The organism is Streptomyces sp. JN8 (genome assembly GCF_055808075.1).
Genome location: NZ_CM147852.1, coordinates 56,714 through 113,336, shown reverse-complemented (window position 1 = coordinate 113,336; position 56,623 = coordinate 56,714). Strand labels below are relative to the sequence as shown.

At 72.5% G+C, this 56,623-nt stretch carries 48 protein-coding genes and 1 pseudogene (1 of these 49 only partly in view); 25 read left to right on the top strand and 24 right to left on the bottom strand.

Going from position 1 to position 56,623, the window contains the following annotated elements; all coding sequences use genetic code 11:
• Nucleotides 1-127: 127 nt before the first annotated feature.
• Both ACY0MR_RS00545 and ACY0MR_RS00540 read left to right on the top strand, forming a co-directional pair.
• Entirely contained in the window at nucleotides 128-1,135 is a 1,008-nt protein-coding gene (locus ACY0MR_RS00545) for an ATP-binding cassette domain-containing protein (RefSeq protein ID WP_388805557.1), read from the top strand.
• A complete protein-coding gene (locus tag ACY0MR_RS00540) occupies nucleotides 1,132-1,941 on the top strand; it encodes an ABC transporter permease (RefSeq protein ID WP_473558185.1) in 810 nt (269 codons plus the stop codon). The genes ACY0MR_RS00545 and ACY0MR_RS00540 overlap by 4 nt, the downstream gene beginning before the upstream one ends.
• Before the next feature lie 96 nt (nucleotides 1,942-2,037).
• Here ACY0MR_RS00540 and ACY0MR_RS00535 read toward each other — a convergent pair whose 3' ends face one another.
• Nucleotides 2,038-3,261, bottom strand: coding sequence for a C39 family peptidase (locus ACY0MR_RS00535; RefSeq protein WP_451060599.1), 1,224 nt, complete (start codon nucleotides 3,259-3,261; stop codon nucleotides 2,038-2,040).
• Between the two features lie 649 nt (nucleotides 3,262-3,910).
• On the opposite strand from ACY0MR_RS00535, the pseudogene ACY0MR_RS00530 reads away from it, so the two are divergent.
• The 6 genes and pseudogenes from ACY0MR_RS00530 to ACY0MR_RS00505 form a co-directional block, all read left to right on the top strand.
• Nucleotides 3,911-5,056, top strand: a pseudogene (locus ACY0MR_RS00530) (glycoside hydrolase family 10-like protein); the annotation flags it as partial.
• A gap of 566 nt (nucleotides 5,057-5,622) precedes the next feature.
• Complete coding sequence (locus ACY0MR_RS00525; protein WP_403314710.1) at nucleotides 5,623-7,158, top strand: PucR family transcriptional regulator; 1,536 nt, start codon at nucleotides 5,623-5,625, stop codon at nucleotides 7,156-7,158.
• A gap of 315 nt (nucleotides 7,159-7,473) precedes the next feature.
• The gene (locus ACY0MR_RS00520) at nucleotides 7,474-7,983 is read left to right on the top strand and encodes a hypothetical protein (RefSeq protein WP_388805572.1); all 510 of its coding nucleotides are present in this window, start codon (nucleotides 7,474-7,476) and stop codon (nucleotides 7,981-7,983) included.
• A 269-nt stretch (nucleotides 7,984-8,252) separates the two neighbouring features.
• Nucleotides 8,253-8,501, top strand: a complete 249-nt coding sequence (locus tag ACY0MR_RS00515; RefSeq protein ID WP_388805575.1) for a hypothetical protein — start codon at nucleotides 8,253-8,255, stop codon at nucleotides 8,499-8,501.
• Complete coding sequence (locus ACY0MR_RS00510) at nucleotides 8,501-9,241, top strand: peptidoglycan recognition protein family protein (protein ID WP_473558181.1); 741 nt, start codon at nucleotides 8,501-8,503, stop codon at nucleotides 9,239-9,241. Before ACY0MR_RS00515 ends, ACY0MR_RS00510 begins: the two co-directional genes overlap by 1 nt.
• Before the next feature lie 442 nt (nucleotides 9,242-9,683).
• Nucleotides 9,684-10,298 (top strand): LuxR C-terminal-related transcriptional regulator, encoded by a 615-nt coding sequence (locus tag ACY0MR_RS00505; protein ID WP_388805578.1) that lies wholly within the window; start codon nucleotides 9,684-9,686, stop codon nucleotides 10,296-10,298.
• 33 nt (nucleotides 10,299-10,331) lie between these two features.
• On the opposite strand, the gene ACY0MR_RS00500 is transcribed toward ACY0MR_RS00505, so the two are convergent.
• The 5 genes from ACY0MR_RS00500 to ACY0MR_RS00480 all read right to left on the bottom strand — a co-directional run bounded on the left by ACY0MR_RS00500 (nucleotide 10,332) and on the right by ACY0MR_RS00480 (nucleotide 18,055).
• Nucleotides 10,332-12,140: an ATP-binding cassette domain-containing protein gene (locus tag ACY0MR_RS00500; protein WP_473558177.1), complete on the bottom strand. Its 1,809-nt coding sequence runs from the start codon at nucleotides 12,138-12,140 to the stop codon at nucleotides 10,332-10,334.
• Nucleotides 12,137-13,993 (bottom strand): ABC transporter ATP-binding protein, encoded by a 1,857-nt coding sequence (locus tag ACY0MR_RS00495; RefSeq protein ID WP_473558174.1) that lies wholly within the window; start codon nucleotides 13,991-13,993, stop codon nucleotides 12,137-12,139. The genes ACY0MR_RS00500 and ACY0MR_RS00495 overlap by 4 nt, the downstream gene beginning before the upstream one ends.
• A gap of 148 nt (nucleotides 13,994-14,141) precedes the next feature.
• Complete coding sequence (gene ramS, locus ACY0MR_RS00490) at nucleotides 14,142-14,270, bottom strand: mycelium formation morphogenetic lantipeptide SapB (RefSeq protein WP_015037662.1); 129 nt, start codon at nucleotides 14,268-14,270, stop codon at nucleotides 14,142-14,144.
• 44 nt (nucleotides 14,271-14,314) lie between these two features.
• Nucleotides 14,315-16,942 carry a class III lanthionine synthetase LanKC gene (gene lanKC, locus ACY0MR_RS00485; protein WP_473558170.1) on the bottom strand — a complete coding sequence of 876 codons (2,628 nt, stop codon included), beginning with the start codon at nucleotides 16,940-16,942 and terminating at the stop codon, nucleotides 14,315-14,317.
• A 276-nt stretch (nucleotides 16,943-17,218) separates the two neighbouring features.
• Entirely contained in the window at nucleotides 17,219-18,055 is an 837-nt protein-coding gene (locus ACY0MR_RS00480) for an SDR family oxidoreductase (protein WP_473558168.1), read from the bottom strand.
• A 516-nt stretch (nucleotides 18,056-18,571) separates the two neighbouring features.
• Here ACY0MR_RS00480 and ACY0MR_RS00475 point away from each other — a divergent pair.
• The 5 genes from ACY0MR_RS00475 to ACY0MR_RS00455 all read left to right on the top strand — a co-directional run bounded on the left by ACY0MR_RS00475 (nucleotide 18,572) and on the right by ACY0MR_RS00455 (nucleotide 21,946).
• A complete protein-coding gene (locus tag ACY0MR_RS00475) occupies nucleotides 18,572-19,741 on the top strand; it encodes a serine/threonine-protein kinase (protein WP_404080556.1) in 1,170 nt (389 codons plus the stop codon).
• 88 nt (nucleotides 19,742-19,829) lie between these two features.
• Nucleotides 19,830-20,183: a PRC-barrel domain containing protein gene (locus tag ACY0MR_RS00470; RefSeq protein WP_388805597.1), complete on the top strand. Its 354-nt coding sequence runs from the start codon at nucleotides 19,830-19,832 to the stop codon at nucleotides 20,181-20,183.
• A gap of 332 nt (nucleotides 20,184-20,515) precedes the next feature.
• Entirely contained in the window at nucleotides 20,516-21,019 is a 504-nt protein-coding gene (locus ACY0MR_RS00465) for a TspO/MBR family protein (RefSeq protein WP_392864273.1), read from the top strand.
• Nucleotides 21,020-21,174: 155 nt separating this feature from the next.
• A complete protein-coding gene (locus tag ACY0MR_RS00460; protein ID WP_361849336.1) occupies nucleotides 21,175-21,576 on the top strand; it encodes an SsgA family sporulation/cell division regulator in 402 nt (133 codons plus the stop codon).
• A 19-nt stretch (nucleotides 21,577-21,595) separates the two neighbouring features.
• Entirely contained in the window at nucleotides 21,596-21,946 is a 351-nt protein-coding gene (locus ACY0MR_RS00455) for a PRC-barrel domain containing protein (RefSeq protein ID WP_388805606.1), read from the top strand.
• Nucleotides 21,947-21,998: 52 nt separating this feature from the next.
• Here ACY0MR_RS00455 and ACY0MR_RS00450 read toward each other — a convergent pair whose 3' ends face one another.
• Nucleotides 21,999-23,090, bottom strand: coding sequence for a DUF5937 family protein (locus ACY0MR_RS00450; RefSeq protein ID WP_473558163.1), 1,092 nt, complete (start codon nucleotides 23,088-23,090; stop codon nucleotides 21,999-22,001).
• 99 nt (nucleotides 23,091-23,189) lie between these two features.
• Here ACY0MR_RS00450 and ACY0MR_RS00445 point away from each other — a divergent pair, with 99 nt between their 5' ends.
• A complete protein-coding gene (locus ACY0MR_RS00445) occupies nucleotides 23,190-24,389 on the top strand; it encodes an MFS transporter (protein WP_473558161.1) in 1,200 nt (399 codons plus the stop codon).
• A 187-nt stretch (nucleotides 24,390-24,576) separates the two neighbouring features.
• Here ACY0MR_RS00445 and ACY0MR_RS00440 read toward each other — a convergent pair whose 3' ends face one another.
• On the bottom strand, nucleotides 24,577-25,674 hold the full coding sequence (locus ACY0MR_RS00440; protein ID WP_473558159.1) for a DUF1152 domain-containing protein: 1,098 nt from the start codon (nucleotides 25,672-25,674) through the stop codon (nucleotides 24,577-24,579).
• Between the two features lie 244 nt (nucleotides 25,675-25,918).
• On the opposite strand from ACY0MR_RS00440, the gene ACY0MR_RS00435 reads away from it, so the two are divergent.
• Nucleotides 25,919-27,310 carry an STM4012 family radical SAM protein gene (locus ACY0MR_RS00435; RefSeq protein ID WP_473558156.1) on the top strand — a complete coding sequence of 464 codons (1,392 nt, stop codon included), beginning with the start codon at nucleotides 25,919-25,921 and terminating at the stop codon, nucleotides 27,308-27,310.
• Between the two features lie 35 nt (nucleotides 27,311-27,345).
• On the opposite strand, the gene ACY0MR_RS00430 is transcribed toward ACY0MR_RS00435, so the two are convergent.
• The 4 genes from ACY0MR_RS00430 to ACY0MR_RS00415 form a co-directional block, all read right to left on the bottom strand.
• Nucleotides 27,346-28,245 (bottom strand): DMT family transporter, encoded by a 900-nt coding sequence (locus ACY0MR_RS00430; protein WP_473558154.1) that lies wholly within the window; start codon nucleotides 28,243-28,245, stop codon nucleotides 27,346-27,348.
• 223 nt (nucleotides 28,246-28,468) lie between these two features.
• Nucleotides 28,469-29,164 (bottom strand): restriction endonuclease, encoded by a 696-nt coding sequence (locus tag ACY0MR_RS00425; RefSeq protein ID WP_473558151.1) that lies wholly within the window; start codon nucleotides 29,162-29,164, stop codon nucleotides 28,469-28,471.
• Nucleotides 29,165-29,709: 545 nt separating this feature from the next.
• Nucleotides 29,710-30,315 carry a dihydrofolate reductase family protein gene (locus ACY0MR_RS00420; RefSeq protein ID WP_404080523.1) on the bottom strand — a complete coding sequence of 202 codons (606 nt, stop codon included), beginning with the start codon at nucleotides 30,313-30,315 and terminating at the stop codon, nucleotides 29,710-29,712.
• Nucleotides 30,316-30,405: 90 nt separating this feature from the next.
• Nucleotides 30,406-31,053 (bottom strand): TetR/AcrR family transcriptional regulator, encoded by a 648-nt coding sequence (locus ACY0MR_RS00415; RefSeq protein ID WP_361849393.1) that lies wholly within the window; start codon nucleotides 31,051-31,053, stop codon nucleotides 30,406-30,408.
• Between the two features lie 169 nt (nucleotides 31,054-31,222).
• On the opposite strand from ACY0MR_RS00415, the gene ACY0MR_RS00410 reads away from it, so the two are divergent.
• Together ACY0MR_RS00410 and ACY0MR_RS00405 are read left to right on the top strand one after the other, a co-directional pair.
• Nucleotides 31,223-32,692 carry an MFS transporter gene (locus ACY0MR_RS00410; RefSeq protein WP_388805630.1) on the top strand — a complete coding sequence of 490 codons (1,470 nt, stop codon included), beginning with the start codon at nucleotides 31,223-31,225 and terminating at the stop codon, nucleotides 32,690-32,692.
• Nucleotides 32,693-32,852: 160 nt separating this feature from the next.
• Nucleotides 32,853-33,359 (top strand): TspO/MBR family protein, encoded by a 507-nt coding sequence (locus tag ACY0MR_RS00405; protein ID WP_392864266.1) that lies wholly within the window; start codon nucleotides 32,853-32,855, stop codon nucleotides 33,357-33,359.
• Between the two features lie 76 nt (nucleotides 33,360-33,435).
• On the opposite strand, the gene ACY0MR_RS00400 is transcribed toward ACY0MR_RS00405, so the two are convergent.
• Nucleotides 33,436-33,927, bottom strand: coding sequence for a cupin domain-containing protein (locus ACY0MR_RS00400; RefSeq protein WP_403314758.1), 492 nt, complete (start codon nucleotides 33,925-33,927; stop codon nucleotides 33,436-33,438).
• Nucleotides 33,928-34,230: 303 nt separating this feature from the next.
• On the opposite strand from ACY0MR_RS00400, the gene ACY0MR_RS00395 reads away from it, so the two are divergent.
• Complete coding sequence (locus ACY0MR_RS00395) at nucleotides 34,231-34,566, top strand: PRC-barrel domain-containing protein (RefSeq protein WP_388806006.1); 336 nt, start codon at nucleotides 34,231-34,233, stop codon at nucleotides 34,564-34,566.
• Between the two features lie 369 nt (nucleotides 34,567-34,935).
• Nucleotides 34,936-35,838: a hypothetical protein gene (locus ACY0MR_RS00390; RefSeq protein ID WP_473558147.1), complete on the top strand. Its 903-nt coding sequence runs from the start codon at nucleotides 34,936-34,938 to the stop codon at nucleotides 35,836-35,838.
• A 283-nt stretch (nucleotides 35,839-36,121) separates the two neighbouring features.
• On the opposite strand, the gene ACY0MR_RS00385 is transcribed toward ACY0MR_RS00390, so the two are convergent.
• Genes ACY0MR_RS00385 through ACY0MR_RS00375 form a run of 3 tightly spaced genes read right to left on the bottom strand, consistent with a single transcriptional unit; the run spans nucleotide 36,122 to nucleotide 38,945 of the window.
• A complete protein-coding gene (locus ACY0MR_RS00385; RefSeq protein WP_404080515.1) occupies nucleotides 36,122-36,805 on the bottom strand; it encodes a response regulator in 684 nt (227 codons plus the stop codon).
• A gap of 5 nt (nucleotides 36,806-36,810) precedes the next feature.
• Nucleotides 36,811-38,022: a sensor histidine kinase gene (locus ACY0MR_RS00380; protein ID WP_473558144.1), complete on the bottom strand. Its 1,212-nt coding sequence runs from the start codon at nucleotides 38,020-38,022 to the stop codon at nucleotides 36,811-36,813.
• A gap of 41 nt (nucleotides 38,023-38,063) precedes the next feature.
• Nucleotides 38,064-38,945 (bottom strand): lysostaphin resistance A-like protein, encoded by an 882-nt coding sequence (locus ACY0MR_RS00375; protein ID WP_473558142.1) that lies wholly within the window; start codon nucleotides 38,943-38,945, stop codon nucleotides 38,064-38,066.
• A 382-nt stretch (nucleotides 38,946-39,327) separates the two neighbouring features.
• On the opposite strand from ACY0MR_RS00375, the gene ACY0MR_RS00370 reads away from it, so the two are divergent.
• Nucleotides 39,328-39,924, top strand: a complete 597-nt coding sequence (locus ACY0MR_RS00370) for an HDIG domain-containing metalloprotein (protein WP_473558139.1) — start codon at nucleotides 39,328-39,330, stop codon at nucleotides 39,922-39,924.
• Nucleotides 39,925-40,264: 340 nt separating this feature from the next.
• Nucleotides 40,265-41,131: a hypothetical protein gene (locus ACY0MR_RS00365; RefSeq protein WP_473558137.1), complete on the top strand. Its 867-nt coding sequence runs from the start codon at nucleotides 40,265-40,267 to the stop codon at nucleotides 41,129-41,131.
• A 542-nt stretch (nucleotides 41,132-41,673) separates the two neighbouring features.
• On the opposite strand, the gene ACY0MR_RS00360 is transcribed toward ACY0MR_RS00365, so the two are convergent.
• Nucleotides 41,674-42,558: a PhzF family phenazine biosynthesis protein gene (locus tag ACY0MR_RS00360; protein WP_473558135.1), complete on the bottom strand. Its 885-nt coding sequence runs from the start codon at nucleotides 42,556-42,558 to the stop codon at nucleotides 41,674-41,676.
• Nucleotides 42,555-43,049, bottom strand: a complete 495-nt coding sequence (locus ACY0MR_RS00355) for a cupin domain-containing protein (RefSeq protein WP_473558131.1) — start codon at nucleotides 43,047-43,049, stop codon at nucleotides 42,555-42,557. Before ACY0MR_RS00355 ends, ACY0MR_RS00360 begins: the two co-directional genes overlap by 4 nt.
• A 144-nt stretch (nucleotides 43,050-43,193) precedes the next feature.
• On the opposite strand from ACY0MR_RS00355, the gene ACY0MR_RS00350 reads away from it, so the two are divergent.
• Nucleotides 43,194-44,078: a LysR family transcriptional regulator gene (locus ACY0MR_RS00350; RefSeq protein WP_473558128.1), complete on the top strand. Its 885-nt coding sequence runs from the start codon at nucleotides 43,194-43,196 to the stop codon at nucleotides 44,076-44,078.
• A gap of 508 nt (nucleotides 44,079-44,586) precedes the next feature.
• Here the strand turns inward: ACY0MR_RS00350 and ACY0MR_RS00345 are convergent.
• The gene (locus tag ACY0MR_RS00345; protein WP_473558126.1) at nucleotides 44,587-47,976 is read right to left on the bottom strand and encodes an ALF repeat-containing protein; all 3,390 of its coding nucleotides are present in this window, start codon (nucleotides 47,974-47,976) and stop codon (nucleotides 44,587-44,589) included.
• A gap of 579 nt (nucleotides 47,977-48,555) precedes the next feature.
• Between ACY0MR_RS00345 and ACY0MR_RS00340 the strand changes: the two genes are divergently transcribed.
• Together ACY0MR_RS00340 and ACY0MR_RS00335 are read left to right on the top strand one after the other, a co-directional pair.
• Nucleotides 48,556-49,080 (top strand): hypothetical protein, encoded by a 525-nt coding sequence (locus ACY0MR_RS00340; protein WP_392864257.1) that lies wholly within the window; start codon nucleotides 48,556-48,558, stop codon nucleotides 49,078-49,080.
• Nucleotides 49,081-49,200: 120 nt separating this feature from the next.
• The gene (locus ACY0MR_RS00335) at nucleotides 49,201-51,030 is read left to right on the top strand and encodes a trypsin-like serine protease (protein ID WP_473558124.1); all 1,830 of its coding nucleotides are present in this window, start codon (nucleotides 49,201-49,203) and stop codon (nucleotides 51,028-51,030) included.
• Nucleotides 51,031-51,137: 107 nt separating this feature from the next.
• Here the strand turns inward: ACY0MR_RS00335 and ACY0MR_RS00330 are convergent, their stop codons facing one another.
• The 3 genes from ACY0MR_RS00330 to ACY0MR_RS00320 all read right to left on the bottom strand — a co-directional run bounded on the left by ACY0MR_RS00330 (nucleotide 51,138) and on the right by ACY0MR_RS00320 (nucleotide 53,771).
• Nucleotides 51,138-52,439 (bottom strand): DUF6545 domain-containing protein, encoded by a 1,302-nt coding sequence (locus ACY0MR_RS00330; protein ID WP_473558122.1) that lies wholly within the window; start codon nucleotides 52,437-52,439, stop codon nucleotides 51,138-51,140.
• A gap of 10 nt (nucleotides 52,440-52,449) precedes the next feature.
• On the bottom strand, nucleotides 52,450-52,872 hold the full coding sequence (locus ACY0MR_RS00325; protein WP_473558120.1) for a toxin-antitoxin system, toxin component: 423 nt from the start codon (nucleotides 52,870-52,872) through the stop codon (nucleotides 52,450-52,452).
• A gap of 203 nt (nucleotides 52,873-53,075) precedes the next feature.
• Complete coding sequence (locus ACY0MR_RS00320; protein WP_392864252.1) at nucleotides 53,076-53,771, bottom strand: hypothetical protein; 696 nt, start codon at nucleotides 53,769-53,771, stop codon at nucleotides 53,076-53,078.
• 318 nt (nucleotides 53,772-54,089) lie between these two features.
• Here ACY0MR_RS00320 and ACY0MR_RS00315 point away from each other — a divergent pair, with 318 nt between their 5' ends.
• The gene (locus ACY0MR_RS00315; protein WP_473558118.1) at nucleotides 54,090-54,905 is read left to right on the top strand and encodes an SDR family oxidoreductase; all 816 of its coding nucleotides are present in this window, start codon (nucleotides 54,090-54,092) and stop codon (nucleotides 54,903-54,905) included.
• Nucleotides 54,906-55,215: 310 nt separating this feature from the next.
• Here ACY0MR_RS00315 and ACY0MR_RS00310 read toward each other — a convergent pair whose 3' ends face one another.
• Together ACY0MR_RS00310 and ACY0MR_RS00305 are read right to left on the bottom strand one after the other, a co-directional pair.
• A complete protein-coding gene (locus ACY0MR_RS00310) occupies nucleotides 55,216-56,301 on the bottom strand; it encodes a hypothetical protein (protein WP_473558115.1) in 1,086 nt (361 codons plus the stop codon).
• Between the two features lie 13 nt (nucleotides 56,302-56,314).
• Nucleotides 56,315-56,623 carry the 3' end of a hypothetical protein gene (locus ACY0MR_RS00305; RefSeq protein ID WP_473558113.1) on the bottom strand. 711 nt of this gene lie beyond the right edge of the window, so the window shows 309 of its 1,020 coding nt (coding positions 712-1,020); the start codon falls outside the window, past its right edge; it ends in the stop codon at nucleotides 56,315-56,317.

The following is a 56,623-nucleotide window of genomic DNA, read 5'->3' as shown; positions in this document are numbered from 1 at the left end:
CCTGAGGGCGCACTGAACCCCGCCGGCCGCTCCGGCCCCGTTCGCGATCCGCTCCACCCTGTCGTCGAGAGACGCCGGCGCTCAGCCAGGCGCACCCGAAAGCTCCAGCAGGAGGGGAGTCGCAGGCATGGAATCGGAAAGTCCGGCGATCTCGGCCGAGCGCCTCGTACGGCGCTTCGGCAGCCTCGTGGCTGTGGACGAGGTGGACCTCGCGGTGCACGCTGGAGAGATCTACGGATTCATCGGGCCCAACGGTGCGGGAAAATCCACGCTCACCCGCGTGCTCTGCACTCTGGCGGCCCCCTCGTCCGGCAGAGCCACGGTCGCCGGACACGACGTCGTCACGCAGGCCGACCGCGTGCGACTCCTCATAGGCGCCGCGCTCCAGGAGGCGGCGCTGGACGACCGGCAGACGGGGGCGGAGATGCTGGCCCTGCAAGGGCGCTTCTACGGTCTCTCCCGCGCTGCCACGCGCACCAGAGTGGCCGAGCTGACCGACCTCATCGACATAGGCGACGCCCTCGGCAGGCGCGTGGGAACCTACTCCGGCGGCATGAAGCGGCGTCTCGACGTGGCACTGGCCCTGGTCCACCGCCCCGTCGTCCTCTTCCTCGACGAACCCACCACGGGCCTCGACCCCGCGAGCAGATCGAGGGTCTGGCAGGAGGTGCGACGCCTGAACACCGAGCTGAACATGACGGTGTTCCTCACGACCCAGTACCTGGAGGAGGCCGACGCACTCGCCGACCGCGTAGGCATCATCAGCCACGGCAAGCTCGTCGCCGAGGGAACACCCGAGGAGCTCAAGCGCTCCATAGGCGACGACGTCATCACCGTGCGGCTGACGGGTTCTCCCGAGACGGCCCGGCACGCACTGCGATCGCTCCCCGTCGTACAACGGGTCGAGGCCGTCGGGACCACGCTCACCGTCAGCGTCTCCGACGGGCCCGCCGCGATCACGCCGGTGGCCGTCGCCCTGTCCGAACTCCCCGATCTGGACGTCCGGGAGATCTCCCTGCGCCGGCCGTCCCTCGACGACGTGTTCCTCTCGGTCACGGGGGAGCACCTCTCCCCGCCGGGCGCAGCGACCCTGGAGGACGAAGCCGCCTCCGCATCTCCCGGAGGTCGCACATGAGCGTCCTCCCCACACCGCGTACCGTGCCCCGCGAAGAGGCACGCAGAGCCGGGTTCGCCAAGGACGTCGTCTCCGTCTCCATCCGAGCGCTGCGCTCCATACCGCGCGACCTCGAGACGGTCGTTCCCGCACTGATCGTCCCCGTGTTCTTCTTCGTCGTGAACATCGGCGCCCTGGAACCGGTGGCCGAATCCAGCGGCGTCACCGACTTCAGGGCCTTCCAGCTGCCCGTCGCCATCGTCTTCGCCGTGACCGGAATCTCGCGCGCGAGCGGGCTCGTGACGGACATCAGCGGCGGCTACTTCGACCGGCTGCTCCTCACCCCGCTGCACCGGACCACCCTGCTCATCGGCCTGATGGTCGCCGATCTCGCTCTCGTCATGGCCCTCTGCGTCCCCGTTCTGATCCTGGGATTCGCCGTGGGAGTCGAGTTCGTCACCGGTGTGCTCGGCGTGATCGTGTTCATCGTCGTCTCGGGCCTCTGGGGGCTGGCCTTCACCGGATTCCCCTACGCCATCGCGCTCCGGACCGGCAGTCCCGGCGCGGTCAACTCCTCCTTCCTGCTGTTCTTTCCCTTCGCCTTCCTCACCACCGCGTTCCTGCCCCAGCAGGCGCTGACCGGCTGGCTCGCCACGGTCGCCGACTACAACCCGGTCACCTATCTCCTCGCCGCCCTCAGGTCCCTGCTGACCGAGGGCTGGGTCTGGTCCGAGCTGTGGCCGGGCCTCCTTGCCATCCTCGGCGTGGGCGCCGTCAGCTTCACCCTCGCCTTCACCGCCCTGCGAGGACGGGTCGCCCGGGGCTGAGCCTCGGTGCGGAACCCCTGGTGCGACCCGAGGCCGGGGCACACGGCCAGGTGGGCCGCCCGCAGCACCGGCCGTCGACCCGGGCCCACCCCGGGACTACCAGTTGGGTTCGAGGCCCGGCACGTTGGCCGGCAGCGGCAGCTCGCGGGGGTGGACGAGGTAGACCACGCCGCCACCGCCGGACGCCGACAGCCAGACGCGTTCGAACTCCCCGCGCGGGTAGATCCGGCGCACCTCCTCGTCGGTGGCCGACAGCGGGTCGTTGACCACCACGTCCCCGTCGGCCGTGAAACCGCAGACGATCTTGATGCTGCCGGCCGGTGAGAAGCCCGCGCCCGCGAGTTCGCCGATGCGGAAGCTCTGCGCCGTGGCGATCGGGATGCCCGCGCTGATGAAGCGTTCGAGCTCGTTCAGCGAACGCAGCCGCGTGACCATCCCGTCGAGCCCGTAGCGAGCGGGATGGGCGGCGTTGAAGGCCCAGTTGCCGCACCCCTTGTAGGCGTAGTCGTAGACCGCCCGTGCGGTGAAGTCGACCTGCGGCGCCGTGTCCGCCGGGTCGATCCACGTCATCTCCGCGTCGGCCGGACCGTGCCCGAAGTACTCGACGAGCATCGAGGTGCAGGCCGGGGCCGACCAGGCCTCCCCGCCTCCGTCCCACTGCGGACTGTGGCCGGTGTGCAGTTCCTGGGATCGCCGCGGGACGTCGAGGACCGTGCCCCACGCTCCGGCGGGACCGCTCACCGGCTGTCGGTGGTCGGGAGGCGTCGACGAGGCGGCGAGGTGGAAGGCCCGCACGACGGGCCCCTCCGAGGCGTCGCGGGTCCGCGCGAGCCGGACGTCCAGCTCGTAGGCCCGTACGGGACGGCCGGGTGCCGCCACGAACACGTCGACGTCCACCGCTCCGAACGGGCCCGCCTGGCCGGGCACGGTGGTGCGGTGCACCACCTCGTCGCCCGAAGCCCAGTGCGCCATGACGTACCAGGGAGAGACGTCCCCCTCCGCGTCGCGTACGCGCAGCCTGACCATCAGGCGGGTCCCGGCGGGTGTGAGCGCCGTCCACGAGGGGATCAGCTCCTCGGCCGGGAACGGCAGCTCGCGCCAGCCGGTCGAGCAGGTCGCGTACTGCCATCCGAGGGCGGCGTGACCGTGCTGGTCCACGAAGGTCTCGTCGCCCTGGACGGACTCCAGGCGCAGGGCGCCGTCCGACCACGCCGTGCCTCTGAGGACGACGTCGTCGAAGTGACGGGCTTCCGACCAGCGGTGGAGCACCGCCCGAGGCAGGGTCGGGTCGTCGCGTCGCCCACGGTTCTCGGCTGTCACGGTCTTCCTGCCGCTCTCTCGTAGCTCCGGTGCGACCCAGTCCGATGCCGGTGCCGGGGCGGGGCCCACATGGTAACGGCCCCGAGTTCCCGGCCAGCAGCTCCGAGCCGCCCCTGAATCGGCCCTCGTCCCACACGTTCCTCCTTCGGGCCGTGCTGTCGACGGGGAGACGACGGGCCGCGCAGCGGTCCGAGGACGACCGCGACCGGAGGGGCGGGCGCCGCGGGCGCGCGCCGGTGACGAGGCCGCGGCGACACGGTAGGTTCCGGCCGGTGAGGAGACGATCGACACGATGTCCAGGCCTTCCCCGCCGGGCTGGACAAAGGGTTGTTGCCGCCGCGGGAGGGCGAGGGCGAGCATGGGCCGCGGCGCGTCCACCGCGACCCGATCCGCGCCGCCCTCGTGGCGGCCCGGCTGTCGGCGGCGACCGCGCGGACCGTCCGGTCCAGGGGGACAGCACGCGCCCGTCCTGGCCGCGCCACGATCCCGGACAGGGCGGTGTTCGTCCGCCACCCCTGTCGCCACCTCGCCCGCGGAGGCCCGCATGTCACCGAAACGCACCGCCGGTTCCACGCCCCTGCCCGCCCCCGGTCGCCGCACGGTGCTCGCCGCCATCGCGGCGGCCGGCTGCACCACGGCCCTGCCGTCCATGACGGCCCACGCCGCGGCTCCCCCCACCGACTCCCTCGCGCCCGTCGAACGACAGATGCGGGGCATGTGGATCGCGTCCGTGGTCAACATCGACTGGCCCACGCGCACCGGCCTGGACGCCGCCGCCCAGCGTGCGGAGTTCACGCGGCTGGCGGACGACGCCCTCGCCTGGGGATTCAACGCCCTGTTCGTCCAGATCCGTCCGACGGCCGACGCCTTCTGGCCCTCGCCCTTCGAGCCGTGGTCGCAGTGGCTCAGCGGAACGCAGGGCCAGGACCCCGGCTACGACCCGCTGGCCTTCATGGTCGAGACGGCCCACACCCGCGGCCTCGCGTTCCACGCCTGGTTCAACCCGTACCGCGTCTCGATGCAGCCCGACCCCGCCGCGCTGGTTCCCGAGCACCCGGCCCGCACCCACCCGGAGTGGACCGTCTCCTACGGCGGCAAGCTCTACTACGACCCCGGTGTGCCGGCCGCGCGCCGCTTCTGCCAGGAGGCCATGCTCGACGCCGTCAGGCGCTACGACATCGACGGCGTCCACTTCGACGACTACTTCTACCCGTATCCGGTGGCGGGTTCCGATTTCCCCGACGACGCGACGTTCCGTACGTACGGCGCGGACCACGCCGACAAGGCCGCCTGGCGCCGCCACAACGTCGACCTCATGGTCCGTGAGATGCGGGACGCCGTACGCGCCGTGCGTCCGGACGCGCTCTTCGGCATCAGCCCCTTCGGGGTGTGGCGCAACGCGACCACGGACGCCCGGGGCTCCGCCACCGCCGCCTTCCAGTCGTACGACGGCCTGCACGCCGACACCCGGGGCTGGGTCGAGCGGGGATGGCTCGACTACATCGCGCCGCAGGTGTACTGGCACATCGGACTGCCCGTGGCCGACTACGCCGTCCTCGCACCCTGGTGGGCCGAGGTGGTACGCGACACCGACACGGAACTGTGGATCGGGCAGGCCGTCTACAAGTCGGGCGCGGCGGGACAGCCGGCTCCCTGGCAGGACGGCGGGGAACTCACGCGCCACCTGACGCTGAACGCCACAATCCCCGAGATCGGCGGCGACCTCTTCTTCAGCGCCAAGGACGTCCGCGAGGATCGCGTGGGCGACTTCGCGGCCATGCGACTCGCCCACTGGGGGCAGCCCGTCCTCGGCCCGCTCCCGGCCCGGCTGGACAAGGGCCCGCTCCCGGCCCCGCCCACCGTCGAGGTCCGGCGGGAGGCCGGCACCGGCGCCGCCACCCTGCACATCACCGCACGCACCCACGGCCGCGGCGACACCCCCTTCCAGTACGCGGTCCACCGCTTCCCCGGCAGGCCAGGGCACCGCCCCGACCGCGGGAGCGGCACCCTCGTCGCCGTGGTGCCCGGCGGGAAGCACGCCGTCTACCGCGATTCCGCGGCACCGGCCGCGTGCTGGTACGCGGTGTCCGCCGTGGACCGGGTCCAACGGCAGGGCAGGATGTCCCGCCCCGCCTCCTGACAGGCCCGGTCGTCGCCGGCCGCTCCCCGCGCGGGGAGCGGCCGACGAGCCGTGCGGGGAACGGCGGGCCACCGTGCGGGGAGCAAGCGGCCACCGCGCGGGGAGCGGCCGACGAGCCGCGCGCCCCTCCTGCGTTCCCGGTGGCCAGGACGCGGAACGTTCACCGCCCGGGCCTGGACATACGGTCGACAGGCGGAGTCCCTTCCTGGACCATGCGTCCCATGCCTCTCACCGTTCGCGATCTGCTGGCCATTCCCTCCCTGCGTCTGCGCCTGGTGGCCGGCGGTTCGGGCCTCGGCAGAGTGGTCGAGGCTGCGCACGCGACCGAGAACACCCGCCCGGCCTCCTGGCTCGAAGGCGCCGAAGTGGTCATGACCAGCGGCCTGTTGCTGTCGGCGGACGCGTCCGACTGCTCGGCGTACGTCGAAGAACTCACCTCGGGCAAAGCCGCCGCCCTCATCGTGGGCGTGGGCCCCGGACTGCCCCTGCAGTCGGTGCCGGACGCCCTCAGCCGGCACGCCGAGCACCTCGGAATGCCCCTGCTCACCGCGCCCGCGAGCGTCTCCTTCGCCTCCATCACCAAGGCGGTGTTCGGGGCGCGCGCGGCCGAGGAGCGTCGCCTGCTGGAGCGCACCCTGCGCACACAGCGCCGCCTGTCGTCGGCGGCGGCCTCCCACGACGGGCTGACGGGGCTGCTCTCGTCCTGGTTCCAGGCGGTGAACTCGAGCGTGGCCGTATGCGACCCCTCGGGGCGGCTCCTCGGCTCCGCCGGAACCGACGGGCAGAAACTGCTGACCGACGCCGCACCCGTCATCGACACCGTCTCCCTGCACGGGCTGCGGGGAAGCGGCGGTGCGGACCTGCCGTGCGGCAAACTCGTGGTGCAGCCGCTCGGCACCACGCGCCTGCGAGGCTTCCTCGTCCTCCTCGACGCGGACTCACCGGAGGCCCGGTTGCTGATCAGCGTCCTCGTCTCGCTGCTCTCCGTCGAACTGGAACGCCGCCACCTGGCCGACGAGCCGCAGCGCCGTCGCCGGGCGGCCCTGCTCGCCAGGCTGTTCCACACGGACGTCACGGCGGACCAGGCACGGGCCCTGCTGCGCACCGCGGACGTCCCCTCCGCGACCGTCCGGGCCGTGGCGGTGCGGGCCGCCGGCGAACCGGTCGAACTCGCGGCGGACCTCGCCCTGGCGGTGCCGGGGGGACTCGCCCGCGTGACGGGCGACACCGTCGAGATGGTCGTCTCGGAGGAACTCGACACGACGGCCGTGCTCGGCCGGTTCGCGCCGGGCCGCCCGGCGGGGATCGGTCCGGCGGTCGCACCCCAGCACGCGGCCCTCTCCCTCCGGCAGGCCATCGCGCTGCTCTCCTCCAGCGCGGAGCTGGGACGCCCCGTCAGCGCCTCGGAGGCGGGGTCCGTCAGACTCCTGCTCAGCCTGGGCAGTCCCGCGACACTGGCGGCCTTCGCCGACACGGTACTGGCCCCGCTCGACGCCGCCGACCCCGTCGGCGAACTCACCGAGACGCTCCGTGTCTGGCTGGAGACGAACGGCTCCTGGGCGGAGACCTCCACCCGGCTCGGCCTGCACCGGCACACGGTCCAGAACCGCATCGAGAAAGTGGCCAGACTGACGGGAAGACAGCAGGACCGCGCTGAGGACCGGATCGACCTCTGGCTCGCACTGACGGCACGAGCGGTCGGCACCCCCGCGCCCCATCAGCGGAGACACCGCAACGCCGTCCCCCAACAGGGCTGAACAGTCGAAGCCGCCCGTGAGCGGATCGACATTCCGTCCATGTCCAGGCGCCCGCCCCCCTTCCTACCGTACGCCTGCCGGTCGAGCCGGCACGGAACACGGCCGCGGCGGTCCGCCCTCCCCCGGGGGAGGGAGTCTGTCGAGGCCGGCGGAGCCGACAGGCGTGCGATCGGAACCCGGGTCGGCACACGTGTGCCGCGTCGCGTCCACGGGGGACGAGGGCAGCGAACCCCGGCGGCCACCGGTCCGTGCTCCACACGTGTGATCCGTGCCGGTGGACCGCCCCACCCCCACCCGTCAGACAGGAGAATCAGCATGAGAATCCGGTCCGTCCTGACAGCGCTGGCCCTCGTCCTCGGCGCACTCCTCGCACCCGGCGTCGGCGTCCTCACCGCCGCCGGCGAGGCCCACGCGGTCACCAAGATCAGCCACGCCACGGCCACCTCGATGTTCCGCTCCTCCGGGATCACCTGGTCCTCGTCCGGCGGCTGCTCCAACCGCAACGTCGCCACCTGCACGTCCTTCGACCAGCTCAACCTCGCCACCGCCCAGGGCGCCCAGACCCTGAAGAGCGCCAGCGGCTGCGCCCTGAACATCACCGGCGGCACCGAGACCGGCCACGCGAGCGGCACCTACTCCCACTGGAACGGCTACAAGCTCGACTTCGGCAAGGCGACCTGCCTCACCAACTACGTGAAGAACACGTTCACGTACATCGGCGTCCGCGGCGACGGCGCACCGCAGTGGAAGTCCGGCGCGGGCAACGTCTACGCCGACGAGGGCAACCACTGGGACGTGACCTTCTACAACTGCGGCGGCTGCTGACCCACCTCGCGATCCGCACGCGCGCCGGCCCCACGACGGGTCGCCGGCCTCCGGAGCCGGACCTGACGCCCTCCGCCGAACGCACCGCTCGGCAGCAGGCGACACCGGCTCCGGAGGCGCATGCGGGCGACGTGATCTCCCGCGCCCGCATGTCGCGACCGCCGGAGAGGGGTGCCGTGCGCACCCTGGAAGCCCCGACCGCACGGACCGGGGCACGCATCACTCGACCATCCGAGCGGCTTCACCAACTCACCGCATCTGGAGCAAAGTTGACCCAGGACCTCTCCCGCCGCGTCGCGCTGCGCGCGGCAGTCGGCAGCGCACTGGTACTGCCCGTCGTCCAGGCGGGCGCCGCCCAGGCCTCCAGCCCCCTTCCGCCGACGGAGCGCGGACAGGCCCCCGTGACCCACCCCCGGGACCCCGGCGCCGTCTACGGCCCCGAGGCCGCCCGCACCGCGCACGCCGAACCGCTCAACGCCGCCGTCGAGTGCGCCACGGCCCGTGGGGAGCACCGCTGATGGCCACCTTCGTGACCCGCGCCCAGTGGGGCGCCCGAGCGGCCCGGAGCACCAGCGGCAACATCACCCCCGCGCAGGGCGGCGTGGTCGTCCACCACGTCGACGCCGTCAAGGTGGCCAGGGCCGACCACGCCGACTGCGCCGCTCAGGTGCGAGGCATCCAGAACTACCACATGGATGCGAACGGCTGGTCGGACATCGCCTACAGCCACCTCGCCTGCGTCCACGGCTACCTCTTCCAGGGCCGTGGCGAGTACGTGCGCACGGCGGCGCAGGGCACGACGCAGGGCAACGACGACTGGTACGCGGTCTGCGCGCTGACCGGCGGCACCAGCGGCGACTACGACGCCATCACGAGCCAACTGATCGACGCCGTCCGCTACGGCATCAACCGTCTGCGCTCGTCCGGGGGAGCCGCCCAGGCCATCACCGGTCACCGGGACCACCACGCGACGGAATGCCCGGCCGCCCTGTACGCCCGGGTCGTCAGCGGCGAGGTCAATCCCGGCGGCGGCCCCCTGCCGTACCCCGGGGTCACCTTCCGCCAGTCCCCGGCCACCGTGCACGCGAGCGTGGCCACCTGGCAGCAACGCATGAACACCGCCCACGGCTTCGCCCTCACCGTCGACGGCCAGTACGGCCCGGGCTCCGACGCGGCCTGCCGCACCTTCCAGTCCCGCAAGGGCCTCACCGTGGACGGCCTGGTCGGCCCGATCACCTGGGGCGCGACGTTCGCCTAGGCGCACCCCCGGCCCGCCGCGGCCGACCCCCGGACGCCCACCGACCACAGCGCGGGGGCGTCCGGACCCGCGCCCGGCGCGGGAGGCCGTCAGCCGGCGATGCCCTCCAGGAGGAGCAGGCGCGCACAGACGGGCGACCCGCGGCCGGCGGGCCTCACGTCGAACAGCCTGGCGGGCCCGCCCACAGGACCCCCGGGGCGCACACCCGCCCCCGCGCGCCGCACGGGTGCGATCCGGACATTCCCCGTTCGGGGCGGCCGGCGGCGCAGGCCGTCGGCCTGCTTCGCCTTCGGCGGGACGCACCGGATCCGGCCGAGGCGCCCCGGAGTGCGCCCCCTGTGCACCCGGTGCTGTGTTCCGCCCGGGGCGGCAAGGGCAGAGGGGTGGGGGTGATGGCTCGCGTCGTGCACTCCTGGCACGGCGGAGAACCGAAGGGGTGGGAATGATACGCGTGACGGTGGTCTACGAGGCGCAGCTGCTGCGGACCGCGCTGGTCGAGATGCTCAGGTCGGGCGGGGTCGCGGTGGTCTCCTCGCTGCCCCGATGGCCGCACGGCCCGGCGACGGAGGTGTCCGAACCCGACGTGTACGTGGCGGACGCCGCGTGTCTGCCGTCCTCGGGGTTGCGGCCCGTGACCGCAGCCGCACCGTCCTCGGGCGAGGGGCCGGGTGTCCGTCCCGCCCTGCTGGCCCTCGTCGCAGGCCAGCGGCCGGGGGTGCTGCGGCGGGCCCATGCCGCGGGCGCGAGCGGCTTCGTCGACCAGAACGCCCCGAAGTACCGATTACTGGAGGCCGTGCACCGTCTGGCTCAGGGAGAGCGGTACATCGACGACACGCTCGCGCTCGGGTTCCTCCAGGCCGCGGAGATGCCCCTGACCCGGCGTGAGCTGAGCGTCCTCTCGCTGGCCGCCGACGGAGCGCCGGTCGCCGAGATCGCCGCGACGCTCTTCCTGACCAAGGGCACGGTCCGCAACTACATGGCGAGCGTCATCCGGAAGGTCGGTGCCCGTAACCGCGTGGACGCGATCCGGATCGCCCAGGGCGCCGGCTGGACCTGAGCACGCCCGCGGTGGCCGCGGGGCGCCGCCCCCTCACTCCCGACCCTGGTTCCAGTGCCCCACCAGATCACGGTAGAGACCGGAACGCGCGAGCAGCTCGTCGTGCGTTCCGTGCCGGGCCCGGGTGCCGTCGAGGACGAGGATCCGGTCGGCCCGGAGCGCGGACGACAACCGGTGGGCGACCACGACCAGGGCCCCCGGCCGCGCACCGAGGGCCCGCTCGGCCCTGGCCTCCGCGACGGGGTCCAGGTGGCAGGTCGCCTCGTCCAGCAGGAGGAGCGGGGCGGGGGCCAGGTGGGCGCGCCCCAGCGCGATCAGCTGGCGTTCGCCGAGGGACAGGGCGTCGGGCGTCAGCGTGCGGTCGAGCCCGCCCGCCCGCTCGACGAGCGGTGCCAGGCCGAGCGCTTCCACGGTCCGGTCGACGGAGGCCTGGTCGGCATCGGGCCGCAGGTACCGCAGGTTCTCCCGCAGGCTGCCCGTGAAGACGTACGCCTCCTGGGGGATCAGCGCACGCAGAGAGGTGCGTTCCGACGGCGGGCACGCGGCGACGGCACGCCCGAAGAGCCGTACGTCGCCCCGCTCGGGGGTGAGCAGGCCCGCCGCGACGTGCAGCAGGGTCGACTTGCCGATCCCGCTCGGGCCGACGACGGCGAGGTGTTCCCCCTGCCCGACGGTCAGTTCCAGCGCGTCCAGCACCGGGTGTGCGCCGGGGCCGTACGCGGCGCGCACGTGGCACAGCTCCAGTGCCGCGGCCGTCCGGGCCGTACGGCGCGGGCCGGGCGGGACGGCGGCGGAGGCCGGGGGAGGGAGCGGGGGCAGCGGCCGGGTGAGGCGGTCGAGGACGACGAAGAGCCGTGCTCCCGCCGCGCCCAGGACGGTCATCAGGGTGTGCAGCGCGGGCAGGAGCGCCTGGAGGACATAGGTGAGCGCACCCACCACGGCGCCCGCCGTGACGCCCTGACGGAGGAGCCACGGCGTCGCGACGAGCAGCAGGAGGACCGGCAGCTGCCCCGCCGTCGCCACCGAGAACGTGCGGACGGACGCCCAGCGGGCCAGGGCGCGCTGGGCCGCGGCCGCCTCGTCGACGGCGCGGCGGTTCTGCGCGGCGGTCGCCTCCTGGGCACCGCAGGCCACGACGTCCCGCAGGGCGGTGCGCGTGGTCTCGGCGCGCCGGCCGACGGCCTCGTCCGCGTCGAGGTACCGGTGCTGGGCCCGCGCCATGGGCCGCAGGGAGGCCGCGAACAGGGCGAGGCCCAGGACCAGGGGCGGAAGCACGACGAGCAGGAACTGCGGGGCGAGCGACAGCAGGCCGACGAGGGCCCCCGCGGCGACGAAGACGAAGGAGCGGGCGGCGAGCACCAGCCCGGCGAAGCTGTCCCGGGCGATCTCGGTCTGACTCGTCAGCCGGGACACCGCGCTGGGGTCCCCGGAGCCGCCGACCGTGGTCGTGGCGGTGCGCAGGGCGCGTACCACCGACCCTCGTACGAGCTGGTCCCGCAGGGGTTCCGTGAGGTGGGGGAGCTGGGCGAAGACGCCGCGGACGACGGGAGCGCCGAGCAGGATGGCCACGGCGGCCCCCGCCAGCCAGAGGAGACCGGTCGAGGGCGTTCCCCTCAGGAATCCGTCGTCGAGGGAGCGGGCCACGCAGTATCCGCCGAGGAACGTCTGCGCGGACTCGGCGGCCGACCAGGCCGCCAGCTTCGCCAGGACGCCCTTGCGGCACATGAGGAGGGAGCCGAGCCAGGCCGTGACGCGCCGGGTGGAGTCAGCCTCGGTGGCGGTGGCGGTGGCAGCCGCGCCCCGCGGTGCCTGCGCCCGTCCGGTGCCCGGCGCGGGCGTCATCGGTCCGCCCCCGTCCCCCGGACGGCCGAGGACGACTCCAGGCCACCGGAGCCGCCGTCCTCCGGAGGAGGATCCGGCGGGGCGGGACCGCGCGGGGCGTCCGGTTCGGCGGTCCCGCTCAGGGGGTCCGCGATCCGGGTCTCCGGGGTGAACACCGCGCGGTACTCCGGTTCCCGCCAGAGCAGGCTGTGCGGTCCGGACCCCCGGACCCGGCCCGCCTCCATCCAGACGACCAGGTCCGCCCGTGCGGCCGTGGACACCCGGTGGGCCACGATCAGCCTGGTGCACGACCTCGACGGGGTGGCGAGGGCGGTCTGGACCTGGCGTTCGGTGGCCGTGTCCAGGCTCGACGTGGCGTCGTCGAGGACCATCAGACGGCCGCCGCCGATGAACGCCCTTGCCAGGCCGAGACGTTGGGCCTCGCCCCCGGAGAGGGGGGCCTCGTCCACCGGGGTGTCGTAGCCGAGCGGCAGACGCCGGACGAAGGCGTCGGCGCAGGCGGCCGCCGCGGCCTCCCGGACGCTCGTCGGCGTGGCCGGGCTCCGGGAGGGCCCCACCCCGGCGGAGAGCGAGGCGCCGATCGTCGGAGTGGCCCCGCCGTCGAAGACGGGACGCGCGAACGCGTACGAGGTCGCCCCGCGCAGCTCCGCACGGGACAGTGCGGCCAGTTCGACGCCGTCCAGACGGACACTCCCGGCATCGGGGTCGGTCAGCCGGCCCGCGACGGCGGCCAGGGTGGACTTGCCCGCCCCCGAGCCGCCCACGACGGCGACCGTCGACCCGCCGTCGATCGTGAGCGTCACGTCGGTGAGCAGCGGGACGCCGCCGCGCGTCACCCCCACGCCGCACAGCACCAGATCCCCGGGCCCGTCGGGCGGCAGGGCCGCGGAGCCGTGCGGCATCGGCGCCAGGTCGGCGAGTTCGGCGGTGCGGCGTCCCGCGCCGCGCGCTCGGACCAGGGTGCCGAGCGGTGCCGCGATGCCTCCGATCCCGGCGGCGAGCGCCGCGTACCGGGAGGCGGCGAGCAGCCCGCCGACCGTGACCTCGCCGGCGGCGAGCGCGATCCCCGCGACCGCGACGACGGCCGTGGTGAGCAGGGGGAGGAGGACGCCGCTGCGGGCCACGGCGCGGCCGTGGACGAGCCACATGCGGGTGCCGTGCCGTGTCATCTCCGCCAGCGGGGCGAGGATGCGCTCCTCCTCGTGCCGCGTGGTGCCGGCGGCGGCGATGGTGCGGGCGCCGCCCAGCGCTTCGGCCAGTCGGGCGGCGACGGCGCCCTGGGCCCGCTGGTAGTGGCCGACCGAGTCGGAGGACTGGCGGGCGAACGCGCGGAGCAGCAGCAGGAGGAGGGGGAGACCGGCGAGGAAGACCGCGGCGGTCCAGGGGTGGATGAGGGCCAGGGCGACGAGTGCGCCGAGGGGCACGAGCACGGACGACACCGCGGTCGCGAGGGCGGCCGGGGCCGTGCCTCCGTCGGTGGCGTTGACGCACAGCCGGGCGGCGACGTCGCCGCCCGAATGGGGTGCCGCCCGGTGGGGCGCGGTGCCGAGGAGGCCGTCCAGGGCGCGGAGCCGTATCCAGGCGGCGGCGCGGGCGTTGGTGAGCTGTGTCAGCAGGACCGAGCCGGTCTCCAGGAGCACTTCGGCCGCGAGCAGTACGCCGGCCCACAGCAGCCACGTCCCCGCCCCGGGCCGGTCGCGGAGCAGCAGGTCCAGGGTCCCGCCGGCGACCGCGGGGACCGCGAGGGAGCAGGCCGCTCCGGCGACCGAGCAGAGCAGCAGCGCCGCGGTGGTGCCCGCCGTGTGCCGCACCGCGCCGCGGAGCAGCCGGTCGGAACCGGTAGGCGAGGACATCCGGCCTCCTCTCTTCCCCTCCGGCAGCGGTGTTCCCGCCGGGCCGCCGGTGTCGGGCCCGACGGCCGGAGCCCCGGGAGCAGCGCTCCCGGGGCTCCGTGACTCCTCACCGGCGCGGAGGGCGCGCCGTGCGGGAAGCCGGATCGGGTCAGTTACAGGTCGTGACGCTGAGGCTGCTGTCACCGCAGAGGAGGAGGCTGGCGCGGCTGCCGGTCTCGACGTCGCCGATGGCCTCGTCCTTGGGGGTCTCCAGCGACTGAAGGTCGAAGAGGTTCATGATCGTTTCCTTTCGTAGGGGACGGGTGGTGCGGGGCGACCCCGTCACGGGGCCGGTTCGTGGGGCCGCGGAAGCGGCGGAAGGAACGGCAACTGGGCCGGGCGGTCGCCCAGTGCCGAGGAGAGGGCGAGCAGGACGCCCGCCGTACCGGTGGAGAGGTCCATGGAGAGACGCATCATCTGCTCGCCGGGGAAGGCGAGCCGGCCCCGGTACGCCATGGCGTGCCAGCTCAGGCAGTCGACCTGGCGGCGTACGTCCTCCGGGGTCGTGCCGGGCCCGCCCACGTTCGTACGGGCGAGGTGGAGGACCATTCCGGCGACGCCGCGGAAGAGACCCGGCTGGGCGTAGAAGGTGGCCTGCGCCGCCTGCACGATCTCGCGGCGCGCCCGGTCGAGGGCGTCGTCGTGACGGTGGAGCAGGTAGTCGTCGATCACCATGCCGATGCCCACGCTGCCGGCGCCGAGGTACGGCATCGTGCGCCAGCCCTCGTCGACCTGCAGGGTCCCGGAGGCGCCGCGGACGCAGCGGCTCAGGTCGTCGTGGAGCGCCTCGGCGGCGAGGTCGAGGAGGGCGGAGTCCCGGGTGCGCTCGTAGAGGCGTACGAACAGGAGGGCCCGTCCGGCGGAGCCGTGCAGGAGTCCCGTACGCGCGGTCCCTGTGGTTCCCGAGCGGCGGGCGGGTGTCCGGGGCGGGCGGGCGGACAGCTCGGCGCAGCGCAGGGCCGCCGCGTGGAAGCCGCTCTCGCCGGTGGCGGTGGCCAGGGCGTCCAGCGCGAGGCCGACACCGGCCGTCCCCGCGTACAGGTCGGGGGCGAGACCCTCGTGGTCCTGCTCGGCGACGAGCGAGGCGAGTTCGAGGGCGGCGGCCGTGTGCCCGAGCCGTTCGAGGGTCCACGCGACGCCGGCGAGCCCGTCGTAGAAGCCGAGCGGTGTGCCGGAGTCGGGCTGCTTGGCGTGCCGCAGGAGCCGGTCCTCGGCCTCCGGACATCGGGGGGCCCCGCTCTCGTGCAGGGCGTGGAGGACCCCGGCGGTGCCGTGTCCGACGTTCATGCCCCCGCCGGCCGTCGCGAACTGGGCGATGTCCCCGGGGAAGAAACGATCCTCCCTCTCGGGTGTCGCCGACGCCAGGATCGCGGCCACCATCGAGTCACGGCTGTTCGGCCAGTCGCCGGGCTCCGCGGGCAGGAACCGGGTGCGGTCCACCGGACGTACGGGCGGCCGCGAGCTCCCGCCGGCCGGGCCGTCGGCCGGGTCGCGTGTGATCTCCCGAACCGCCTCGTCCAGGAAGCCGGGAGGCAGCGGGAACCGCGCCGCGGCGGTCTCCGCCAGGTGCGCGGCCTTGCCCCGGTCCACCGCGAGCAGACTCGTGAGCGGGATGAACAGCGCGATCCGGAGGCACGCGAGGGCGTACCGGTCCACGTCGAAGCCACGTCGGTCGGCGGGCGCCACGAACGCCGGGTTGGCGACGGTCTGCCGGCCGCCCTCCGCGGCGGGCCGGGCCGCCTCGAAGTCCAGCAGGGTCACCGAGGACTCGTCCTCGGACACCATGATGTTGAACAGGTGCAGGTCGTTGAAGACGATCCCGCGCTCGTGCACCGCGGCCACGGCCCGCTCGACGAGCCCGTGGATCCGCAGCGCCCACTCCGTGTACGCGGCGAGCCGCTCCTCCGACGGATCGGCCTCCATCAGCGGATGCCGCCGCGCGAAGAAGGTGTTGAGCGGCTTGCCCTCCACGAACTCCAGGGCCAGGAAGTGGTGCTCGCCCACCGTGAAGGCGTCGAGGACCTCCGGTGTGCAGGCCAGCCCCGAGAGCCGTTCCAGCGCCTCGCGTTCGCGGTGCAGCCGCGTCACGGCGTCCGCCCCGTCGGCCGCGAGGCCGGCGTGCGGCCGGGCCTCCTTGAGGACGACCCGCCGCCCGGTCCGCCGGTCCCCGGCCTCGTACACGCCGCCGCCGTTGGAGAAGTGCAGGGCCTTCTCGATGTCGTACGGCATGTCCTGGACGGTCACCGCGGCCCTGGCCTCCAGGTGCGGACGAAGGAAGGCCGGGGGAGTCACCCAGGCGGGCACGTGGAAGACGGGATCGCGACGGTCGGGCACGAGCGTGCCGGACCCGTCCTCGACGGCCGGCCGCAGCTCCCCGTGCTCGTCGTAGCAGTGCCGGAGGGTGAAGCTGCCGTACCGGAGGTGCACGGGCCCCTCACCCCACCGCAGATCGCTGAGGATGTACGGCCCCCGCCGGCCCTCCAGCAGCGACGCCAGATCGGCGGCCAGCCGCCCGCACTGCTCGTCGTCGGCCGGGTAGACCGTGATGAACTTGCCGCTCGCCGAGCGGTCCGCGTACTTGGCGTTGCGCTGGTGCAGCAGGTAGCGGCCGGGGACGAACTTGAAGGCGACGCCCTGCCCCAGACAGTACGCGCGGACCGTGTCGAGGACCTCCTCCGCATCGTCCAGACAGGCCGAGACGTGGATCTTCCAGCCCTGCGAGGGGAGCGTGTGGTCCAGGGGGCGCAGGGCGAGCCAGTCGCCCGTACGGTGCGACGTCCAGCCCTCGGGTATGGGAAGGGTGGCGGCCCGGTAGAGGGAGGCACCCGCGCCCTCGGCGAAGACCAGACGGTGCGGCGCGTCGTAGAAGTGACGGTCGGCGTCGCAGAACACCGCGTACCCCTTGTTCACTGCGCACTCCCTCGGTCGGTGACGGACACGACGCTGTCACGTCCCCCGAGGCCCCCGACAGTCGCCGCTGTCACCTTCCACCCATGCGGAACGCACAGGTAACAACCGTCCCGGGGACGCCCCCGGCCGCACGACGGGCGCCCCACCGCCGGTCGACGGCGGTGGGGCGCCCTGAGCCCCCGGCGTCCGAGGGGGCGGTGCGATGGGTCGTCAGACGGCAGCCGAAGGCCCGTCGGCCGTGGGCGGTGACCCCGCCGGACCACGGACGACGGCCCGTCAGACCGTCGGCGGCGGCCCGTCGACGAGCGCCCGCGCCGCGGCGTACTCCTCGCGGACGGCCTGCTCCGCGACGTCCAGATAGCCGTACGCGTCGGCGCCGACCGGAACGCGTAGGGGCGTGGGCCCCTCGGTGTGGACGAGGGACAGGACCCGCGCGGCGTAGTCCTCGGGTCGCCCGGTCTCGGGGCTGTCGGCGAGTCCGCGCGCGCCTTCGAGCATCTCGCGGTTGGTCACGTCGTAGGCGGGGACCCGGTGGGCGGCCTCCGTCATGGCGGTGCCGTAGCGGGTGGCGAACATGCCGGGTTCGATCACCGTGACGCGGATGCCGTGCGGGGCCGCCTCCACCGCGAGGGCCTGGCTCATGCCCTCCAGGGCGTGCTTGGCGGCCACGTAGGCGCCCAGGCCCGGGAAGGCCATCCGGCCGACGATGGACGAGACGTTGAGGATGTGGCCGTGTCCCTGGGCCCTCATCAGGGGCAGGGCGAGCCGCGCGAGTCTCCAGGGCCCGACGACCAGGATCTCCAGCTGGTCCCGGAGTTCGGCGTCGGAGACCTCCTCGACCGCGCCGAACAGTCCGACGCCGGCGTTGTTGACGAGGACGTCGATGCCCCCGAGACGGTCGACGGCCGTCCGGACGGCCTCCTCGCAGGAAGCGGGGTCCCGCAGCTCCAGCGGCACCGGGACGATCCGTCCCGGCCAGGCGGACCTGAGGTCCTCCAGGTCCGCCGTCTTGCGGGCGGTGACCACGAGTTCGTGCCCCGCCCGTGCCGCCGCGGCGGCCAATGCCATGCCGAGGCCCGAAGAACACCCCGTGATCAACCAGCGTCTGCCCATGGATCCCCCGTACGGATCGCCGAAGTGATGGCGCGCGGACGGCCCTGCCCCCGCGCGCCGCCGGATGTGCCCCGCCCGCGACGGACGGGACGCGCTTCATCGTGGAGGCGAGATCCGGCCACGACCATCCCTCACGGAGGGGCGCGCGGAGGCACGGACGGGCGCAGCGGCGCCCGCTCCCCGACCCCTCCGACACCGCGCACCACCTGCGACGGGGACCGGATCCCGCGCCGCCGCTCCCGGGAGCATCCGGAAGCCGATCTCCCGCCCCGAACGGGCCCGGCCGGTTGCGTCGTCCGCATGCTCGAACGTCGCAGGGATGCCCCGGGACATCCGGGGCACCCGTACCCCAAGCCCCGCACACGGCGGCCGAACGGCAGCGGCGTACGGAGGCGACCACCGCTCCGGGCCGGAAGGCCCGCACCGGGCGGGGGAGCGAAGGGCGGAACACCGCTCGCCGACGACGAGGCGGACGGCAGAGGCAGACGACGGGAACGGAACACAGGGAGCAGTGAGATGCAGGTCCGTCCGTGGCGCGTCCAAACCGACTCCCGGCTGACGGCTCACGCGGTCGCCGGCCGGTACCGGCTCGACGGCCTGCTGGGAAGAGGGGGCGTGGCCGACGTCTACGAGGCCGTGGACCTCCGGCTGCGCAGGCCCGTCGCCGTGAAGGTCTTCCGCTGCGGCGACCCCCGGACGGAGGAGCACTGCGACGGCGAGGGACGTCTCCTCGCCCAGCTGCAGCATCCCGGTCTGGTGACCCTCTTCGACTCCGGCCGAGACGAGGGCCGTCCCTTCCTGGTGATGGAGCTCGTCCGCGGGACGACCCTGCGCCGGCGCCTCGCCCGCTCCGCGCTCACGGTGACCGAGACCTGCCGCATGGGGGTCGCGCTGTCCTCCGCGCTCGCCCACGTCCACGGAAAGGGGATAGTCCACCGTGACGTCAAGCCGTCGAACATCCTCCTGGACCCCACCGACGCCCCGCGCCTGACGGACTTCGGCATCTCCCGCCGCTTCACCACCGACGACCCCGCGACCGCGCCCGACGACACCGAGAGCGGCGCGGCCGCCCCGGCCGCCGACGGCGAGGACATCCTCATGGGGACGGCGTGCTACATGGCTCCGGAACAGGCACTCGGCTGGACCACGGGGCCGCGGGCCGACGTCTACAGCCTCGGACTCGTGCTCCTGGAGGCGCTCAAGGGCGAACGCGAGTACGACGGACAGCCCCTGGAAGCGGCACTCGCACGGCTGCACCGCCCGCCGGTACTGCCCGACGGGCTCCCCCCGGAACTCGGCGAACTGCTGAAGGCCATGACGGCGCACGAGGCCGCCCACCGACCCGACGCCCGTACCTGCCAGAAGACCCTGGCGGCGCTGCCGACGACCGACGTACGCGACCCCCGCCACGCCGCGCAGCCCGCGACGGCACCGGCCGGCCCCGCGGGCCCGTCCCAGGCCCGCCGCTCGCTCTTCACGCTCACGAGGACGGAGCAGAAGACCAGGACGCCGCACCGCCCCGGGCGACTGCTCGCCAAGAGCGCGGCCCTGGCCGCCCTCGGCGTCACGCTGACGGGGTCCATCGGAGCCGCCCCCGTCGGGAGCCGGAGCGATGTGCAGCCGACCACCGGCCGCGTGACCACCCACCAGATCCAGGACGGCGCGAAGCCGACGAAGATCGACTGACCCGGGCCGTGTGAAGTGGCGTTTCGCGAGCACATGTATCAGCAGAGAACACGACGGCCATCGGCCGCACCGGAGGAAGGAAGAGGACATGACTCGTGACGTCTGGACCTATGCGGAGACCGCGACCCACGCGACAGAGGTGGATGTGACGGGATTCAAGGTCGAATGCTCCGACGGCGGCATCGGCAAGGTCGACAGGCACTCGGCGGAGGTCGGCAGCAGCCACCTGGTCGTGGACACCGGCCCGTGGATCATCGGCCGCCAGGTCGTCATCCCGGGCGGAGTGGTCACCGCGGTCGACCTCGCCACGGAGACCGTCTACCTGAGCTGCACCAAGGAACAGGTGAAGAACGCCCCCGAGTTCGTTCCCGGGCAGAACGACGACGCGGCCGGACAGCACAAGATGAAGTTCGTCGACTACTACTTGGCGTTCTTCCGGTAGGACATCGGTGCCGGTGCCGGAGGCGGGTGCGGGGGCACGGGCCCTGGCACCCGCCTCCGGCGTGTCGGCCCGACACGCCGGGCCGAGCCGCAGCAGCCGCCCCGCCGCAGCCGTCGCCGCTGCCGAGCCGGCGCGGCCGTCACCGCTCGTCCCGCCTCCCGAAGTCCCGGATAGCCCGCGTGCATGCAGAGGATCCAGCACGGCCCTTTCACGGGGCCAAGTTGCCTCCACGCTTCCGCCGGCGAAGGACGGCCGGGGAAGGGTGCATCCGAGCAGGCCCGGAAGGCAGAAGCTCAGGTGTCCGAACGGCGGGATCGTTGCAAGGAGCCCTGGTGTCCGACGTGTCCAACCGAGTGACCGCACATGGCGGAAGGGCGTGGGCCGCCCTGATCGGCTTCCTCCTGACGGTCTACGCCGTCGCCGCGGTGGGCGCCCTCGCCTCGGCGGATGCGGCGACCGTCTACACCTCACTGGACCTGCCGTCATGGGCCCCTCCCGCGTGGCTGTTCGGCCCCGTCTGGACCGTCCTCTACGCCACCATCGGTACAGCCGGATGGCTGGTCTGGCGGCGACAGGCCGCACCGCACAGGAAGCCGGCGATCACCTGGTGGGTCGTGCAACTGGCCCTCAACCTCGGCTGGACCCCGCTCTTCTTCGGACTGGGCGCCTACGGCGCCGCCCTCATCGAGATCCTCCTCCTGGTGGCCGCGACGAGCCTCACGATCCTGTACTTCAGCCGTGTGTCCAAAGCCGCCGCGCTCCTGCTCGTGCCCTACCTGGGCTGGGTGTGCTTCGCCACGGCCCTCAACGCGGCGATCTGGACGGCGAACGGCTGACGGACACCGGCCGCCGCAGCTCAGATCCCGCGCCGACGACTCGGAATCCAGACAACTCGGAAATTCCGTGCACAAGTGAGGAGTGAGTGCAGGAGAAGGGGGCAGGCGGTCGGTGCGCTGCGCCCCCCGACCTTGAAAGGCCTTCTATGTCCTGCGTGTCCAGCCTGATCGCCGTGCGTCTCGATGCCGGCGAGAGCACGGTGCCGCTGTTCGCTCGATTCGCCTACTCGGCGGACCTTCCGTACGCCGTCCAGGCCGACTTCCTCGACGGGCTGGCCGTCCTGGCCTCCTGGCAGTTCGACCGGACGATGCTGGCCGACGGACTGCGCCGACCCGTGGGCGAGGGCGATGTGACGTTCCGCCCCCACCGCGGATCCGGGGGCCACGAACTCCGCATCGGACTGGGCAGTCCAGCCGAGAACGAGGACGGACAGGCGGTCCTCTTCGCCGAGGCCAGGGCGCTCAAGGGGTTCCTGCGCCAGACGTACGACGTCGTCGGGGAGGGCGAGGAGTCCATGGACCTCGACGCGCTGCTCGACGAGATCCTGGCCCGCTGACCCGAGGAGCGCGACGACGATGGCGAACGACCCGTGGGGCTTCGACCCCTCGTGCGGAGAACTGGGCGACCTCGATCTGACCGGATGGCGGGTCGAAGCCGCCGACGGGCGGGTCGGCGAGGTCGACACGTACTCCGACGTGACCGGCGAGGCGTTCCTCGTCGTGGAGGCCGACGGATGGATCTTCGGAAAGGTCATGATCCCCGCCGGCGCGGTGACGCGCCTCGACCCTGCCGGACGCACGCTCCGGCTCGACCTGAGCCGGGGACAGATCGAAGACGCCCCGCAGTACCTGCCCGACCAGCACCGTGCGGACCCGGAGTACCGCGCGGAGATCGCCGCGTACTACTGGCAGAACGGGCCCTGCTAGCGGGCCCCGGCCCGGCGGCCGGGAGCGCGACGAGCGACCGGCCGTCCGCCGCTCAGCGCAGCAGGGCGGTGAGGAGGTCCGTGCCGAGGCTCGCTATGTGGGTGTGGTCGAGGGCGTACTGGACGTAGCGGCCGTGGCGCCGGGCCGTGAGGAGGCCCGCTCGGCGAAGGACGGCGAGGTGGCGGGAGACCTCCGGGGGAGAGAGCTTCCAGGCGTGGGCGAGTTCGCCGTTGGTGTGCGGGCCGCGGGCGAGCGTGCGGAGCAACCGCAGCCGTACGGGGTGGGCCAGGGCTTCGAGCCGCAGGGCGACGGTCTCCTGCGGCACGGGGTGTGACGGGCCGGGTTCGGCCGCGGGGTACTGCACGACCGGCTGCCGTCCGGGTGCGTGGACGACCAGCAGGTGGGGCCGGCCGTAGGCGCTGGGAATGAAGGTGACGCCTCGGTCGTGGGCGGTGGTCGTGGTGTCCCGCAGCTGGTCCACGATGATGCTGTCGCCGTCCGGTGCCAGGGTCACCGCGCTGGAGACGGAGCCGAGAGCCGCCTCGATGCCGTGTCGTCTCAGCAGGTCGTTCTTCAGCCGCAGGTCGGTGGCGAGTTCCACGGCGACGGCCGTCCAGGCGGTGTCGAAGAACGCCTCGGCGCACTGTTCGAGGGTGCGGCGCACCTGCGCTCGTACGGCGGTCGGATCCGCGAGGAGCCGCTCCGCGAAGGCTTCCTGGAGCGCACCGCGTGCCTGGGCGAGATCCAGGGCGTGCTCGCGCGCGGCGCGGTCGGCGAGCGGCGACGGCGACGGTGCGGGGAAGTGGACGCGGTTGTTGCCGCACGTGGTGGTGAGCGCGGTGGCGACGTAGGTCTCGTCGTCGATCCGGTCCAGGTCGTCGAGCTCCGCCGTCAGGGTGCGTCGGGGGCGGGCGGGGACGAGGAAGTCGGCTCGTGAGGAGCGCCAGAGGAACTGCGCCTCTCGCAGGTGCCGGTCCAGCTCGGGCGGCATCGCGGCCCAGACGTCGTCGGCCCACCCGGCCAGCCGCGGGTGGTGCGCGGGTTCGGCCAGGACGTGCAGCATCGCCGTCAGCTCGGCCAGCGGGGAGGCGGCGAACCGCAGCCTTCCGGCGGGCGGTCCGGCGATGTCGATCCGCAGCGTCATCCCCCCATCATCGACGGCCGGGCGACCCATGACGCCGCCGGTTGACGATGTGCGTCAACCCGCGTGCCGCATCGGCGACCCGGCATCAGCTTGAGCGCCATGGCAACCACCACACGGATCCGACCCCGCGCCCTCCTGCACGCGTCCGGAGGCCCCCGCTACGCCGCCGCCCTCGCCGTCGACGCGCTCGGCACCGGCTTGTTGCGGCCGTTCCTGCTCCTGTACGGGGTGACGGTCCTCGGGCTGTCCGCGCCGGCGACCGGCATCGCGATGACGGTCGGCATCGTCGCGGGGCTCCTGTGCATGCCCGCGGTGGGGAGATGGCTGGACCGGGGAGCACGCAGTACCGCCGTCGCGGCGTCGATGCTCGTCCGGGTGCTGGGCGTGGTGCTCCTGCTGGCCACCCCGACGGGCAACGCGGAACTCTTCACCGCGGCGGCGCTCTTCCTCGGGATCGGCAACCAGGCCTGGCCGGCCGCCCACGCGGCCCTCGTCGCGACCATCGCCCACGGTCGCGAACGCGACGCCGCCCTCGCAGGAGGGCGCGCCCTGCGCAACGCCGGACTGGGGGTGGGCGCCCTCCTCGCCACCGCATGCCTGACGGGTGGCACCACCGCGCTGCGGGCCCTCGCCGTCGTCACCGCCGTCGCCTACCTCGCCGCGGCAGCCCTGACCTGGTCCGTCCACGTGCACGCCGACCGGACCCGACCCGCCGGGCGCTCGTCCGGGGCCGAGAACACGGCTGTCGAGCCCGCGCCCCGGATGCGTTCGCTGCTGGCCGCCAACGTGATCTACGCGTTCTGCCTGAACGTCCCGAAGATCGCGCTCCCCCTGGTTCTCGTGACACAGATGGACGCCTCCCCGATGTGGCCCGCGGCCGTCTTCGTGACCAACACGGTGCTGGTCGTCACCTTGCAGGTCCCCGTCACCGTCCTGCTGTCCCGCTTCCCCCGCCGGTCCGTCCTGGCGGTCGCCGGTGTCCTGCTGACCGCCTCCTACCTCGGGTTCCTCGCGGCCGCGTCCCTGGGGCACGGATGGGCCGCCCCGACGATCGCGGCGGTGTCCGTGGTCTGCACCCTCGGCGAGATCGTCTACGCCGGCAGCGCCACCGCGCTCGTCACCGCTCTCGCCCCGGCGCACGCGCTCGGACGGGTCCTCGCCCGCTTCCAACTCTCCACCGGCTTCGGGCTCGCCGTCTCACCGGCGGCCATCACCGCCCTCGCACCCCACGGCCCCGCCGTCCTCTGGGGAGGCCTCGCCACCGCGACGCTCCTGGCCGCCTCCGCCGTGGCCCACTGACGTGGCCCCACGGGGTGCGCGGGGGACGCTCCGCCGAGCTCGGCACCGGGACGACGGGCGAGGGCCCACGGTCGACAGACGTGACCACGCGCGGAAGAAAGGACGAAGGCGATGCAGGCGCGCTCTCACCTGGACGACGTCACCGTCGTCTCCCCGGGGAGGCGGCTCCCCACCGCGCCCGCGCCCCTCAGCTCGCTGCGAGCCGCCACAGCGGTGCCACCCGCCGGGCCGGTGAACTCGTGCTCAGGTAGGGGAACAGCGTGTCGGCCTCGGCCGGTGTGAGGCCGAGGTCCTCGGTGATCCTGCGTGTCGTGACGTAGGCGAGGCCCTCGGCGCGGCGAGCGCGTTCGAAGGCGAGGTACCGGTCCAGGACGGCACCGGGTTCCCCGGGAGGGCGTGGGGCGGTGGGAGCGGGGAGGAGGGTGGCGCGCCGACGCTCCCGGGCTATCTCGGAGAACCCGCAGACGGCGTGCGAGACCTTCTCGGCGGCGTCCAGGCTCGGACACAGCGCGAGGGCCCGGGCGAGCGGGCTGAGGCGGAGCGCGTCCTCACAGGCGAGCCGGTACACGAGGTGCGAGGAGTCCTCCAGTACGACGGGGGCGGGCGCGTCGCGGGTGCCGCACACGCCGCGGACGCCACGCGCCGCCGCGACGAGCATCGCGCCGGCCTCCGAGGGGTGCCAGTCGAAGACGGCCAGCACGTCGTCGGTGTCCTCGGGTGCCAGGGCGAAGGCCGGGGCGCCGAGTCGAGGTGCCAGGACGGACCGCGGTACCTCGTTGTCCAGGCCCGGTCCGGCGACGTACACGGTCGTCGACAGGCCGGTCGCCGCGCAGGCGGCCAGGGCCAGCGCGTCGCCGAGCGGACTGCGCAGGGTCGGTTCGTCCCCGCGCGCGACGATGTCGCCGCCCACGTCCACGAGATCGACGTGGTCGGCGCCGCACCAGCGGGCCGCCGCCTCGATCTGACGGGTGAGACCGATCGTTCCGTCGTACGGGTCGAGCAGTCCCAGTGCGGGCCGTAGCCCGCCGGCCAGCCGGGGGAGGAGCGAGCCGGCCGGAGCCCTGGGCGCGGTGCGCGGGGTGACGAGTGCGAGGCCGGGCGCGGGGTGGTCGAGCGCCGTGAAGTCCGCGATGCCGCGCGGCCCGGGCACGGGGTCGACGACCAGTCGTTCCCACGCGTAGGTGAGCACCAGGGCGGGAGCGTGCCGGCCGTGCATCGCGGTGTGCACCATGGCTGCCGTGATGGCGTCGCCGCCGCCTCCCGCAGCGATGAGAAGTCGCTTCATGCCCCCACACAACCCCATGGGCGCGCGCCTCATCAGCCGTATCGGGTGGTCCGGACCGCCCGTGGACCGCGCTGACGGCGGCATTTCGGGACGAAGTACTTTCTTCGCGAAAAGTGCAGACGAACATCTAGAGCGTGAAACGCATCTTTTGCTGATCGCACTACAGATATCGCCTCGTCGACGGCTCTAAGGTGCCGAGCTGTCACCACCCGTGACGACCCCTCAGAAAGCGAGACACTCGCCCATGAGCAAGATCATGCTTCCGTCCCCCTCCCTTCCCGCAACGGCCCCCGCCGAGCGGGAGACCCCCTACCAGCAGTACGTCTACGCCTACCCGCACCAGAAGGCCTACCGCCTCCTGGAGGAAGGCCCGCTCCTGAGCGACCTGTGGTCCGGGGAACGGCTCGACAGCCTCTCCCTCTACGCCCACGTGCCCTTCTGCGAGATGCGATGCGGGTTCTGCAACCTCTTCACCCGCACCGGCGCGCCCGAGGAGGTCACCGCCGCCTTCCTGGACACCCTCGCGCGCCAGGCCCGCGTCACCAGGGAAGCCCTCGACGCTCAGGGACACCCCTTACGCTTCACCCTCGCCGCCTTCGGCGGGGGCACCCCGACCTACCTCACGGCCGACGAACTCACCCGGCTCTGCGACATCTCCGAGAACATCATGGGCGCCGACCTGCAGGCGGCGTCCTGGTCGGTCGAGACCTCGCCCGCCACGGCCACCCCCGACCGGCTCTCGGTCCTCGCCGAACGCGGCGCCACCCGCCTGAGCATCGGCGTGCAGAGCTTCCTCGAGGACGAAGTCCGCGCCGCCGTCCGCCCGCAGAAACGCCAGGAGGTCGAGTCCGCCCTCGCCGCCCTCCGCGACGCCCGGTTCCCCATCCTGAACATCGACCTCATCTACGGCATCGACGGCCAGACCGAACGCACCTTCCAGGTCTCCCTCGACGCCGCCCTCGCCTGGGAACCCGAGGAGATCTACCTCTACCCCCTCTACGTCCGCCCGCTGACCGGCCTCAGCTCCCGCCACGCCACCAGCCCCGCCGACTGGGACGACCAGCGACTGCAGCTCTACCGCTTCGGCCGCGACCACCTTCTCTCCGCCGGATACGAGCAGACGTCCATGCGGGTCTTCAGGCGCCTCGGCAGCGCCGCCGTCGAGGACAAGGAGAGCACCAGCATCAGCGAGTACAACCAGCAGGCCGGCATGGTCGGCCTCGGCGTCGGTGCCCGCTCGTTCACCACCGACCTGCACTACACCACCGACTACGCCGTCGCCGTCCCCGAGGTGCGCCGCATCATCGACGACTACATCGCGACCCCGAGCGAACGCTTCCGCCGCGCCCAGTGGGCCTTCGCCATGAACGACGACGAACGCCGCCGCATGTACGTCCTCCAGCACCTGCTCGAATCGACCGGACTCGACGTCACCCGCTACGAACGCCACTTCGGCACCCGCTTCGAGGACGACTTCACCACCCAGCTCGACACCCTCCTGACCCGCAACTGGGTCCGCGCCGCCGGCACCGTCCTGCTGCTCACCCCGGAGGGGATGGCCCGCGCCGACGCGATCGGGCCGCGGTTCTTCTCCGACCACGTGCGCGCGAACATGAGCAGCTACCAGGACCGGTAGACGGCCGCCGGGACCGTCGAGCAGCCCGACCCCCGTCACCGGCCGACCGGCTCGGGCCGAGGCTCCCGGACCGCCTTCGGCCGGCGCCCCGGCACCGAGACGGCCACCAGCCCGCCCAGCAGCAGCAGGCCGCCCACGACGGCGACCGGCCCCGGCCGCTCACCGAGCAGCAGCACACCCAGCACGGTGGCGACCAGCGGTTCGGCCAGGCTCAGCGTCCCCACGGTGGCGGCGCTGAGCCGCCCGACCCCCCGGGTGAACAGCAGATACCCCAGAGCCGTGGTCCCCAGCGCGAGCCACCCCACCAGCGCCGCCCCGCGCGCGGTGAACAGCCCGTCCGAGGAGACGAGGAGAAACGGGGAGACCACCAGTCCGGCGCACACCACACTCACCGGTGCCGCCGTGTCCAGATCACCGCCCCGCACGCCCACCTCCTTGGTGGCCGCTATGTAGACGCCGAAACTGGCCCCCGCCACCACCCCGAACACCACACCGAGGACGTCCGCCCGTCCCGCACCGGTGGGCAACAGCAGCAACGCGATCCCCGCGACCGCGCAGAGGGTCCCCGCACTCCACCGCCGCGACAGCCGTTCACCGGACAGCGCGAGCCCGCACACCCCGGTCACCACCGGCACCACGCCGAACGCCGACGCCGTCGCCAGCGCAGCCCCCGAACGCTCGACCGCCTGCAGAAAGCACACCTGGAACGCCGCGGTCACCAGCACGCAGACCACGACCCACCGCCGCACCCCGCGCACCAGCAGGGTGCGCAGCCCGGCCGGCCGCACCGTCACCAGCGCCAGCACCAGCCCGCCCACCAGCATCCGGGCCGCGCCCAGCGACACCGGATGGGCGCCACTCCCGGCCCAGACCTGCGCCGGTCCCACAGTGCCCCATAACACCGCGGCCACCAGCACCAACACCACACCGCTCACACCGACCCCCTCCGTGGCACAGACGGGGCGAACGTACCGGCGCCCGCGGCCCTCCGACCCCTGGCAGAACCCATGAGATCCGGCGCGCACGACCGGCGGATACGACGCTTCCGCACCGTACGGCACGGTTCCCACCCAGGAGCCGACCTCGGCGACCCGCGGGCCCGGCAACCGCGCCTCGGAGTGCCGTGCCGCGGCGCCGGCGCCGGGTGTCAGGCCGTGTTCAGGACAACGGCGTGGGCCGCCGAGGGGGAGGCAGGGCCCGTAGCAGTTCCCACAGGGGCGTGGAACCGCCGGCCCAGGTGGCGAGGACGGTGCGGTTGACGAGGTGCAGGCGTTGATCGCGGGCGAACTCCGTTGCCGGCTTGGTGAACCGGCCGTTCGTCACGAGGACGATCACGTCGCCTCCGTGGACGGGTCGGCCGGTGCCGTTGAGGACGTGCAGGTCCGGCGTCCCGATCGCGGCGCCGGAGAGTCCGTCCCGCCGGTGCTTGCACTGGATGACCCACCGTCTCCCGTAGGGGTCGGTCGCCTTCACGTCCGCCCCGTTGTCCCGGGCGCCGCCGACCTGCACGGCATCCGTGCATCCGTCGCGGTACATCAGATCCCGCACCGCGTGCTCGAACTGTCGATGATGCAACGTGTCCAGATGCGCCAGGGCGTGCCGCAGCCCCTGAGACCGTACGCGTCCCCACTGGACCGCCCGCTGCCGCCGTACGACCCGGGCGGCCACGGCGCCGCACGCGAGCACGACGAGGGTGACCGGGATCCACGGATGCGCGGCGAGGAACCGCACCAGACCCGTCAGCAGCAGCCACACGAGAAGGCCGGCCCCGCCCAGGAGGACGAGCTGCTCACGGCCGGCGTTCTTGCGCGAGCGTCGCCTCGCCGGGCGGCGCCGTGCGGGGCGACGGCTCACCTGTCGCCCCCGCTCCGGTCCCACTTGATCGGGTACGACACGCTCGGGTTCGGCCGAGGAGCGGTCTGCTTCGACCCCGGCCACTTGATCGGATAGGACACGGTCGGCGCCGGACGCGGCGTCGACCGGCCCGAGTCCGGCCACTTGATCGGATAGGTGGTTCCCGACGACGACCGCGGCGCCGGTGCCCGTTCCGTCCCCGCCCCGCTGCCCGTCGACGTGGGTGAGCCGCCGAACAGGACGACGACCGCCACGATCCCGATGGCCAGGACGGTCTGCTTCCCCGTGCCGGCCGGCGCCCTCCAGTACGACCGGACCACGGTCCCGTTACGCCTGATGTATCCGCTCACTAACGGCAAAGCTGTCCCTCCCCCTGGTCGCGGGCCGCATCCCGCGCAACGACCAATCTAGCGACTGCCACTGACAGGTGGTCACCTGTCGATCGCGCGAGGTGACCGCGGGGCGGGCTCTTGAGGAGCCCGATGGCGGTCGGCTCGAGCGGGGGAGGGGACGAGGCCAGGGGCGGAGGCCGGGGACGAGGGGCGTCAGGCGGGGACGACGAGCGGCGGGTGGTCCAGGACCCGAGGCTTGTACTCGACGAGCTGGATGCTGTTGTCGAAGGTGCGGTGCTCGACCATCTCGAGCGCCACGTCGGGATAGCCGTCGTAGATGCGTTCCTCGCCCGTGGTACCCGTGATCACTGGGAACATCACGACGCGGAAGCGGTCGACGAGCCCGGCTCGCAGCAGGGAGCGGGACAGGCTGAGGCTGCCGATCGTGCTGAGGAGCCCCGAGCCGCTCGCCTTCATCGCGCGGACCGCTTCGACGGCGTCGTCACGGACGAGGGTGGAGTTCGTCCAGTTCAGCGGTTCGTCGAGCGAGGAGGAGAACACGAGCTTCGTCGCCTGCGTGAGCTCGTCGACGGAGGCCTCCTCCTCGGGCCGGAACTCGTCCTGCCCCGAGGGGACCTCGCCCGCGGCGAAGCCCGACATCAGGCGGTAGGTGTTCGCTCCCATGAGATAGGTGGGCTGGGGCTGTGTGCCGAGCCAGGCGAGGTACTCAGGCCCTTCGAGACCCCAGAAGCCCGGCCATCCCTCTCCCGACGCGTAGCCGTCGAGGGAGGTGATGAAGTCGACGAGAAGCTCCGACATGGCGGTGTCCTTTCCTGGGCTGTCACCAGCTTGGACCGTCCGGGAAGGGCGAACTCATCGGCCGCGCCGCAGAGCGCGGAAGATGGACGGCTAGAGGCCGGCCTGGTGGCGGAGGCCGGTGAGGGTGAGGTCGAGGGCGGAACGGAACTGGTCGGTGTCGTCGTGGCCGTCGAACTCGTCGACGATGTCGTGGATGAAGGGGAAGTCCCGGGGGGCGAGCTCTCGCCAGGTCCGCGCGAAGCGGCCGAGGTACTCGTCCCGGTCGGTCGCGCCGTCGAGGATCTCCTGCGGTGGTTCCTGGCCCATGTCGACGGCGGAGCCGACGACGACGCCGATGACCGCCGAGACGGCGTGGAAGCGCTGGCGGGCGGTGAGGTCCAGGCGGAGGGTCTGCCGGCCGAGCATCTCGTAGATGCGCAGGGAGTTGCTCTGCACGTCGGTGTTGCGCATGAAGTACGCGCCGAGCCACGGTCGGCGCACGACCGCGTCGAAGAGGGTGACCGCCATCGCGCGCAGGTCGTCGATCGCGTCCTCGGTGGGCGGAAGCTTCTCCAGGTCGGCGAGGACACCGGCCATGACGTGGTCCGTGGCGAGGTCCAGCAGCTCGTCCTTGTTCGCGACGTACCAGTAGATGCTGGCGACCCCTCCTCCCAGGCGCTGGGCCAGGGCGCGGAAGGTCAGGGCGGGCGCCCCCGCCTCGTCGAGCAGGGCGACGGCTTCGCCCAGGACGGATTCCATCGAGTGCGAAGCGCGTCGGCGTCCCCCGCCGGGGCGGGCCTGCTGGCGTGCCATGGCGAGCACCTCTCACTGGTGGACCGGGCTTTTGCATGGGATCGAACGCTGTTCTATCGTACCGTATGGAACATCGTTCGATACTCGAACCGCGTTCGATCGAAAGGAGTGCGCCATGACCACCGCCACGCTCACCCCCTCACCCCGCACCTACCCGTCGCTGCGCGCGGCGTGGATCCCTCTGGCCGCGCTCTGCCTGGCCTTCTTCGTCGAGATGGTCGACAACACGCTGTTGTCGATCGCGCTCCCCACCATCGCCCGCGATCTCGGCGCGGGCACGACCGCTCTGCAGTGGGTGACAGGCGCCTACTCGCTCACCTTCGGCGGGCTGCTGCTCACCGCCGGGTCCATCGCGGACCGGTTCGGGCGCCGCCGCGTGCTCCTGATCGGGCTCGCGGCCTTCGGCACACTCAGTCTCGGCGTGCTCCTGGTCCACTCCGCGGGAGGCCTCATCGCCTTGCGCGCGGGGCTCGGCATAGCCGCGGCGGCGATGGCGCCGATCACGAACTCACTCGTCTTCCGCCTCTTCGACGACCGTGCGCTCCGCACGCGCGCCATGACCGTGATGATCGTCGTCGGCATGTCCGGATTCGTCCTCGGCCCGCTGCTCGGCGGCACCGTACTCGCGCACGTCTCCTGGCAGTGGCTGCTCCTCGTCAACGCCCCCATCGCGGTCATCGCCGCTGCCGGTGTCCGATTCGGCGTCTCGGCGGACCGGCCGCAGGACCTCACCAAGGACTCCCTCGACATGCCGGGTGCCGTACTCAGCGTCGCCGCCATCGGACTCGCCTGCTACTCCCTGACCAGCGGCGTCGAGCACGGCTGGCTCTCCACGGTCACCCTCGCGTCGATCGTCGGCGCCCTCGCCGCGGCGGTCTGGTTCGTCCGGCACGAGCGCCGCACGGCCGCACCCATGCTCGATCTGCGCCTCCTGTCCCGCGGCACCGTCCGAGGCGCCGCCCTCGCACAGATCGGCACGTCCATCGCCATGGCCAGCGTCATGTTCGGCCTGATCCTGCACTTCCAGTACGCCTACGGCTGGAGCCCGGTGCGGGCCGGCCTCGCCAACCTGCCGATCATCGCGACCATGCTCCTGGCCACCCCCCTGTCGGAATGGCTCGCCCGGAGGTTCGGCCACCGCGTCGCCTGCCTGGTGGGCTCCGGATTCCTCGCCGGGGCGCTCGCCGGCCTCGCCTGGGGCGTCGAGCACGGCTACGCCGTCATCGCACTGTGCATGGTCCTCATGACCATCGGCCTGCGCACCGTCATGACGATCTGCGCGGTCGCCCTCGTCGACGCGATGCCCGCCAACCGCACCTCCCTCGGCACCGCACTCAACGACACCGCCCAGGAGGTCGGCTCCAGCGTCGGCACGGCCGTCGTCGGCACCCTCATCGCCGTCCTGGTCACCACGCAGCTCCCCGCCGGAACCTGGAGCGGCGACCTCGTCGCCTCCTTCTTCCACGGCGAGCGCATCACCTACGCCCTCCTCGCGATCGTGGTCGGCCTGATAGCCGCCGGCGGCGCCCTGAGCCTCACCGACTCCCGCTCCGTGGAGGAGCACCCGGTGGAGGAGGCCGCCTGACCCCGCCCGCCTCTGCCGGAGGCGAGCTGCCGGTACCGCCAGGGGTTCGCCCCCGTCCGCCCGGTGCTCGGGCGGGCGGGTGAGAAGGCGCGTACACGTCCGCTCCGCAGCCGGCCCACGCACGTGACTGCCTGGCGTCGTCGGGGGAAGCAGCTTCTCCATGAGGCTGATCAGTGAGGGGCGCCGGTCGGACGCCGCGGTCGCACGGCGGTGGCCGCGGTACTGCGGAGCCGCTGTCGCGGTGGCCGCGGCGGCAGCGGCGGGGTCGAGGTCCGTCGACCCGGACAGCGCCTGGTACCGGGCCCTGCGCAAGCCGCCGTGGCAGCCTCCGGCGTGGGCGTTCGGAGCGGTCTGGACGCCGCTGTACGCCTCGCTCGCCTTCGCCGGCGGGCACGCGCTCGGGGGCGACGAGGGCCAGGGCCGGTCGATCGCCGCACGGTTCGGTGTGAACCTGGCGCTGAACGCGGGGTGGACCTGGCTGTTCTTCGGCCGTCACAGCCCGCGTGCGGCCCTGGCCGGCACCGTACTCCTCGACCTGAGCAACGCGGAGCTGATCCGCCGTCTCGCCCGCACCGACCCGGTGGCAGCCCGAGCGCTCGTCCCCTACGCGCTCTGGTGCGCGTTCGCCACCGCGCTGAACGCGTCCATCGCTCGACGCAACCTCTAGCTTCGGCAGTCCCCGGCCACTCCGCCCATCCGCCGGTACCGGCCGGCCGCGCGCATCGACCGCCCAGTCGGCCCGGCTACCCCTCGTTGACCATGTCCACATGGCCCGACGTCGGGAGGTCGGTGAACTCGCTGTCCCACCGCTCGCCGATCTCCCGCAGCTGCTCCGGTGTCGGTGCTCCGCGAGTGGCGTCGTTCAGCTCCGCCATCTCCGCGAAGAAGCCGTCCATGGCCGGGGAAGCGATGAAGAAGAACGTCACCGCCTCATCAGAGGTGTTGTACGGACGGTGAACGGACCCGCGGGGGACCACGATGAACTCGCCCGCGCCCAGCTGGAACGTGTCCTCGTCGACGTCCAGGGTGAGCCGCCCGGAGATGACGTGGAACGCCTCCTCGTGCTCGTGGTGGACGTGCGGGGGAGGACCGGGAGCATGAGGTGCGTGGGTGTACTCGATGAGCGAGTAGGCGCCGTGGGTGACGTCGGCACCGAGCTTCACCGTCATGGGGGTGCCCGTGGGACCGGGGAAGGACGTGCCTCCACCGACCGGGATGATGCGGGGCTCGCTCACTGTGCATCCTTCCAGACCGCACCGAGACGTCACTGTCGATCGTCCCTCCCCGCACCGACGGCAGCAACATAGCGCGGTGCCCCGCACCGGATCGGGCCCGGGAGCCTGGCTTACGGGCAAGGCCGCCGCATCCCCCCCGAACCCCGAAGCGCGCGCCGACCCCCACCGCATCCCCTCGCGTCACCGCATCCGCCCCCGGCCGCCGTGGCATGGATGTGTGCTTGGCGGGCATTCGCTGCTCAAGCACGACCACGACATTCCGGTCTACAGGCATCGATCAAGGAGTCCTGCGTGAACAACGACATGTGGAGCTACGTTCCGACCGCCGGTCACGGACCGGACAGTGACCTCACGGGGTACAAGGTCGAGGCCACCGACGGGCAGATCGGCAAGGTCGACAAGCATTCGGACGTGGTCGCCGACCAGTACATCGTCGTCGACACCGGTGTGTGGATCTTCGGCAAGGAAGTTCTGCTGCCCGCCAGCACCGTGACGGCCATCGACAACGAGGAGCGGCGGATCCTGGTCTCGCTCACGAAGGAGCAGATCAAGAACGCGCCGGAGTTCGACAAGGAGAAGCACCTGGGCGACCCCGCCTATCGCGACCAGCTCGGCGGGTATTACGGATCGGGCCACTGAGCCCGCTTCTGCTCGGTCGAGAACACGAGGACGCGAGGTCATGAGCCCCAGCCGGCGGCCCCCGGCTGGGCTGCACAAGCAGCTGTCACCGGGTGGCTACTGCCGCCTGCGTGACTGCACGTACCAAGCCGCCGCCAGACCGATCACCACGAGAAGTATCAGTATTTTCATGGCGTCATCCTGCCCCGGCCGGGTCGTCCCATGCTCCCGCCGGGGCCCAGGGCGGTGCACGAGGTCTCCCGGCATCCGCTGGTGATCGTGCCGACGCACCCCCCAGGGGGCGGCCCCACTCTCGTCTCAGCCCGACGGAGTACCGCTGACGCAGACCGAGAAGGCGGATTGTCAGTGCCGTGCTCTTCACTGGGCCGCATGGACGCCTCCACTCTGCACGCCCGTCTGAACGACGCCTGGCGCGCGCCCGATCTGCACTGCCCGCTGCCCGTCCATGGGGCGGGGCATGTCTGTGTGCTCAGCGACGCGGAGGACATGGCCGAATTGGAGCGTGTCGTGGCGGACGCGGTCGACGGGCCCGGTCTCCTCGTCCGCGCGTGGGTCGTCGGGGGGAGGGCGACAGGGGTGCCCGACGGTCCGCCGGTGGGCGGGGCGAGGGGGCTGCCCGCCGGCGGGGACGGCGGGCTCCTGGAACTGCGCGGATGGTCGCTGGCCGAGCACTGGGTCGGATACGGCGTGACGGCCACGGCCGACGGCCCGCGACGAGTCGTGGTCCTCGTCCGGCGCGCGTTCCCCCGTCCGCCCGGTGCCGGGTGGGTGGAGTCGCTGCGGGAGGCGACCGGATGGACGAAGCCCGACCGCCGCGGCGTCGACTGGGCCGCGACGGAGACAGCGCTGGGCACCGCGCTGCCCGGCGACTACAAGGACATCGTCGACGCCTTCGGCCCGGGCAGCTTCGACGAGTACCTGGACCTGCTGGTGCCGGGTGCGCTCGGCACGGATCTGGTCTCCTGGGGCCAGGACATGGCGCGGTACGCCGACCTGTACAGGCCGTACCCGGTCCACCCCGCGCCCGGCGGCGTGCTCACCTGGGGGGTCTCCGAGCAGGAGTCGACCTTCCACTGGCTGACCGGACCGGCCGATCCCGACGACTGGCCGGTCCTGGTGCAGTACGAGGGCGGTGAGTGGCAGCGCTTCGACTGCGGCACCGGCGAGTTCGTGCTGCGCCTCCTCACCGACCGCACGCCACCGTTCGGCTTCCCACCCTCGGCGGGACCGTTCCCGCACTGGTTCGCCTCATGGGAACTGCCGGAGAGCTGAGCCTGGTCCGCCCCGGCTGCCGGCGCGGCTGACCATCCTCGGCGCAGCGTCCGGGCCCATCACTCCGACGGCACGGACGGCGCGCAGCGCATGAGCAACCGCGGTGGAACAGGTCTACTCCGTCGGCCGCGCCCAGGCACGCCCCCTCGGCGCTCATGCGGACGGCTCTGGGACGTGACGTACGCGTTCGGTCCTCGCGGTCCGTGACGGTCAGTCCTGCCGGGCCTCCCCCGGCGGTCAGTGAGCAGTGTTGCTCCGGCGGGAGGTCGCGGTGGCGTGCCGGTCAGCCGGTGTCGGGGGCGAGACCGGTGCGGTGGGCCAGGACGACGGCTTGCACGCGGTCGCGCAGACCGAGTTTCGTCAGGATGCGCGAGACGTAGGTCTTCACGGTCTCCGCTGCGAGGGAGAGCTGCACGGCGATCTCGCCGTTGGAGCGTCCTTCGGCGACAAGCAGGAAGACATCGAGTTCGCGGGGCGTCAGCGCGGCGATCACCGCTTCGCGCTGGGCGCCGCCCGGCCGCAGACGGTCCGCGTGGTGCCCGATGAGATGGCGTGTGACGGCCGGTGCCAGCAGGGCGTCGCCGCGTGCCACGGTCCGGATGCCGTCGACGAGCTCGGCGGGAGCGGAGTCCTTGAGGAGGAAGCCGCTCGCGCCGGCCTTGAGCGCGTCGTAGACGTAGGCGTCGACGTTGAACGTGGTGACGACCAGGATCCTGGGCGGGTTCTCCGCACCGGGGCCGGCCAGTTGACGCGTGGCGGCGATGCCGTCCAGCAGCGGCATACGGATGTCCATGACGATCACGTCGGGAGACAGCTCACGGGCGGTCCGGACTGCCTCGTGGCCGTTCGCGGCCTCGCCGACGACGTGCATGTCGGGTTGCGCGGAGAAGATGGTGGTGTAGCCGGCGCGAACCAGGGCTTGGTCGTCGCAGACGAGTACCCGCAGGGGACGTGGTGCGTCGGTCACGGAGATCAGTCCTGTCTGCCCTGTACGGGAAGGGTCGCGCGTACCTCGAATCCGCCCGCCGGGCGGGTGGCGGTCCGCAGGTCGCCGTGGAGTGCCCGGACTCGTTCCTTCAGCCCGATCAGACCGCGGCCGCCGCCCGCGCCCGGTAGGCGTGCGGAGAGGGTGGGGGAAGTCCCCGTCCCCTCGGTGGTGATGGTGAGGACGAGCCGCTCGGGCTGGTGGTGGACGGTGATGGAGGTGGGGTGACCGGGGGCGTGCTTCATGGCGTTGGTGAGGGCTTCCTGGACGACGCGGTAGGCGACGAGTCTCACGTCGGGCGGCGGTATGGCCGGTGGGCCCTGCTCGGTGAACCGGACCGGCTGTCCGGAGCGGCGGGCCTGCTCGACGAGGTCGGTGAGCTGTCCCAGCGCGGGGGCCCGGTCCGTGACCGTCCGCGCCGGGCCGTGGTTGCCGGTGGCCTCCAGGACGCCGAGGAGACTGCGCAGTTCGGTGAGCGCCGTGCGGCCGGCGTCGCTGATGCCGCTCAATGCCTGCCCAGCCTGTTCGGGCGCGCTGGGGATGAGGAACTGCGCCGCGTCGCTCTGGATGACCATGGCGGTCACGTGGTGGGTGACGACGTCGTGGAGTTCCCGGGCGATGCGTGCGCGTTCGGCCGCGATGGCCGCCTCGGCCGTCAGGCGCCGCTGCTCCGCCTCGCGGGCACGATGCACGCGTACGCCGTGCCCGAGCAGCCAGAAACCGCACAGTGCGAAGGAGAAGGCAAGGTAGTCCACGGCTGTCTGGGGCGAGCCCAGACGGTGCAGCACCACCGCCAGCAGGATGTAGCCGACGCAGGCAGCGGCCGGCAGGGTGCGCCGGTGCCGCGGGAGGTGGGCTCCGGCGGAGTACAGCGCCGCGTACAGGCCGAGACTGGCGAAGGTGGTCGCGTAGCCGAGCGCCTGATGGGCGGCGAACGCCGCAGCGATGAGACCCAGGCAGACGGCTGGTCGCGTGCGGCGGAGCGTCAGCGGCGCGGTCTGGGCGAGTACCAGCGCGGTGGCGACCAGACCCGCCCTTCGCTCGGGCAGGTCACCGATCTGTGCGCCGATCACCGACAGCGTGGGGATGAACGCCAGGAAGAACAACGCCGCGGCGAGGGCAGCGTCCTGGATGAGGACGGACGCCCGTCGCCACCATCGAAGCGGTATCCGGCCCCACAGACTTCGAGCCGTCGTCATGTCGCGCCCCCGCACGTCGAAGTGGTCACTCTGCCCGGCGGTCAGCGCTCGGCGCGGCGGTTTCCCCGCGGCCACATTGTGCCCTGGCGACGCGCCCGCAAGAGCATCGGAACGATGATCAGAACGCTGAGCAGGACCGGGACGACGGATGCTTCCAGACCGAAGATGCCGCCGGTCAGCAGGGAGGAGCCGTGGGTGTCGACGGTGTACAGGCCGTCGGGGGTGTGACCGGACAGCGGGACCCCGGCCAGCTGCTGCACGAGATTCCAGGTGAAGTGCACGCCGACGACGAACCAGATGCTGCGCCTCCACAGAAACGCGGCGCCGAGCAGCACACCTGCCTGCACGGCCAGCGCCACGGCGCTCCACAGGCCGGCGCCGGTCCCGCCCAGGTGGGCCAGGCCGAAGAACACGGCGGTGACGGTGATGGCGACGGCACTGCCCCAGCGCTGTTCCAGGGCCTGCAGCGCGAGCCCGCGGAACATCAACTCCTCGATGACCGCCGCGTTCAGCTGCATCATGACCGCTGCCCACAGCACACCGGCGAAGCCGTGTCCGGCCCAGGTGAAGGAGTAGCCGCCGAACAGGGTGATCAGTCCGAGGACGACGAGGATGAACGCCAGCCCGAGACCGCCACCGAGCAGCGCTTCACGCCATGCTCCGGCGCGTGCGATCTCCGGTGTCGCGCGCAGAGCGAGCCGACGCATCACCCACGCGTACAGGGCCACGGCGGCGAGGGCGCCCAGGGCCGGCACCGGGCCGGGCCCGGTCGCGGTCAGTGCGGCGATGAGGCTCAGCCCCACCAGACCGCACCCGACCCAGCCCAGCGGCGAACGCGCGCTCCGCTGCAGCCGACTCCTCTCGGTGACGTCGGGCTCGGGTCCCGCGCTTGGGCTGGGGACGGGGGCTGACGACGGCCTCATGGCGACTCTCCTTGATGGTCACGACCACCTGGAAGCGGTCTGGAGACCACGCTAGAAAGGCGCCGGAGAAGGCGAATCCCTCGTTGAGGGACAGCATGTGTAGCTCGCTCGGGGGATGCGCACACGGAGCAAGACGCCCCCGACGAGCCCGCCCCCTGCGCTACGACGCAGCCTCGCCGGAGAAGCAGAAGGCGGGGAAGCGACGGAAACGGGGTGCCCAGGGGCGCGTGCATCAACCGTTGATCGCGCGGTGGGCGTATCCGTTCCCAGCCGGGTGTGCGTCACGACATCGAGAGATCAGGAGGAAGTATCAGGATCCTCGTCGCGCGCGACGTTGGCAGATCAAGCCGGCACACCGAGCGGGTGTGGCTATCTTGCGGGGATGGACATTCCTTCCTTCGACGAGATCCGCGCGATGCACCGGAAGTACTCTCCCCACGCCGAAGCATTCGAACTCGTCTTCACCCATTGCGAGATCGTCTGGAAGGTGGCCGAGCAGCTCATCTCCGTCTCGGACTGGGGCGTCGACCCAGATCTGGTACGAGCGGGGTGCCTGCTGCACGACATCGGGGTGTACCGCCTGTACGGCTCCGAAGGGCGAATCGACGTTCGGAACTACGTACGCCACGGACTGCTGGGACATGAGATCCTGGAATCAGAAGGCCTGCCGGAGGAGCTGTGCCGGTTCTGTTCGTGCCACACCGGGGTCGGGCTGAGCAAGGAAGACGTACTCACCCAGGGCCTCCCTCTGCCGCCGGCCGACTACATCGCAGTGACACCGGAAGAGCGACTGGTGATGTACGCCGACAAGTTCCACAGCAAGACCACACCGCCGAAGTTCGTCTCCCCGGACACCTATGCGACATATGTGAGGCGCTTCGGCGAGAACAAGGTCGAGACATTCGCCGAACTGCGCGCCCAGTTCGGAGACCCCGAACTGGGCAGCCTGGCCGCTTCCTACGGCCACCACCTGACCTGACAGACGGTCGGGCGCAGCGACAACCGGGACGACCGGGGGAGCCGCGATGCACCTGCGCCGCTCAGGGCCAGGGCGCAGCAGCCCGATCCACCTGCGGCCTGGAAAGACGTGCACACTGGTACGCCACCCTCAAGCCGGCCGGCTCAATCCGTAGTCGTCAGGGAGGTTGCGCGGCTCAAGAGCTTGTCACGACGGGGGACGCCGACAATGATCACCGTATGACGACCAGAAAGGGCCATGCCGTTTAGGCACAGCGCTCTCCTCTCGCCCACTCGCGCGCCGCCGCCGGCCTCACCGCAGCGCCCGATGGCCGTGACCGCCCACCCTGGAGAGCCCGCCCGTGCAGACGACCGCCCTCATTCCCTACGCCCACCTTCCCCGAGCCCACCACGATCGCCACGTCCTGACGAGTACCGTCGACGCATTCGGCGTCGCCCACTGGCTGCTTGCCGAAAACGTTCCGCAGCCCGGCGGCGATGCCCGGGTCTTCGACGCTTCGGTCGTGTCCGTCCATCCGGGCGGCGCCGTCGAACTCACCGAGCTGCGGACCGTCCGGGCCCGCTGGCCCCATCTGGACCGCCTGCCCGACGGCGGATTCGTCGTCGCCGCGTCTCGCGCTCGTCGGTACGAGGACGGGAACCAGGTCCAGCTCTTCGACGCACGTGGCCAGGAGACGTCGTCCTTCTCCGTCGGAGACGCCATCGAGCACCTGCTCGTTGACGAAGCAGGCCTCGTGTGGGTCGGGCACTTCGACGAGAACCCGTCCGGAATCCGTCGCTGGAGCACCACAGGCCATCCCGTGTGGGCGTCGGACAGTACAGACATCCCCGGCCTCTACGACTGCTACGCCCTGAACGTGTCGGGGACCACCGCTTGGGCCTGCACCTACATGGACTTCCCGCTCACTGAGATACGCCCTGGGCGACGCGAACAGCCCGTGAGGGTCAGGACGAACCAGATACGGGGCGCCAAGGCAGTCGCCGTCCACGGAGATCAGGTGGCCTTCTACGGCGGCTACGGCGAGGAGCAGGATCGACTCGCTCTCGGCGAGCTCACCGAGTCATCGGTCGAGCCAACGGACGTCGGCCTGCTCACCCTCCCTGACGGCACTGTCCCGGGTCGCCGACGGGTCGTGGCCCGAGGAAGCAGGATCTACGTCCAGGCCGAGCCGTTCACAGCGTGGGGCATGCTCGACCTCAGCGGCTGATACCTGACGCTGGTCAGCTGCGCCAGCTGAGCGTTATCCCGTAGATGAGCAGAGCATGCTGGTTGACCAGCGTTGTTTCCCGCTCATCCGGCGAGGGTGAGGTTGTGCAGGCGGGCAAGGCCTGTTCCCGCTGTGGCCGCCGTCCGCGATCACCGTGTTGCGGTCGACGGCGTCCTTCGGCCGCCGCGGCAGGGCGGTGACCGGCTTGCCGAACTGACGTGGGCCCAGCCCGCTCAACGGGGCTGTCCAGGAGGGTGTCGACGCCTGATGACACCAGCCAATCAGGATCATGTCATCGGTGGCCGCCCACGTCCGTCGGTAGACCCTTCTCGGCGATACGGCCCAGTGGCGGGGAGGTGGGGGGTGGGATACGGCAAGGTACCTCCAGTCCCGAGCCGGATGCCGGGGCCTGTGCGACCCACCCCCCATTGCCGCGAGTCCCTCACGATCTCCGTCCGGCCCATGAAGGCCGTGATCGTAACTCGGGCCACTGACAACGTCGGCAGCTTCGCCCCGGGCCATCATCGAATCTTCGACTCAGGTCACGAGCGGCCCGCTGGCCGGGCCGGCCTGAGCCCGTCCACCACGGCGTCGCCCCCCACCCGTACCCGGACGCCCGAGGGCCCGGGACGCGCTGTGGCGGTGATGGTGGCGGGACTGTCGACCGCATCGCCCATGTCGACGGCGATACGTGTGATGCCCCGCCGCGCCAGGTGGGCGGCCAGGCAGGCGGTGCTGTTCGCGTTGGCGATGTCCTCCGGGACACCGATCGACGGCGCGAACATCCGGGCCGCCAGGCCACCCGTCGGCTCGGGCGGCGAGTACACGTACGCGCCCAGCAGGCCCAGCCGGTCGCACACGTCCCGCAGTCCGTCGAGGTCCGGATCCAGGGCGGCGAGCGCGGCGCGGCTCGCGACGGGCACCAGCAGCCGCTCCCGGCCCACCCCGGCCACCCGCACCTGCGCAGCGGCAGCCTCCGCAGCCGCGCCGAGCGGCGCCAGCGCCGGGCCCAGCTCCGCAGCCGTGGGGGTACGAAGGCAGACCGGGCCGGGGTCGAAGCTCGCGGAGAAGTGAGCCCCAGCCCCGTCCCGCCGTACCCAGCCGTCGAACGCGCGCACGGACGTGCGGAGGGTGACCCGGTGCCCGCTGCCCGCACCTGTCCCCGCCCGGGAGGCGAGGAACGCCAGCGCGGCGACCGTGCCGTGGCCGCAGGCGGGCAGTTCCCCCTCGGCGGTGAAGTAGCGGATGCCGACCCCGGGCAGTCCGGGCACGCCCCGGTGCGGCGCGCGCAGGAAGACGGCGTGCGAGGTCCCCTGCTCCACGGCCACGCGCCGGCGGTCCGCGTCGTTCAGTGCTCCGTGATCCTCCACCACGGCGGTGGGGCTGCCCCCGGCGCCGTCGCGCAGACAGGCACGGACGATGGTCACACGAGGTCCGCGGCGAAGTGGACGTCGTAGCGGTGCTGTTCGGGGAGGAGTGCGTCGAAGGGGTCCTCACCCCGGCGGACCCGTCCCAGGGCCCGGAAGTAGCCGAAGCGGTCGACGCCTGGGGTGAGGAGCACGAGCAGATCCGCCTCCTGCCCCGCGGCGGCGCCGAAGGCGTGGACGGTGCCCGGCGGGACCACCACGAGGCCCCCGGCGCCCACGGCCTCCACCCGCTCGCCACCGGGCCCGGGCTCACCGTCCGTGCCGCCCGCGCCGAACAACCGGAACCACGCGGTGCCGGCCACGACGTAGAACACCTCGGTCGACCGGGTGTGGTGGTGCGGGCCGGCGCCATCGGACCCGGCGGCCAGTTTCAGCAGGTTGACGCCCACCGCTCCGCCGGTGTCGACGGCGTCGGCGAGCAGTCGGATGCCGCCTCCCCCGGGCAGTACCACGTGTTCGGCCGCCTCGGGCCGTACGACGAACGCGCTCACGCTCGCTCCTCCTCGATTGCGACGGGCTGACGACTCCATTCGAACCCGGGAACAACCGACCGACCAGCACCAGTTGAGGATCACGGCCATAGCGGATCGAGATGGCCGGCCGGGAGGTCTCGCCGTACCGGGGGGAGCGCGAGCGTGGAACTGCGGCAGCTGAGGTACTTCGTCGCGGTCGCCGAGCACGGCGGCTTCGGCCGGGCCGCCGAAAGCCTGGGCATCGTCCAGTCCGCGGTCAGCACCCAGGTGCGCCGCCTGGAGCGGCAGCTCGGGCTGGTGCTGTTCGTCCGGGGAGCCCGGCAGACCGTGCTGACGGCCCAGGGCGAGGCTCTCCTGCCCCAGGCGCGGACCGTACTGGAGGCGGCCGAACGCACCCGGACCCTCGCCGCCGAACTCGCCGGCGGATCCGCCGGGCTGCTCCGGCTGGGGCCTGTCCGGGGCCCAGGCGAGCGGACGAACCAGCTCCTCCACCGCCTCGCCGACGACACCGGGGCCTTCAGGGTCGCCCTGCGTCACGTCCCGGCTGCCGAACGGCTCAGGCTCCTGAGCGACGGCGAGCTCGACGCGGCCTTCGTACGGGGAGAGGCGGTGGCGCCGCCCGGCGTCAGCCTCCTGGAGGCCTGGCAGGATCCGCTGTACGCCGCCGTGCCGACCGGCCACCCCCTGGCGGCCCGGCCCGCCCTCACCCTGGGCGAGCTCGCGGAGCTGCCGCTCCGGCTCGTGGAACGGCCGGTGAACCCGCCGTTCCACGACCTGGTGACAGGCCTGCTGGACTCCGCCTGCGGCAGGCGCGCGCCACTGGGCCCCCGCTTCGCCACGCTGCCCGAGACCCTCGCGGCGATCGCCTCGGCGGCCGCACCGTCATGGACCGTCTTCTACGAGGTGACCGGGCTTCCCGACTTCCCCGGCATCACCGTACGACCCCTCGCGTGCCCCGCCCTGACCACCTGGCTCGCCGTACCGGAGGGACCGCCCAGCCCCGCGCTCCGCAGGCTGCTGGCGGCCATACGCAGTACCCGGGTCTAGGTTCTGACCAGCGGATCACGGGGCAGGGTGCGGGCGCCAGGCCCCGTGCCCGTACCGGGGGAGTGACGGCCGCAGCGTGTGCCGGCAGGCGTTGTTCAGCCCAGCTTCCGGCAAGCCCGATGAAGCTCCGCAGCTCCTGCTGGGCGCCCGCGACGAGCCGCGTGCCAGGTACGCCGACAGCTCGATCACCGGGCCGTCGTCCGCCCCGTAAGCGTCGAACGTCAGCCGGACAACGCAAGCCACCGCGTGAGAACACCGACGACGGATCGTGGCCGAAGGAGGGCCGGCCAGTGCCGTCGATCACCTCCAGCCGGTCCCGCCCGGTCGCCGAGCCGTTGCGAGCAGCCCGGCTCGACGACGCCGGTGCCTGTCCCGGGTGATCTCCGGGGAGGCTGATGCCGAGGGGCGCCTGACGAGGTCTCCCTCGGCAGGCGCCCCTCCCCCCGTACCGCTCCCCGCAGCGGCCGCCGCCGCCCCGGGGAGCGGGGTCCCGTGGGCTATAGCCCGGTCAGTGGCCGTCCTTCGAACTCAGCCAGCTGACGATCGGCGACACCGCCTCGTGGATGACCTGCGAGGCCTCGTGCAGGGCATGGGCGCCCTTGGTGCCCAGGTGCGCCGCGGCCTTGATGCCTCCGGACATGCCGAGTGTCACCACGCTGAGGGCCGCGATCGAGGCCTGCTTCCTGAACTCGTCGCTCTTCCAGCCGTACCCGACCCCGTAGAAGACCGCACTGGTCGTGTCGAGGAGCCCGGCGGCTATGCCGATCCCCATTCCGGCGGCCATGAAGAACGGGGCGGCCGGAGCGGCAGGGGTGAACGAGAGCCCGATGCCGACGGCTCCCGCACCGACGCCGATGAATCCGACGATCATGCCGGCCTCGTGGAACGAGGCGGCGTACGCCTTCGCGCTCCCCGGGCGCACCTCGTCCTCGAAGTTGTCGTAGTCCTCCTTGTTGCACGGGTTGATGCCGGCGGCCTTGTTGGCCTGTGCCTCTTCGGCGGCCTGCTTGGCCGCGGCCGTGCGCTCGGTCCAGGCCTTCTCCACGGCCACGGATCGCGCCTCGCTCGCCGCGGCAGCCGCGGCGTCGCGGTTCTGTCCGGCCTGCAGCGCGGAGCTGCGCGCCGAGTTGGCCGAGGCCAGAGCCGCGTTGGCGGAGGCGACCGCGTTGCGCGCGGACTCCACCGCACGGCTGGCGGAGTAGTTCGCCGAGCGGGCGGCGACCCGGGCGACGGAAGCCGCCTGTGCCGCCTTGGCCGCCGACGCCCTGGCGCTGACGGCCGACCGCTCGGCCTGGTCCGCGAAGGAGTCGGCCTTCAGGGCCGACGCCTCGGCCTGCTTGGCCGACGCCGTCGCCTTGTCCGCCCACACCTGGGCTTCCTGGGAGGCCGCACGGGCGAGGGCTGCTGCCTGCTGGGCCCGTGCGGCGTCCACCTGTGCCTTGTCGGCGATCTTCGCGGCCGCGGCGATCGCGCCCTGCATGGCGGCGATGTGCGTGTCGGAGTCGTAGTCGAGCTGCGCCGACTTGTACTGGACCGAGGCGATGAAGTTGCGGCGCATCCACGCCGGGCCCTCCATGGCGACCTGCGCGTGGGCCCGGGTGTAGCGACCGCCGCTGCCCAGCAGGGCCGCGGTGGCCACACCGTCGTCCTCCCTCTGCGCAGCCTCGAAGGTCACGGTCATGAACTCGTACAGCGCCTCGGGGGTCCCGGAGTCCAGGGCCGCGTTCGCCGCCGCCTTCACGGCACGACCCGGGTTCTCGCCGAGGAGCCGGGCCACGGCGACCCGGTTGTCGGCGACGGCCGCCTGAGCCGCTCCGCCGGCGAGGAACTTCGCCGGGGCTTCCGGGTCGGTGCTCTCGAGCGCCTTGGCGGCGGCGAGGGCGACGGACGGCTGGGCGATCCTGGCGAGGAAGAGGACGGACTCGCGGTCGTCCTGCCGCTGGGCGATCCGGCGGTCGACGTCGATCCAGGCGTGGATCTCGGCGTCGGTTCCGGCCAGGGCGAAGCGGGCGGCCTCCTGGGACCAGGCGCCGTGGGAGTCCATGAGGGCGAGCGCGGCCCTGCGTCCGAGGTCGGTGGCGCGGGTCGCGTCACCTGCCTTCAGCGCCGTCTCGGCCTGGGCGATGACGTCCTTGGTGGCCTGGACGGTCTGCTCGGCCTGCGTCCGCTTGCGTTCGATCTCGGCCCGTTCCCTGGCCTCGATCTGCCCGAGCAGCCGCACGTCCTCCATCGCCCGCTGGGTGTCCTCGTCGAGCCGCTGCCACTCGGCCTTCCGGGCGGCCTCCTCGACCTCGACCGCCTTGAGCACGGCCGCGGTCGCGGCGTCCGCGGCCTTCGTGGCCTCGTTGGCGAACTCGGTGGACTTGTTCGCGTACTCCAGTGCCTGACCGGCGTACAGCACGGCCCACTCTGCGGCGTCCGCCGCCCTGTCCGCGTGCGTGGCCGCGCTGTTCGCCGCGTCGCGGGCGGCACGGGCGGCCGCCGCCGACGCGTTCGCCAGGGCCAGGGCCGTGCCTGCGGCGTTCGTCGCGAGCTGCGCGTTGGCACCGGCGATCTGCGCCTGGCGCTTGGCCTCGGCGGCCTGGGCCTGCGCGACACCGGCGGAGGCCGCGGCCTGTGCCGAGGCGTTCGCTGCGGAGGCCGCGTTACGCGCGGCCGACGCGGCGGCCTCACCGGCGCCGGCGGCCTGAGCGGAGGCCGTGGCGGCGTGATCGGCCGCCTGCGCAGCGGTCCGTGCCTGCCGGGCGGCGTTCCGCGCGGCGACGGCGGCTTCCTTGGCGACACCGGACTGGGCGGCGTCCTTCGAGGCGCCGATGGCAGCGTTGTACGCCCGGGCTGCGGCGGAACCGGCGTTGGCCGCGGCCTGGCCGGCGGCAGCGGCGGCGTAGGCGGCGCGGCGTGACGCCTGTACGGCCGCGTGGGAGGCGTTGATGGCGACGCGGGAGGCGTCGGCGGCACCCTTGGCGGCGTCGGCTGCCTTGCGGGCGGCGCTGCCTGCCTTCGCCACGTCGTTCTGCGCCTGCTGGGCCTCGACCGCGGCCTTCTCGGCCGCCTCCTTGGCCTTGGCCGCGGCCTCGACGGCGCGGGCGGAGGCTTCCTCGGCCGCCTTCGTCTTCATCTCGGCGTTCTTGCCCTCGCGCTGGACGACGGCGACGAGTTCCTCGATCTGCACCCGCTCCTGGTCGCGAGCTCGGGCGATGTGCTGTCCGGTCTCCAGGAACCAGTGGACGTCGTCGGCCGTGCCGGACAGGGCCCGGTCGGCGTACTTCTGCACCTCGGGTCCCGCCGTGCCGAGCATGGCGGCGGTCGCGACGCGCATGTCCTGGAGCCGGGCCGCGAACTGCTTGTCGGTGAGGAACGCCTCCAGGGCGGGCCGGCTGCCGTCGCTGAGGGCGGCGTTGCCGGCCTTGGTGAGGGCCCTGCCGCCCACGCCCAGCACCGTGGCGGTGGCCACCCGCAGGTCGTCCACGATCGTGGCTTCGAAGCCGCCGGCGAGGAACGCGGTGACGGCGGCGTCCCCGTCCCGCAGCGCCGCGTCGGCGGCCCGGCGCGTCCCCTTGCCCACGGCCGCGATGCTGCCCATCAGTGCGGCTCGGTCGTCGACGGCGCTCTCGGCGGAGAGCCTGGTGGTCAGGAAGTACCGCACGTCGGCGTCGGAGCCGGTCAAGGCCGCCGCGGCGGCGGCCTTGACGGCCTTGCCGCCCAGGATCCACTCCTTGACGACCTTCGCCCGCTCGGTGTCCGGCAGCTGGAACGGGTCCCCCCCGTCGCCGTCCGGCGGCGGGGTGTCGGCCCAGGCGGCCAAAGGATTGAGAACGAGGCTGGAAGTGGTGGCGACGGCCGCTCCGGCCGCGAGGGCGCCGAGAACGCGCCGTCTATTCCAATGGGTGGTGTCCAAAACGGTCCTTCGCTATCGGCGCCTGGCGCGCCGCGGATACAACACGGCCCGGGCCAGGACAGCAAGGGGTGATTCGCATTCTGCTCATCGAGGCCGTTTGCGGATGACGCATGGCCCGAGAGGTGCGCAGCATGACCATACGCGGCACACGAGGCACTGGCCAGACGGAAGTTGATGGCAAATCAACTGCGGTTTATCCGAGGTGGTCGGGTGGGGCACTCGGTGGCTTGAAATCGCCTGGTGAAAAGGTATTGGAACTCCATGAATCGGTCATATCATCCGGCTTGAAACCCCTATCTGTGAGTCGCGTCACCCGCCGGTGCGTACGTCCGTCAGGCCCCGTCTGCCCAAGGGCCAGTAGGGGTGGGCATCCGGCAGAACGGGCTGAGCGAACGTCATAGAGGTTTTGCCGGGCTTGATTTGTGCGCCGCTCGTACGGTTAAGATCCCGGAGGAAGTTGGGGGCTTCCGGGGGGAGCGTCGCGGCCTTTCTGCGCCTCTCTCATGGCTGGACAGAGCCTTCGCATCCACATGGACATTCCTTCCGGATAAACACCGGAACTGACGACTGGAAACAGGGATGAAGGCACGTACGACACTTCTCCGCGGCATGGCCACGGCCATGGCGGCGGGCGGCCTGGCCTGGCTGGCGATCACGGGTGGCCCGAGCGTCGGATCCCACGGCGGCGATTCCGCCGGCGGCACCGCGATGACGGCGGTGGCCGACGAGGGCCCGGGCTACGCCGTCGAGGACTTCGGCTATCCCGACGCCGACAAGATCCTCGCCGAGCGCGGCATCACCCTCAAGCGAGGCGACGGCCACATCGTGCTCACGGACTGCGGCACCGGCGACCTGCTCGAGGTCTGGTCGCGCGACAAGGAGCGGGTCTGCTTCAAGGTCAGCGGCACCCGCGGCTACCTGGCCCTGGAGATCCCCAGCGTCTACGCGGTCCGCGGCAACGCCTACTCCGCGCAGGTCGACATGACCGTCGGCACGGAGGAGAAGTCCTTCGACATCGCCAAGAACACGTGGACCCGGGTCGGCGAGAGCGCCGACGAGCAGGGCCGCGACCACATGCTGATGGAGATCCGCACCAGCAAGTAGGTGATCTGCGCGGCCCGGCCGGCGTCCCGCCGTGCCCACCGCGCGCACCGATCCGTCCGGCAGGCAGGCGCCCTCCCGCGCCCCTGCACCCAGCTCCAAGCCCTGCTTCCAGGAAGTGAAATGAAGCGACCCCTCTTCGCGAAGTTCCCTCTGAGAGCCGCCCTCGGCGCGGCTCTCCTCTCGGTCCCCGCCGCGCTCGGAGGCCTCACGGGCACCGCCCAGGCCGCTGTCGGGACCCCCGCCGCGTCTGGTGCGCTCACCCACACCGTGCAACTGACCATAGGTGAATGGCCCGAGCACCGGGGCTGCACCGCCACGCTGGTCGACGAACTCTGGGTGGCGACCGCGGCCAGCTGCTTCGCGGAGCGGCCCGGCGAGGCGGTCCCCGCCGGCAAGCCCGCCCGCAAGTCCACCGTGACCCTGGCCGGCGGCACCGTCCGGACCGTCGTCGAACTGGTGCCGCGGACCGACCGCGACCTCGTCCTGGCCCGCCTCGACCTCCCGGCCGCGGGCGCGACGCCCGTGCAGCCCTCGGCGAAGGCCCCGGCCACGGGCAGCCCGGTGACGGCCTCCGGTCACGGACGCACCAAGACCGAGTGGGTCCCCGACAAGGTCCACACCGCCGCCTTCACCGTCACGAACAGCACCGCGACGGACCTGATCCTCGACCCGGCCAACGGCACCGACGTCCTGTGCAAGGGCGACAACGGCGGCCCCGTCCTCGACTCGGCCGGCAAGCTGGTCGGCATCAACAGTCGCTCCTGGCAGGGCGGTTGTCTGGCGGCTCCGGCCGGTGAGACCCGTCGCGGGGCCGTCGCCGCGCGCACCGACGACCTCGCCGACCTGATCGGCTCCCTCAAGCAGCGGCCGTTCAACTTCAGGGCGGGTGACGTCCTGCGGCCCGGCGAGACCGTCTCCTCGGCCACCGCCAAGCTGATCATGCAGACCAACGGGGACCTCGTCCTGTACCACCGCACCGGCGGCGAGAACCAGGGCGGCGCCCTGTGGATCTCCGGCACCAGCGGCAACCCCGGGGCGTACGCCACGATGCGGGCCGACGGCAACTTCGTCGTCTACAAGAAGGACGGCGGCGACACGGTTCCCGGCAGCGCGCTCTGGGAGACCGGGACGCACGGCAACGCCGGCGCCCGTCTGGCCCTCCAGGCCGACGGCAACCTGGTCGTCTCCAAGACCGTCACGCAGGGTGGCGCGGGCAGCGTCCAGCTCCTGTGGAACAGCGCCACGGGAGACCGCGGCGACCGGCTCGCGTCCGGAGCCAAGCTCATGCCCGGACAGTGGCTGACCAACGGCCGGTCCGTTCTGATGATGGACATCCAGGGCAACGTCCTGCTCCGCGAGCTCGCGACCAACCGTGAGCTGTGGGGCAAGTACTCCTGGAACTGGCGCTCCTACCTGCACATGCAGAACGACGGGAGCCTCGTTCTGTACAGCAAGGACGGCGGCCAGGGCAAGGGTGGCAACCTCTGGGTCACCGAGACCTGGAACGGCGCCGGCGCGTACGCCGCCGTCGAGGGCAACGCCCTGGTCGTCCACACGAGCGACGGCGGTCTGCGCTGGGCCAGCTCCACGCTGCAGGGCGAGCAGTCCAAGCGCTGCCTGGACTGGAACGGCTCCAGCTCCGTGGTGATCTGGGACTGCTGGGGCGGGCCCAGCCAGCAGTGGGAGCACACCGCGGCCAAGGAACTCAGGGTCGGCGGCGACAAGTGCCTCACCGCCAACACCGGTGCGGTGCAGGGCGCCGGCATGTTCGTCAAGCCGTGTGACGGCAGCGGTGAGCAGAAGTGGAACGTCAACGCCGACGCGACCATCACCGCCGTGCTCAACCCCGGCCAGTGCCTGAACGTCTGGGGGCAGGCCACCGCCAACGGATCCACCCTGGGGCTGTGGGGCTGCAACGGCGGCGCCAACACCAAGTGGTTCCGCCCCTGAGCCCGGGGCACCCGCGGCGCCCCGGCCGACGAGGCGCCCGGCTCTCGCCGCTCTAGGACGCCTCCCGTGCCGGTCACGTGGTCTCGTGACCGGCACGGGAAGTGGTGTCAGCCGACGGGCGCCGCAGCCGGTGGGTCGGCGGGGAGGTCCGCACCGCGGGGGTCGTCCCCCAAAGGGACCCGAGCCGGACCCGCGCCGTCGGCCGGTCCGGCCGGGACGCGATGCGGTGTCGCCGGCGCCGCGCCGACCGCCCGGGAGATGCTGACCAGAAGGTCCCCGTACTCGGCCTCGGCCACGCGAAGCGCACGTACCGCCACCGCGCCCCGCACCTTGTCGGCGGGCACACCGCGGCTCCGGGCTTCGGCCGCGGCCGTGAACATCGCGGCGAGACCGACGGCCACGCTTTCCGCCTCCGTCGCACCTCCCCGGCGGGCCGAGTCGCAGGCAGTCGCCCGGACCTCCTCCGAGCAGTGGGCTCCGAGCTCCAGCATCCGGTCGTGGATCTCGGTCATACGGTCGGTGAGGCGCCGCCCGGGCCCCGCGTACCAGGGAGTCCTGAGGCGCATCCGGCCGTCGCCGTCGCCCGCGGGGGACACGGCCCGCCGCAGGGCGCCGAGCGCGTACAACGCCCGTAGCGGCCCGAACACCCGGACACCCAGCCAGGGGGCCACGATGGGGATGAGGAAACCGGCGGCGACGAGGACGGTGCCGAGGCCGGCCAGGGACAACCCCGCCTGGTTCAACCACTCCCAGTCCCGGCCCGTCCAAGCGGCCACGACGGCGGCGACCTTCGCCACGCCGTAGGTGACGTTGCTCAGGAAACCCACGGTCAGGACGGTCAGCCCGAAGAGCAACGACCCGTCGGCCGGGGTCCTCCGTCCGGGCCCCGCCCGCCGGATGTCGCGGGCCCAGGTCCAGCAAGCGACCGCCGAGGTGATCTGGGCACCGATGCAGGCGAGCACACAGAGCAGCGTCATCTCGCGGATCCAGGGGGTGCCCGCGTAGTAGGTCTCGAAGTCGCTCCGCCGCTCGACCGGGGCGTCGCCCAAGGCGAAGCACACGATGATCAGGGCCGCCACGACGGTGTGGCCCCAGATCCAGTGCCTCACCCTGCGGCGGCTGCGGGGCTGGGCCTGCGCGTCCTCGCGCCAGTTCTCCATGAGCACCCGGCAGGCGCACGCGTAGGCGGAGAGCATGCAGAACACGAGGACCGCGGAGAAGTTGCTGATTCCGGTCGCCGCGTTGACCGCCCTGATCGTGGGTGGTGCCGAGAAGAAGAAGGCCGCGGCCTGGAGGAAGATGACCGTGTTGACGCTCCGGACCAGGGGAGTCCGCCATCGCCTCAGCAGAGACGGCAGCTTGACGAGGAGGACGAGGCCGAGTGCGGCCGCGGGGATGTAGAGGTTCACGCCCGTGCCGTCACCCTCGGAGGGAGGCCCAGATGCGGCCGGCCACCCCGGCCGACGGCGCCATCGTGCCCCCACGCTCCAGCAGGGGCCTGCAGCGGTGTGCGAGCATGCGGCCGAACTGCTCGGCACGTCGTTCCTCTTCGAGGTCCGGCTCGGTACGGGCCGCGACGTGGGTGACCGCGTCGGACAGGTCCCACCGGTTCCCCAGCATCCGCGCCGCGGCCTTCGCGACAGCCGCACCACCGTGACCGCAGTGACCTTCTTTCAGGTGCCAGAGCTCGTGTCCCAGGATCACCACCTGGTGCAGGGGCGAGGTGTTCGCCTCCACGACGATCACATCGTGATCTCCGAGATCCAGCCACAACCCGGTCACCGTGTCGGGCGGGAACTCCTCCAGCATCAGCCGCACTTCGCGCCCGTTGCGGGTCGTCACCCCCGCGCACACCGCCTTCAGCAGCTCCCCGGCGCACTCCGGAAGCGGCGTCGGGAGCCCCTTCAACAGAGCATCCCGATAGCGCCTCATCTCCCGCGAGACCCCCACCCGAGCCACCTTCCCCCTTGCGCCGGGCCACCGGCACGCACGCTCACGCGGTGTGCTTCACCGCTGGTGAGGCACCCTGCGGTGGCTCACCGTGATCATCCGGCTTTATTGTGCCCCAAGCCGCCTTCGAAGGCCGCGCGCGTCTCCCGAGCCCGCTCCTCGCGCGAGCGACGTGCCACGGACTCGATCAGGGCGATGAGCGGCTGCGCCGTGTCGTCGGGGACATCGGCCAGAGCGCGTGCGGCATAGGCCACGACACCGAGTTCGGGATCCACCTCGTTCGCCGGCCCGCCGCTCCGCAGCCGCCGCAGGTCCTGGTCCTGGCACGCGACCATCCGCTCCAGCAGATCCTTGTGGATCTGCTGGAGAACCCGGTCCAGGGCCTCGGTCGGCTCGGCCACCAGGAACTCGATCTTCTCCCCGAAGAATCCCGCGATCCCCGCGGCGTGGTCGAGGTTCGGCGCTCGGCCCGTCTTGATCATCTTGTCGAGCCACTGCGCGCTCGTACCGGCCGCCGCCGCGATCTCCGCCAGCGAGTAGGCCCGCCGGCTCCCGTCGGCCGCTGCGCGCAGCCTCGTCGCCCGAAGAAACAGGATCCGCTCGACCACGCGCCGGTGCCGGGCCTCCACCGAGTCATGCTCGGGGCCGCCGGCTCCCTCGCCGCGCAGCAGCTCCCACACCTCCTGCTCAGGCACCCCGGACGCGTACGACAGCCCGCCCTCGCCCGTCACTCGCAGGACGTCCTCGCGGTTCAACCCCATGCGGTCGAGCAGGGCGTCGATACTGCGCACCGTTCCCACCAGGTCCCGCACCTGCCCTGCACTCACAAGAACTCCCATGCTCGTCGGACCGGAGGGCTTCCCAGGCTAGCAACTGTGGTTGAGCCCTCATCCATCGTCCCCTCAGGCGTCCACTGGGAACAGGCCGGGCCCGATCGAGTGGACCTTCACCCCCGCGATACCCCGCCCACGATGTTGAGCCGACCGCCACGGGGCCGGCGGAGGCCGATCCACGGGACGGGAGCGATCGAGGACCCTACCTGTCCGCATCGAAGGTGAGGGTGGGGGAGTGGCCGGAGAGGCCGGTGGCGAGGGAATCGAGGAGTCGGCATGACGTTTCTGGTGGCGGGTGCGACCGGTACGGTCGGGCGGCAGGTCGTGGGAGCGCTGCGGGAGGCCGGTGCGCCGGTGCGGGCGCTGACCCGGCGGCCCGGGGAGGCCGCGTTCGGCCGGGGGGTCGAGGTCGTCGGCGGCGACCTGACCGACGCGGCGTCGCTGGCGCCGGCGTTGGACGGCGTGGCCGCCGTCCACTTGATCAACTTCGGCGGCGACGACTACGCCCCGCTGGAGAACGGCAGGGAACTGGTGGCGATGATCGAGGCCGCCGGGGTGCGCCGGGTGACCCTGCTGGCCGGCTGGTCGGAGTCGACGCTGGAGCCGGCCGTGCGGGCGTCGGGCCTCGCGTGGACCACCGTGGCGCCGACCGAGATCATGGCCAACGCCCTGGAGTGGGCGGACGAGGTGCGCGCGGGACGGGTCGAGCGACCGTACGGGGACTCGCGGACCGCGATGGTGCACGAAGGGGACATCGGCGCGGTGGCGGCGACGGCGCTGCTGGAGGACGGGCACGCGGGGGCGGAGTACCTGCTGACCGGGCCGGAGCGCATCTCGCTGCGGGAGAAGATCGCCGTGCTGGGCTCGGCCGTCGGCCGCGAAGTGGAGTTCGTGGAGCTGACCCCGCACCAGGCGCGCGAGGCGATGAGGGCACAGGGCGTGCCGGAGCACATGATCGACTTCCAGCTGGAGGTGTTCGCCGAACCGCCGGTCGCGTACAACACCCCGAACGGCGTCGTCGAGAAGGTCACCGGACGGCCGGCGCGCACGTTCGCCCAGTGGGCGGAGCAGAACGCCACCGCGTTCCGGTGAGGGTCCTACGGCCCGCTGCCGTGGCGGGCGGCGGGCGGCGGTCCAGCCCGGCTGGACGGTCGTCAGGGGCAGCTCCGCCCGATGAGGGGCGGCGAGCGCGCCACCCGCGCGTCAGGCAGGCTCGTCGACGTGGCCGCCGCCGACTCGATGCCGTGCCCGGTCGGCGGCGGGCTCTACCGGCCGGCGGCGGGCTCTACCGGCCGGCGGAGGGCTCCACCGGTCGGCGGACGGCTCCACCTGACAGCGGCGGGCTCTACCGGACGGGCCCGGGACGCCTCGCGCGCCCGGGCCCGTCCCGTACCGTCGCAGGTCAGCGGACCCGGACGGACGCGACCAGAGTGTTGAGGTCCGGCCACAGCTTCTTGTTCGTCTCCGGCAGCACGACCCACAGCACCGAGGGACGGACCCGCCCGGTGTCGACCACGAGGACCGCGTTCAGGTCCCTCGTGGACGGCACCCCGCGTTTGTGGAAGTGGATCTCACTCACCAGCAGCCAGGCGTCGTGTCCGCCGACCTTCAGCGGCTGCGAGGCGACGTCGACCAGGATCGCCTGGTCACGGGGATACTCGTAGCGCCGCCGCTCGTCCATGACCGCGCTCGCCACGCCCCGCAGCTCCCCGGTGCCACCGGCCGCGGCCATGATGTCCTCGTCGACCTGCGTGGACTTCACGAGTGCGCGCTGGCGCCCCTCCTGCTTGCACGTGAAGCCGTCGAAGACGGGATCCTGCGTCTGGCTCCGGTCCCACGTGCCGCCCAGCTCCGCGTACTCCAGGGAGGAGTCCGTGACGGTGCCGACGACCGGCGAGCCCTTGCCCGGGTAGTCCGGCACCTTGACGATCCCGGTGAGCCGCCGCTCCTCGGGCAGCGGGGAGGCTCCGGGGGTGAGAGTGGGCACGGCGATGTCCCGCTGCGGGGCGTCCGCGGTGCTGCCCGCGCAGGTGGCGGACGAGGAGCCGGGTGTGCTGTGCGCCTGCTGGACCGCCTTGCCGCCGACCAGCACGGTGCACGTGAGAGTGCCCCCTTCCTGGTCCTCGCGGCTTCTGACGTCCAGATAGAAGTCGGCGCCCGGCGCCAGCTCGACGGTCTTGCGGTACGGCAGGATGACGACCCCGTGGGTCTCGTGGTTGCCGTTCGCCTCCCCGACGGTGAGGTTCACCGAGGGATGGTCACCCGTCGCGATGTAGGTGACCGCGACCCGCCGGGGTTCCTCGTCCGGGGATGCCCCGTCGTCGCTCGGGTCGCCGACGGCCAGGGCCAGGCCCACCGCGCCCAGCGTGACCGCCTCGAAGAGGATCACCAGGGCGCCGACCAGATAGAACCCGCCCGGGATCCGGTCGAAGGTCTTCTGTCCGCGGCCAGAGTGGAACGCGCGTCTCGGCTGGGTTGTCTGCGTCATGTCGTCCTCCCCCTCACGCCCGGCCACTGCCGCCGGACCGGCGGCCGGCCGGCCCGTCGGCGAACCGCGTGGCCAGCAGCCCCGCCTCCCGCGCCTCGTCCAGCATCCGGTGCAGGTCCTGGAACCGCGACCGGTCGACGAGCCCCTCGATCTCGGCGACGGCCAGCTCGTCCCGCACCGTGTTCACCACCAGTTCGTGCATGTCCTCACCGAGTTGCTCCAGCTCTCGTACGGCCTCCCACTCGCGGTACGCCGCATCCGCCGCGCGGGTGTGCTCCGCGTACCGCTCCAGCGCCTCGACCCGCTCCTCCAAGGCGCTCGA

What these genes read in the sequence shown, in the direction of transcription:
- ACY0MR_RS00420 (WP_404080523.1), bottom strand. Translation starts at nt 30,315, where the DNA reads ATGTCGGAGCTTCTCGTCGACTTCATCACCTCCCTCGACGGCTACGCG.
- ACY0MR_RS00450 (WP_473558163.1), bottom strand. Translation starts at nt 23,090, where the DNA reads ATGACGCTGCGGATCGACATCGCCGGACCGCCCGCCGGAAGGCTGCGG.
- ACY0MR_RS00470 (WP_388805597.1), top strand. Translation starts at nt 19,830, where the DNA reads ATGACTCGTGACGTCTGGACCTATGCGGAGACCGCGACCCACGCGACA.
- ACY0MR_RS00500 (WP_473558177.1), bottom strand. Translation starts at nt 12,140, where the DNA reads ATGACGCCCGCGCCGGGCACCGGACGGGCGCAGGCACCGCGGGGCGCG.
- ACY0MR_RS00480 (WP_473558168.1), bottom strand. Translation starts at nt 18,055, where the DNA reads ATGGGCAGACGCTGGTTGATCACGGGGTGTTCTTCGGGCCTCGGCATG.
- ACY0MR_RS00545 (WP_388805557.1), top strand. Translation starts at nt 128, where the DNA reads ATGGAATCGGAAAGTCCGGCGATCTCGGCCGAGCGCCTCGTACGGCGC.
- ACY0MR_RS00505 (WP_388805578.1), top strand. Translation starts at nt 9,684, where the DNA reads ATGATACGCGTGACGGTGGTCTACGAGGCGCAGCTGCTGCGGACCGCG.
- ACY0MR_RS00375 (WP_473558142.1), bottom strand. Translation starts at nt 38,945, where the DNA reads ATGAGGCCGTCGTCAGCCCCCGTCCCCAGCCCAAGCGCGGGACCCGAG.
- ACY0MR_RS00310 (WP_473558115.1), bottom strand. Translation starts at nt 56,301, where the DNA reads ATGACGCAGACAACCCAGCCGAGACGCGCGTTCCACTCTGGCCGCGGA.
- ACY0MR_RS00510 (WP_473558181.1), top strand. Translation starts at nt 8,501, where the DNA reads ATGGCCACCTTCGTGACCCGCGCCCAGTGGGGCGCCCGAGCGGCCCGG.
- ACY0MR_RS00525 (WP_403314710.1), top strand. Translation starts at nt 5,623, where the DNA reads ATGCCTCTCACCGTTCGCGATCTGCTGGCCATTCCCTCCCTGCGTCTG.
- ramS (WP_015037662.1), bottom strand. Translation starts at nt 14,270, where the DNA reads ATGAACCTCTTCGACCTTCAGTCGCTGGAGACCCCCAAGGACGAGGCC.
- ACY0MR_RS00440 (WP_473558159.1), bottom strand. Translation starts at nt 25,674, where the DNA reads ATGAAGCGACTTCTCATCGCTGCGGGAGGCGGCGGCGACGCCATCACG.
- ACY0MR_RS00340 (WP_392864257.1), top strand. Translation starts at nt 48,556, where the DNA reads ATGAAGGCACGTACGACACTTCTCCGCGGCATGGCCACGGCCATGGCG.
- ACY0MR_RS00520 (WP_388805572.1), top strand. Translation starts at nt 7,474, where the DNA reads ATGAGAATCCGGTCCGTCCTGACAGCGCTGGCCCTCGTCCTCGGCGCA.
- ACY0MR_RS00495 (WP_473558174.1), bottom strand. Translation starts at nt 13,993, where the DNA reads ATGTCCTCGCCTACCGGTTCCGACCGGCTGCTCCGCGGCGCGGTGCGG.
- ACY0MR_RS00475 (WP_404080556.1), top strand. Translation starts at nt 18,572, where the DNA reads ATGCAGGTCCGTCCGTGGCGCGTCCAAACCGACTCCCGGCTGACGGCT.
- ACY0MR_RS00540 (WP_473558185.1), top strand. Translation starts at nt 1,132, where the DNA reads ATGAGCGTCCTCCCCACACCGCGTACCGTGCCCCGCGAAGAGGCACGC.
- ACY0MR_RS00435 (WP_473558156.1), top strand. Translation starts at nt 25,919, where the DNA reads ATGAGCAAGATCATGCTTCCGTCCCCCTCCCTTCCCGCAACGGCCCCC.
- ACY0MR_RS00380 (WP_473558144.1), bottom strand. Translation starts at nt 38,022, where the DNA reads ATGACGACGGCTCGAAGTCTGTGGGGCCGGATACCGCTTCGATGGTGG.
- ACY0MR_RS00410 (WP_388805630.1), top strand. Translation starts at nt 31,223, where the DNA reads ATGACCACCGCCACGCTCACCCCCTCACCCCGCACCTACCCGTCGCTG.
- ACY0MR_RS00335 (WP_473558124.1), top strand. Translation starts at nt 49,201, where the DNA reads ATGAAGCGACCCCTCTTCGCGAAGTTCCCTCTGAGAGCCGCCCTCGGC.
- ACY0MR_RS00395 (WP_388806006.1), top strand. Translation starts at nt 34,231, where the DNA reads ATGTGGAGCTACGTTCCGACCGCCGGTCACGGACCGGACAGTGACCTC.
- ACY0MR_RS00405 (WP_392864266.1), top strand. Translation starts at nt 32,853, where the DNA reads ATGAGGCTGATCAGTGAGGGGCGCCGGTCGGACGCCGCGGTCGCACGG.
- ACY0MR_RS00415 (WP_361849393.1), bottom strand. Translation starts at nt 31,053, where the DNA reads ATGGAATCCGTCCTGGGCGAAGCCGTCGCCCTGCTCGACGAGGCGGGG.
- ACY0MR_RS00390 (WP_473558147.1), top strand. Translation starts at nt 34,936, where the DNA reads ATGGACGCCTCCACTCTGCACGCCCGTCTGAACGACGCCTGGCGCGCG.
- ACY0MR_RS00370 (WP_473558139.1), top strand. Translation starts at nt 39,328, where the DNA reads ATGGACATTCCTTCCTTCGACGAGATCCGCGCGATGCACCGGAAGTAC.
- ACY0MR_RS00445 (WP_473558161.1), top strand. Translation starts at nt 23,190, where the DNA reads ATGGCAACCACCACACGGATCCGACCCCGCGCCCTCCTGCACGCGTCC.
- ACY0MR_RS00455 (WP_388805606.1), top strand. Translation starts at nt 21,596, where the DNA reads ATGGCGAACGACCCGTGGGGCTTCGACCCCTCGTGCGGAGAACTGGGC.
- ACY0MR_RS00315 (WP_473558118.1), top strand. Translation starts at nt 54,090, where the DNA reads ATGACGTTTCTGGTGGCGGGTGCGACCGGTACGGTCGGGCGGCAGGTC.